58 protein-coding genes and 1 pseudogene (1 of these 59 only partly in view) are annotated in these 54,399 nt (G+C 71.1%); 32 read left to right on the plus strand and 27 right to left on the minus strand.

Annotation, left to right across the window (positions count from 1 at the left end; genetic code table 11):
• Positions 1–179 precede the first annotated feature (179 nt).
• The 3 genes from ACX6XY_RS04975 to ACX6XY_RS04985 form a co-directional block, all read right to left on the minus strand.
• Complete coding sequence (locus ACX6XY_RS04975) at positions 180–764, minus strand: TerD family protein (RefSeq protein WP_460327083.1); 585 nt, start codon at positions 762–764, stop codon at positions 180–182.
• 132 nt (positions 765–896) lie between these two features.
• Positions 897–2,009 carry an ABC transporter substrate-binding protein gene (locus tag ACX6XY_RS04980; RefSeq protein ID WP_460326785.1) on the minus strand — a complete coding sequence of 371 codons (1,113 nt, stop codon included), beginning with the start codon at positions 2,007–2,009 and terminating at the stop codon, positions 897–899.
• A 168-nt stretch (positions 2,010–2,177) separates the two neighbouring features.
• Positions 2,178–2,408 (minus strand): hypothetical protein, encoded by a 231-nt coding sequence (locus ACX6XY_RS04985; RefSeq protein ID WP_460326787.1) that lies wholly within the window; start codon positions 2,406–2,408, stop codon positions 2,178–2,180.
• A gap of 202 nt (positions 2,409–2,610) precedes the next feature.
• Between ACX6XY_RS04985 and ACX6XY_RS04990 the strand changes: the two genes are divergently transcribed.
• A complete protein-coding gene (locus ACX6XY_RS04990) occupies positions 2,611–4,266 on the plus strand; it encodes an ATP-binding protein (protein ID WP_460326789.1) in 1,656 nt (551 codons plus the stop codon).
• Positions 4,267–4,356: 90 nt separating this feature from the next.
• Here ACX6XY_RS04990 and ACX6XY_RS04995 read toward each other — a convergent pair whose 3' ends face one another.
• From ACX6XY_RS04995 to ACX6XY_RS05005, 3 genes are read right to left on the minus strand one after another with little or no spacing between them, the layout of a single operon-like run.
• Entirely contained in the window at positions 4,357–4,623 is a 267-nt protein-coding gene (locus tag ACX6XY_RS04995; protein WP_460326792.1) for a DUF397 domain-containing protein, read from the minus strand.
• Complete coding sequence (locus ACX6XY_RS05000) at positions 4,616–4,813, minus strand: DUF397 domain-containing protein (RefSeq protein WP_460326794.1); 198 nt, start codon at positions 4,811–4,813, stop codon at positions 4,616–4,618. The genes ACX6XY_RS04995 and ACX6XY_RS05000 overlap by 8 nt, the downstream gene beginning before the upstream one ends.
• A gap of 11 nt (positions 4,814–4,824) precedes the next feature.
• Complete coding sequence (locus tag ACX6XY_RS05005; RefSeq protein WP_460327085.1) at positions 4,825–5,676, minus strand: helix-turn-helix domain-containing protein; 852 nt, start codon at positions 5,674–5,676, stop codon at positions 4,825–4,827.
• A gap of 184 nt (positions 5,677–5,860) precedes the next feature.
• On the opposite strand from ACX6XY_RS05005, the gene ACX6XY_RS05010 reads away from it, so the two are divergent.
• The gene (locus tag ACX6XY_RS05010; RefSeq protein WP_460326796.1) at positions 5,861–6,349 is read left to right on the plus strand and encodes an ATP-binding protein; all 489 of its coding nucleotides are present in this window, start codon (positions 5,861–5,863) and stop codon (positions 6,347–6,349) included.
• Positions 6,350–6,394: 45 nt separating this feature from the next.
• Here the strand turns inward: ACX6XY_RS05010 and ACX6XY_RS05015 are convergent, their stop codons facing one another.
• Together ACX6XY_RS05015 and ACX6XY_RS05020 are read right to left on the minus strand one after the other, a co-directional pair.
• Positions 6,395–6,745: a hypothetical protein gene (locus ACX6XY_RS05015; protein ID WP_460326799.1), complete on the minus strand. Its 351-nt coding sequence runs from the start codon at positions 6,743–6,745 to the stop codon at positions 6,395–6,397.
• Positions 6,742–7,227 (minus strand): prevent-host-death family protein, encoded by a 486-nt coding sequence (locus ACX6XY_RS05020; protein WP_460326801.1) that lies wholly within the window; start codon positions 7,225–7,227, stop codon positions 6,742–6,744. Before ACX6XY_RS05020 ends, ACX6XY_RS05015 begins: the two co-directional genes overlap by 4 nt.
• Before the next feature lie 282 nt (positions 7,228–7,509).
• On the opposite strand from ACX6XY_RS05020, the pseudogene ACX6XY_RS05025 reads away from it, so the two are divergent.
• From ACX6XY_RS05025 to ACX6XY_RS05035, 3 genes and pseudogenes are all read left to right on the plus strand, one after another.
• Positions 7,510–7,689 (plus strand): annotated as a pseudogene (locus ACX6XY_RS05025) (ATP-binding cassette domain-containing protein); the annotation flags it as partial.
• 400 nt (positions 7,690–8,089) lie between these two features.
• On the plus strand, positions 8,090–9,103 hold the full coding sequence (locus ACX6XY_RS05030; RefSeq protein ID WP_460326803.1) for a C40 family peptidase: 1,014 nt from the start codon (positions 8,090–8,092) through the stop codon (positions 9,101–9,103).
• 192 nt (positions 9,104–9,295) lie between these two features.
• Positions 9,296–10,009, plus strand: coding sequence for a phosphatase PAP2 family protein (locus ACX6XY_RS05035; protein ID WP_460326805.1), 714 nt, complete (start codon positions 9,296–9,298; stop codon positions 10,007–10,009).
• A gap of 306 nt (positions 10,010–10,315) precedes the next feature.
• Here the strand turns inward: ACX6XY_RS05035 and ACX6XY_RS05040 are convergent, their stop codons facing one another.
• On the minus strand, positions 10,316–10,480 hold the full coding sequence (locus ACX6XY_RS05040; RefSeq protein WP_460327091.1) for a hypothetical protein: 165 nt from the start codon (positions 10,478–10,480) through the stop codon (positions 10,316–10,318).
• A gap of 109 nt (positions 10,481–10,589) precedes the next feature.
• Between ACX6XY_RS05040 and ACX6XY_RS05045 the strand changes: the two genes are divergently transcribed.
• Both ACX6XY_RS05045 and ACX6XY_RS05050 read left to right on the plus strand, forming a co-directional pair.
• Positions 10,590–11,513, plus strand: coding sequence for a hypothetical protein (locus ACX6XY_RS05045; RefSeq protein WP_460326807.1), 924 nt, complete (start codon positions 10,590–10,592; stop codon positions 11,511–11,513).
• A 161-nt stretch (positions 11,514–11,674) separates the two neighbouring features.
• Positions 11,675–11,842 (plus strand): hypothetical protein, encoded by a 168-nt coding sequence (locus ACX6XY_RS05050; protein ID WP_460326809.1) that lies wholly within the window; start codon positions 11,675–11,677, stop codon positions 11,840–11,842.
• A gap of 143 nt (positions 11,843–11,985) precedes the next feature.
• Here ACX6XY_RS05050 and ACX6XY_RS05055 read toward each other — a convergent pair whose 3' ends face one another.
• Complete coding sequence (locus ACX6XY_RS05055) at positions 11,986–12,333, minus strand: metal-sensitive transcriptional regulator (protein ID WP_460326811.1); 348 nt, start codon at positions 12,331–12,333, stop codon at positions 11,986–11,988.
• A gap of 217 nt (positions 12,334–12,550) precedes the next feature.
• Between ACX6XY_RS05055 and ACX6XY_RS05060 the strand changes: the two genes are divergently transcribed.
• Together ACX6XY_RS05060 and ACX6XY_RS05065 are read left to right on the plus strand one after the other, a co-directional pair.
• A complete protein-coding gene (locus ACX6XY_RS05060) occupies positions 12,551–13,171 on the plus strand; it encodes a DUF47 domain-containing protein (RefSeq protein ID WP_411059885.1) in 621 nt (206 codons plus the stop codon).
• Positions 13,172–13,176: 5 nt separating this feature from the next.
• Positions 13,177–14,175, plus strand: a complete 999-nt coding sequence (locus ACX6XY_RS05065) for an inorganic phosphate transporter (RefSeq protein WP_460326813.1) — start codon at positions 13,177–13,179, stop codon at positions 14,173–14,175.
• Positions 14,176–14,322: 147 nt separating this feature from the next.
• On the opposite strand, the gene pstB is transcribed toward ACX6XY_RS05065, so the two are convergent.
• The 5 genes from pstB to ACX6XY_RS05090 form a co-directional block, all read right to left on the minus strand.
• Entirely contained in the window at positions 14,323–15,099 is a 777-nt protein-coding gene (gene pstB / locus ACX6XY_RS05070) for a phosphate ABC transporter ATP-binding protein PstB (RefSeq protein ID WP_460326815.1), read from the minus strand.
• Positions 15,100–15,137: 38 nt separating this feature from the next.
• A complete protein-coding gene (gene pstA, locus ACX6XY_RS05075; protein ID WP_460326817.1) occupies positions 15,138–16,217 on the minus strand; it encodes a phosphate ABC transporter permease PstA in 1,080 nt (359 codons plus the stop codon).
• Positions 16,214–17,230, minus strand: a complete 1,017-nt coding sequence (pstC, locus tag ACX6XY_RS05080) for a phosphate ABC transporter permease subunit PstC (RefSeq protein ID WP_460326819.1) — start codon at positions 17,228–17,230, stop codon at positions 16,214–16,216. The genes pstA and pstC overlap by 4 nt, the downstream gene beginning before the upstream one ends.
• A gap of 103 nt (positions 17,231–17,333) precedes the next feature.
• Entirely contained in the window at positions 17,334–18,464 is a 1,131-nt protein-coding gene (gene pstS / locus ACX6XY_RS05085; RefSeq protein ID WP_460326821.1) for a phosphate ABC transporter substrate-binding protein PstS, read from the minus strand.
• Positions 18,465–18,822: 358 nt separating this feature from the next.
• Positions 18,823–20,655 (minus strand): bifunctional metallophosphatase/5'-nucleotidase, encoded by a 1,833-nt coding sequence (locus ACX6XY_RS05090; RefSeq protein WP_460326823.1) that lies wholly within the window; start codon positions 20,653–20,655, stop codon positions 18,823–18,825.
• Between the two features lie 204 nt (positions 20,656–20,859).
• Here ACX6XY_RS05090 and mshD point away from each other — a divergent pair, with 204 nt between their 5' ends.
• The 5 genes from mshD to ACX6XY_RS05115 all read left to right on the plus strand — a co-directional run bounded on the left by mshD (position 20,860) and on the right by ACX6XY_RS05115 (position 26,620).
• Entirely contained in the window at positions 20,860–21,792 is a 933-nt protein-coding gene (gene mshD / locus ACX6XY_RS05095; protein ID WP_460326825.1) for a mycothiol synthase, read from the plus strand.
• 146 nt (positions 21,793–21,938) lie between these two features.
• Entirely contained in the window at positions 21,939–24,350 is a 2,412-nt protein-coding gene (locus tag ACX6XY_RS05100) for an RNA degradosome polyphosphate kinase (protein ID WP_460326827.1), read from the plus strand.
• Positions 24,331–25,530, plus strand: coding sequence for a CHAD domain-containing protein (locus tag ACX6XY_RS05105; RefSeq protein ID WP_460326829.1), 1,200 nt, complete (start codon positions 24,331–24,333; stop codon positions 25,528–25,530). Before ACX6XY_RS05100 ends, ACX6XY_RS05105 begins: the two co-directional genes overlap by 20 nt.
• Positions 25,527–25,964, plus strand: coding sequence for an NUDIX hydrolase (locus ACX6XY_RS05110; RefSeq protein WP_460326832.1), 438 nt, complete (start codon positions 25,527–25,529; stop codon positions 25,962–25,964). The genes ACX6XY_RS05105 and ACX6XY_RS05110 overlap by 4 nt, the downstream gene beginning before the upstream one ends.
• A gap of 245 nt (positions 25,965–26,209) precedes the next feature.
• A complete protein-coding gene (locus ACX6XY_RS05115; protein WP_460326834.1) occupies positions 26,210–26,620 on the plus strand; it encodes a VOC family protein in 411 nt (136 codons plus the stop codon).
• Positions 26,621–26,683: 63 nt separating this feature from the next.
• On the opposite strand, the gene ACX6XY_RS05120 is transcribed toward ACX6XY_RS05115, so the two are convergent.
• Positions 26,684–27,358, minus strand: coding sequence for a hypothetical protein (locus ACX6XY_RS05120; protein ID WP_460326836.1), 675 nt, complete (start codon positions 27,356–27,358; stop codon positions 26,684–26,686).
• A gap of 165 nt (positions 27,359–27,523) precedes the next feature.
• Here ACX6XY_RS05120 and ACX6XY_RS05125 point away from each other — a divergent pair, with 165 nt between their 5' ends.
• Complete coding sequence (locus tag ACX6XY_RS05125) at positions 27,524–28,171, plus strand: hypothetical protein (protein WP_460326838.1); 648 nt, start codon at positions 27,524–27,526, stop codon at positions 28,169–28,171.
• Between the two features lie 25 nt (positions 28,172–28,196).
• Here ACX6XY_RS05125 and ACX6XY_RS05130 read toward each other — a convergent pair whose 3' ends face one another.
• The 5 genes from ACX6XY_RS05130 to ACX6XY_RS05150 form a co-directional block, all read right to left on the minus strand.
• A complete protein-coding gene (locus ACX6XY_RS05130) occupies positions 28,197–29,603 on the minus strand; it encodes a HAMP domain-containing sensor histidine kinase (protein WP_460326840.1) in 1,407 nt (468 codons plus the stop codon).
• Positions 29,600–30,430, minus strand: coding sequence for a response regulator transcription factor (locus tag ACX6XY_RS05135; protein ID WP_460326842.1), 831 nt, complete (start codon positions 30,428–30,430; stop codon positions 29,600–29,602). Before ACX6XY_RS05135 ends, ACX6XY_RS05130 begins: the two co-directional genes overlap by 4 nt.
• A 267-nt stretch (positions 30,431–30,697) precedes the next feature.
• The gene (locus ACX6XY_RS05140) at positions 30,698–31,624 is read right to left on the minus strand and encodes a S1C family serine protease (RefSeq protein WP_460326845.1); all 927 of its coding nucleotides are present in this window, start codon (positions 31,622–31,624) and stop codon (positions 30,698–30,700) included.
• Positions 31,625–31,713: 89 nt separating this feature from the next.
• Positions 31,714–32,736, minus strand: coding sequence for a LacI family DNA-binding transcriptional regulator (locus ACX6XY_RS05145; protein WP_460326847.1), 1,023 nt, complete (start codon positions 32,734–32,736; stop codon positions 31,714–31,716).
• 24 nt (positions 32,737–32,760) lie between these two features.
• Complete coding sequence (locus ACX6XY_RS05150) at positions 32,761–33,570, minus strand: response regulator transcription factor (protein ID WP_460326849.1); 810 nt, start codon at positions 33,568–33,570, stop codon at positions 32,761–32,763.
• 242 nt (positions 33,571–33,812) lie between these two features.
• Here ACX6XY_RS05150 and ACX6XY_RS05155 point away from each other — a divergent pair, with 242 nt between their 5' ends.
• From ACX6XY_RS05155 to ACX6XY_RS05185, 7 genes are all read left to right on the plus strand, one after another.
• Entirely contained in the window at positions 33,813–34,730 is a 918-nt protein-coding gene (locus tag ACX6XY_RS05155) for an alpha/beta hydrolase (RefSeq protein ID WP_460326851.1), read from the plus strand.
• Positions 34,731–34,787: 57 nt separating this feature from the next.
• Complete coding sequence (locus ACX6XY_RS05160) at positions 34,788–35,042, plus strand: MoaD/ThiS family protein (RefSeq protein ID WP_460326854.1); 255 nt, start codon at positions 34,788–34,790, stop codon at positions 35,040–35,042.
• Positions 35,043–35,051: 9 nt separating this feature from the next.
• A complete protein-coding gene (locus ACX6XY_RS05165) occupies positions 35,052–36,281 on the plus strand; it encodes a hypothetical protein (RefSeq protein WP_460326855.1) in 1,230 nt (409 codons plus the stop codon).
• 127 nt (positions 36,282–36,408) lie between these two features.
• Complete coding sequence (locus tag ACX6XY_RS05170) at positions 36,409–37,170, plus strand: LmeA family phospholipid-binding protein (RefSeq protein WP_460326856.1); 762 nt, start codon at positions 36,409–36,411, stop codon at positions 37,168–37,170.
• Positions 37,171–37,698: 528 nt separating this feature from the next.
• The gene (locus tag ACX6XY_RS05175; protein WP_460326858.1) at positions 37,699–38,538 is read left to right on the plus strand and encodes a sulfurtransferase; all 840 of its coding nucleotides are present in this window, start codon (positions 37,699–37,701) and stop codon (positions 38,536–38,538) included.
• Positions 38,539–38,578: 40 nt separating this feature from the next.
• Positions 38,579–38,866 (plus strand): DUF1416 domain-containing protein, encoded by a 288-nt coding sequence (locus ACX6XY_RS05180; RefSeq protein ID WP_411059906.1) that lies wholly within the window; start codon positions 38,579–38,581, stop codon positions 38,864–38,866.
• Positions 38,867–38,995: 129 nt separating this feature from the next.
• On the plus strand, positions 38,996–39,262 hold the full coding sequence (locus ACX6XY_RS05185; protein ID WP_460326862.1) for a DUF3099 domain-containing protein: 267 nt from the start codon (positions 38,996–38,998) through the stop codon (positions 39,260–39,262).
• Positions 39,263–39,281: 19 nt separating this feature from the next.
• On the opposite strand, the gene ACX6XY_RS05190 is transcribed toward ACX6XY_RS05185, so the two are convergent.
• The gene (locus tag ACX6XY_RS05190; RefSeq protein WP_460326864.1) at positions 39,282–39,644 is read right to left on the minus strand and encodes a DsrE family protein; all 363 of its coding nucleotides are present in this window, start codon (positions 39,642–39,644) and stop codon (positions 39,282–39,284) included.
• Positions 39,645–39,747: 103 nt separating this feature from the next.
• Between ACX6XY_RS05190 and ACX6XY_RS05195 the strand changes: the two genes are divergently transcribed.
• The 6 genes from ACX6XY_RS05195 (at position 39,748) to ygfZ (ending at position 44,588) form a co-directional block, all read left to right on the plus strand.
• On the plus strand, positions 39,748–40,605 hold the full coding sequence (locus tag ACX6XY_RS05195; protein WP_460326866.1) for a hypothetical protein: 858 nt from the start codon (positions 39,748–39,750) through the stop codon (positions 40,603–40,605).
• A complete protein-coding gene (locus ACX6XY_RS05200) occupies positions 40,602–41,384 on the plus strand; it encodes a hypothetical protein (protein WP_460326867.1) in 783 nt (260 codons plus the stop codon). The genes ACX6XY_RS05195 and ACX6XY_RS05200 overlap by 4 nt, the downstream gene beginning before the upstream one ends.
• On the plus strand, positions 41,381–42,214 hold the full coding sequence (locus ACX6XY_RS05205; protein ID WP_460326869.1) for a hypothetical protein: 834 nt from the start codon (positions 41,381–41,383) through the stop codon (positions 42,212–42,214). The genes ACX6XY_RS05200 and ACX6XY_RS05205 overlap by 4 nt, the downstream gene beginning before the upstream one ends.
• A gap of 235 nt (positions 42,215–42,449) precedes the next feature.
• Positions 42,450–43,022, plus strand: a complete 573-nt coding sequence (locus ACX6XY_RS05210) for a heme-binding beta-barrel domain-containing protein (protein ID WP_460326871.1) — start codon at positions 42,450–42,452, stop codon at positions 43,020–43,022.
• Between the two features lie 110 nt (positions 43,023–43,132).
• A complete protein-coding gene (locus ACX6XY_RS05215; protein ID WP_460326873.1) occupies positions 43,133–43,573 on the plus strand; it encodes a Fur family transcriptional regulator in 441 nt (146 codons plus the stop codon).
• Between the two features lie 46 nt (positions 43,574–43,619).
• A complete protein-coding gene (gene ygfZ / locus ACX6XY_RS05220) occupies positions 43,620–44,588 on the plus strand; it encodes a CAF17-like 4Fe-4S cluster assembly/insertion protein YgfZ (RefSeq protein ID WP_460326875.1) in 969 nt (322 codons plus the stop codon).
• Between the two features lie 109 nt (positions 44,589–44,697).
• Here the strand turns inward: ygfZ and dtd are convergent, their stop codons facing one another.
• Positions 44,698–45,123, minus strand: a complete 426-nt coding sequence (dtd, locus tag ACX6XY_RS05225) for a D-aminoacyl-tRNA deacylase (protein WP_460326877.1) — start codon at positions 45,121–45,123, stop codon at positions 44,698–44,700.
• Between the two features lie 191 nt (positions 45,124–45,314).
• On the opposite strand from dtd, the gene ACX6XY_RS05230 reads away from it, so the two are divergent.
• Positions 45,315–45,968, plus strand: a complete 654-nt coding sequence (locus ACX6XY_RS05230; protein WP_460326879.1) for an RsiG family protein — start codon at positions 45,315–45,317, stop codon at positions 45,966–45,968.
• Between the two features lie 100 nt (positions 45,969–46,068).
• Positions 46,069–47,316 (plus strand): GNAT family N-acetyltransferase, encoded by a 1,248-nt coding sequence (locus ACX6XY_RS05235; protein ID WP_460326881.1) that lies wholly within the window; start codon positions 46,069–46,071, stop codon positions 47,314–47,316.
• A 62-nt stretch (positions 47,317–47,378) separates the two neighbouring features.
• Here ACX6XY_RS05235 and ACX6XY_RS05240 read toward each other — a convergent pair whose 3' ends face one another.
• Together ACX6XY_RS05240 and ACX6XY_RS05245 are read right to left on the minus strand one after the other, a co-directional pair.
• Complete coding sequence (locus ACX6XY_RS05240; protein WP_460326883.1) at positions 47,379–47,564, minus strand: hypothetical protein; 186 nt, start codon at positions 47,562–47,564, stop codon at positions 47,379–47,381.
• Positions 47,565–47,796: 232 nt separating this feature from the next.
• Complete coding sequence (locus ACX6XY_RS05245) at positions 47,797–47,985, minus strand: hypothetical protein (protein WP_460326885.1); 189 nt, start codon at positions 47,983–47,985, stop codon at positions 47,797–47,799.
• 191 nt (positions 47,986–48,176) lie between these two features.
• Between ACX6XY_RS05245 and ACX6XY_RS05250 the strand changes: the two genes are divergently transcribed.
• The gene (locus ACX6XY_RS05250) at positions 48,177–49,037 is read left to right on the plus strand and encodes a GntR family transcriptional regulator (RefSeq protein ID WP_460326887.1); all 861 of its coding nucleotides are present in this window, start codon (positions 48,177–48,179) and stop codon (positions 49,035–49,037) included.
• Positions 49,038–49,781 carry an HAD family hydrolase gene (locus tag ACX6XY_RS05255; protein WP_460326889.1) on the plus strand — a complete coding sequence of 248 codons (744 nt, stop codon included), beginning with the start codon at positions 49,038–49,040 and terminating at the stop codon, positions 49,779–49,781.
• Positions 49,782–49,816: 35 nt separating this feature from the next.
• Here ACX6XY_RS05255 and ACX6XY_RS05260 read toward each other — a convergent pair whose 3' ends face one another.
• Together ACX6XY_RS05260 and ACX6XY_RS05265 are read right to left on the minus strand one after the other, a co-directional pair.
• A complete protein-coding gene (locus tag ACX6XY_RS05260) occupies positions 49,817–52,129 on the minus strand; it encodes a phosphotransferase (protein WP_460326891.1) in 2,313 nt (770 codons plus the stop codon).
• Between the two features lie 283 nt (positions 52,130–52,412).
• Positions 52,413–54,399, minus strand: the 3' portion of a protein-coding gene (locus tag ACX6XY_RS05265) for an ATP-binding cassette domain-containing protein (protein ID WP_460326893.1). Its footprint extends 401 nt past the window's final position; only the last 1,987 of its 2,388 coding nucleotides appear in the window; its start codon lies off the right edge, out of view; the stop codon is at positions 52,413–52,415.

Below are 54,399 nucleotides of genomic sequence, written 5' to 3' on the forward strand. Positions count from 1 at the left end.
TGGGGGCCCCGGTCTTGGCCTTGCGCCGGGGGGCGGCGCGCCGGCGGCCCCCCCCCCCCCGCTCCGGCAGCTCGCTCCCGCGCCGTCCGCAGTCGAGTTCCGTCCGCTGCCCTCGTCTCCAGCGGACGAGGCTCTGGAAGCGTCTCATCCCGGACATCGGGTGACCGGGTCGGCTGGGGCTACTTGCTGACGGCGAAGCGCATCAGGGAGTGCTCGTCGCCCTGCTTGATCTTCCCGGTCTCGTTGATCACCTGGAGTTTCCAGGCCCCGCCGACCCGCACGGCCTTGGCGATGGCGCAGCCGTTGTCCTGGCTGAGCAGGCTCGGCCAGATGTCGGCGACCTGCTGAGTGGCGCCGCCCGTCGCGTCGTACACCTTGAAGCTCACGTTGCGCGCCATCTGGAACGAGCTGCGCTTCTTGTACGCGGCGGCGATGAACACGATGGACGTGACGGGGGCCGGGATCCGTTCGAACTCGACGGTCACCGTTTCGTCGTCGCCGTCACCGTGTCCGGTCTGGTTGTCCCCGCTGTGCACCAGCGAGCCGTTGCCCAGCGGGTCCAGGGAGTCGAGACCGGCCAGCCGCACCGGCTCGTCGCCCTGCATCACGATGGCGATCAGGTCGAGGTCGGTGCCGGTCTTGCGCTTGAACTTGCCCATCACCCCGCCGCTGCTGCCGGCGGTGGGGTCCCAGGAGACCCCCAGGGACAGGTGGGTCACCCCGTCCAGATCCGCCGGGCCGTCGTCCTTGGTGAGCGTGATCACCGTCATCCTCCACGATCGTGAGACTCGTATCCGTACAGGTGAAGTGTGCCTGGGCCGGTCACCGTTCGTCAGGCGGCCCTGCCCGGTCGTACCGCGCGGAAGCGAGCGTGGCCAATCGATCACCCAGCTTTCTCAGCCGACGTGGAGGATACGAAAGCGATCGGGTTCCGCCGGGTCCCGATCGACGACCTGGATCGGTGTCCGAGCCCGCTGCCAGACGCTGATGCCCGGAGTGCGGGAGAACTGGATCGGCCCGCGGGTGCCCTCGACCGCCACGTGCGGCCATGACTCGGCGATGGCCGCCTGGTCCATGCCGTGAGAACGCAGCACGTCGGCGAGGACGGTGACAGTGTCCCAGCCCTCGAAGGCGACGAAGGAGGGCGCTTCGCCCAGCCGCTCTCGGAGCTCATTCCCGACGCGTTCGCCGAGCGGACCGAGGCGCTCGGGCAGGTAGCGCAGGAACGGAATCCCAGCGCCGTCCTCGCTCAGCGCCGCGGCCCATTCGGCGAACTCTGGCTGTCCGGCCGGAGCGCCGATCAAGATCTCCGCGAGCCGCCGGTCGCCCCGGACGGCCCTGACGATCGGCACCGCTGGTTCCGGATGGCCGACCAGCAGGAGGAGCGCCGTCGCGCCGTGGTCGACGAGCGCGTCGCACAGGGCCGCGGGGGTGAGCGCGTTCGTGTCGAGTTCGACGACGGCGCCGCCGCGGGGAGCGATGTGGTCCCGCAGAACGCGGGTCCCGGACGCCCAGTAGACACTCGGCTGGGTCGCCACGGCGATCCGACTCCGGCCCGCGCCGAGGAGGAAGTCCGCGTAGACCCGCCAGCCGTGGGACTGGGGTGGGGCCAAGCGCGCGACCCACTCCGTCGGCTCATCGGTGAGCGCGTCAAGCACCGCGGACGAGCAGAGGAACGGCATGCCGAGAGCGTCGGCCCGTGCGGCTGCGGCGCGGGCGACGACGCTGTGGTATTCGCCCGCCACGGCGGCCACGCCCAGGGCGGCCAGTTCGTCCACGGCCGCCGCGGCCCGCTCTGGATCGGCCGCGGTGTCCCGTACCACCAACTCCAGTGGTCTGCCGTCGATCCCGCCGGCGTCGTTGACCTCGCGAACGGCCAGGTCGAGTCCTGCGAGCAGGTGCCGGCCCGCCTCGGCCCAGCCGGGCCGCGTCAGCGGCACGAGAGCGCCCAGGCGGACGGAGGACCCCTCTATGCGCCTGGCTCCGGATGGCGAGGGTGGCGTGTTCATCGGCTGGTGTCTCCCTTGGGGTGATGCGGTCGCAGTTCGCCCGGATCGCGCGCCGGCCGGGGCCGGCGGTTTACGTGCGTCACGTCTCGCCGCGGCGGGCGCGCCCGGCTGATCATGTCAGCCATTGGATCCACGACCCTCGCCAGTAGGCAACCGACTGCCGTCGATTCACCGCCGGGCGCGCCACACCCCGTACAGACTGACGACGGCCCCGACGACCATGGAGAACCCGGCGTCCCCGAGGAGGATGTACACGCCCGCCGAGAGGCCGAGCAGCGCGAGCATCCCGATCAGGTCGAGCGTGCGCTGACGCGTCGAGCGGCCTTCGGATCGCGGCGAAGGGGAAGAGTCGGGTGCGCGGGTGGCGCCACTGCGCGGTGTGGGTTCGATGTCGTCCATAGGACCAGCAAAAAGGCTGGTCTTGGGGCTATCCAGCCATCCGGACAAGGTCGGGGGTACCCGTACGCCACGTGCCGTGTGCCGAACAGCGGGCATCGGCCAGCGGGTGACAGCGCCGTTCGGGATCGTTCGACGCACTCCGTAGACGTTCGGAAAACGCCCCTCTACTGTTGCCGTGCACGGGAGTTGAAGGGGTCAGGGTGTGACGGAGAGCGGCAACGCGGTAGACCCGGAGGACCTGGAGGCGGCCGCCGCGTACGACGCCGCCTACGCCGCGTTCACCGATGAGCTGAACCGGCTGCACATCGCCTACGGAGCGCCTTCGTACAGCGAGATCGCCAAGGCGTCGGTGCGGCCCAAACTGTCGAGAGCCGGGATTACCGAAGCGCTTACGGGCAAGCGCCTCCTCCCGATGCCGGCGCTTCTGGAGTTCGTACGAGTGGTGTCGAACCCGATGCCGCCCGCTCACGACGTCCCGTCCGACTTCGCCGCCCAACCGGAACTGGTCGACGAATGGCGTGCCCGGTGGGCTGACGTCAGGTACCTGCTGCGGCAGGTCCAGGCGCCGATGAGCCGGGTCAAGCAGGCCAGCAAGGAGATGGTGGCGGAGGCGCTGCGAGAGTCGGAGGCGCTGCGGCTCAAGGCGCACGAACAGGCGGAGAGCCTGCGCCGAGAGGCAGAGGCGGAGGCAGAGCTCGTCCGGTCCCAGGCGCGGGCTGATGCCGCCGCGATGCAGGAGCACGTTCAGGAACTGCGTTTCCGCATCGAGGGCGAGGTGGAGGACAGCCGGCAGCAGGCCCGGCGTGAGGCGGCCCAACTGCTGCGGGACGCCCGGACGCGCAACGAAGAGCTGCTGCGCGCCGCGGATGAGCAGTTGAAGAACGCGGAGACGGAGGCCGCGGAGATCATTCTCCGGGCGCGCCGCAGGCGACGCTCGATCCCTCCCCTGTTCAGGAAGACGAAAGCGCTGCGTAGGCTCCGTGACGTGTCGACCAGGATCGCTCACGAACGGCTGCCGGAACTGGTCAAGCAGGTTTCTGAGGCGGATCCGATGGATATCGACACATCCATCGAGGGAGTCGGCAGCTATGGGCGGGGCATCATCGGCGAGGTCGCCGTAGCGTTCGACAACATCCACCGCGAGGCGGTACGGCTCGCCGTCGAGCAGGCGCTGCTGCGGGGCCACGTCAACGCGATGTTCACCAACCTCTCGCGGCGTTCGCAGGGTCTCATCCACCGTCAGCTCGCGCTCATCGTCGAGATGGAGGAACGAGAGACCGACCCGGACCAGCTGGCCTTGCTCTTCAAGCTGGACCACCTCGCCGCGCGTATGCGCCGTAACGGCGAGAACCTCCTCGTCCTCGCGGGCGAGGAGCCGGGCCGCCGATGGACCCGGCCGGTCCCGCTGGTCGACGTGCTGCGCGCCGCCGCGTCCGAGGTGGAGCAGTACGAGCGCATCGAACTGGCCGCGATACCCGCGGCCGAGGTCGCCGGGCCTGTCGTCAACGATCTCGTGCACCTGCTCGCCGAGCTGCTGGAGAACGCCACCTCCTTCTCCCCGCCGCAGGTCAAGGTCCGTGTCACCGGTCGCGCGCTGCCCGACGGCCGGGTGCTGGTCGAGATCCACGACGAGGGCGTCGGCCTCTCGCCCGATGATCTCGGCGCGGTCAACGAGCGGCTGGCGTCGCCGCCCACCGTGGATGTCTCGGTCTCGCGCCGTATGGGACTGTTCGTGGTCGGTCGCCTGTCCATGCGGCACGGCATCCGCGTCCAGCTGATCCCGTCCGACTCCGACGGGATCACCGCCCTGGCTATGCTGCCCGCGGGTGTCATCGCGCCAGCTCAACCAGGGAGTTGAGGGTGTCCCCGGCCCGGCCCGGCCCGGCCCGGCTCGGCGCCTGCCGCGGAGCTGGGCCGAGCCGGGTGGTCGTACCGGCGTGCCCAGCCATCAGGCTTTGTCTTCGGTGGCGTTCGTGTCGTCCACGCCTTCCACGAAGTGGTCGAACTCGCCTGCCTGTACGCCGAGTACGAAGGCGTCCCATTTGCGTTGGGTGGTCGTGACGACGTTGTCCGGGTCGCTGGTCTCGCGGATGTAGACCGGGGGGTTGTCGGTGCCGTCCTCGCCGAAGGCGAGTTCGATCCAGGGGCCGGGCCCGGTGGCGTCCTCGGGCGCGGCCCGGACCCAGGTGAGGTTCGACGGTACGTCGTCAGGCATGGGGTGCGGTCTCCTTGAGGGTGTGGAGGAGGGCGGTGAAGGCGGCGGGGGTGGTGGTGAGTATGGCTCGGGTGGGGTCGGCGGATTCGGTGAGGTGGATGGTTGGCGTGGGGGCGGTCCCGGTGGCTACGCGTACACAGGAGTCTCCCTCGGAGCAGTAGGACGACTGCTGCCAGACGTGTGTGAGCACGTGGGCATCCTCTACAGGTCGTGGGCGATGGAGCGGATCAGGCTCTGGGACTTAGTCGGGCTGAGTGCGACGGACTCCAGCTTCTCGAACAGTGTTCGGTACTTCTGCAACTGGGCTTCCGCATCCAGAAACGCCAGCCCGTGGGACTGGTCGAGGTGAACCGTGTCGAGTTGCGGCACAGGGCCGTGCGCGTAGTAGATCGACTGTCCCGAACCGGGGTAAGCGCCAGCGTCGAAGGTGATGACGCGAAGGGTGATGTGGTCGAGGCTGCTCACGTCGAGCAAGCGACGAAGCTGTTCGCGTGAGACCGATGGGCCGCCGACCTTCATGCGCAGCGCTGCCTCGTGGATGATCGCTTGGTAGGGCGTGGGGTTGTCTCCGTAGAGCACAGCCTGCCGCTTGACGCGGAACGACACCCGATGCTCCACGTCGGGTGGGGGGAGTTCTGGAACGGCCTGGCGAATGATCTCCCGTGCGTGGTCGACGGTCTGGAGGAGTCCGGGGATACGGGCGGTGATAGCGCCGCACAACGAACGGGCGTGGTGCTCTAGTTCGGCGAGGTCGAGGAGCGCGGGCGGGAGGATCTCGCGGTACTCCTCCCACCAACCGCGCTTCCGTTCGCCGGTCATGGCCGCCAAGGCTTCGACGAGGGCGGTGTCTGAGCATTCGTAGTTGCGGGCCAGTGTGCGTACACGGTCGGCGCTCACGCCGTACCGGCCCGCCTCGATGTTGCTGATGCGCGCCTGGTTGCCGCCCAGAAGCGCTGCTGCCTCGGTCGCGGTCATCCCTGCCCGCTCGCGCAACCTGCGCAGTTCGGCACCTAGCCGCTGTCGGCGGGCTGTTGGCGTTGTGCTCGGCGGCACCGCGTCCTCCTCGGTCAGGTCACCCACACGAGTGCATCTGTAATGGAATCCCTGGATTCCATGTAATGCATTACATGATCTGGGCTAGCTTATATCCGGGCCCCCACCCAGAAGTACCCCGCTCGACGGAGCGACCTGGTCACTGGGACATCAGTCAACTCCCCCTGTCTGAACGGAGAACCCGATGAGCGCCACCGTAACCGTCCCCTGGACCTACACCCTCCACCTTCCGCACGACCCCCGCGCCCCCGGAATCGCCCGCACCACCCTGCGCGCCGTGCTCACATCGCACAGGCTCGACGAAGTCGCGGACATGGCCGAGCTGTTGGCCAGTGAGCTGGTCACCAACGCTCACCACTACTCGGACGGGCCGTACGCCCTCCGGCTGCGGCAGATGGCCCGGCGGAGGGTGCGGGTCGGAGTGTGGGACACCAACCCCGACATCCCGCCGCCGTTCCAGGGCGTCGCGCCGGTACCCGATGAGTGCGCCGAGTCGGGGCGCGGGCTCTTCCTCGTGCAACTGTGCGCCGAGAAGTGGGGCGCGTACAGCCTGGCGGGGGACGAGTTCGGGTGGGCGCGGCCCGGCAAGCTGCTCTGGGTGGAGTGCGGCGGGGGTCTCGCGCGGGACCCCGGCCCGCTCGTCCACAGGCTGTGGACAAGCGGGCCGGGGTGAGCGGGCGTGCGGGGCGGCGGCGCGTTGAGCGGGCAGTGCCGGGGGCTACTCGGTGTCCTTTGGGTGCCGCGGGGAGGCGTACACCAGGATCACCGTCGAGGTTTCCGGGCTGACCAGGTAGCGGATCCGGCCGCCGCTGGTGATCTCGTACTCCCACTGCTCCAGTTCGGAGCCCTTCCACTGTCTGGTGGCGTGCCTGCCGCGGAGTTGATGCTGGCGGTTCCAGTTGGACCGCGACAACGGGTCTGCGCGAAGGGCCTCCAGGCAGCGGTGGGCGTTCGGCAGCGCCACTCGGCACAGCTCCTCCCAGCCGGTCGCGGCTTCCGTGGTCCCGTGGATGACGTTCCAGCCGCTCAGCGGCGGGACACTGACCCGGTCGCCTTTCTTCGGGCTCACTCGTGCACCTCGACGGTGCCGTGGTCGGCGTCACCGAGCGGGCGGAGCGCGTCCCTGAGCTGGTCAGGGTCGGCATTGACACGGGCGGTCGCCCGCCACGAGACGATCGCCCGGTGCACGGCCTCCCTGGCGCCCAGCTCGGCGGCGTCGGACAGCGCGTCCAGAAGCTCGACGGTGAACTCCCGGACCTCTTCAGCGTCCAGGTGGCGCACCCACGGGAACACCTCGGGCAGCGCGAGCAGCAGCGACTTGGCGCCGTCGTCCTGCTTCATCAGCGCGAGGAACAGCCGGGACGCGGTGGTCAGGCTCTCCTCGCTGCGCTCCGCCTGTATGGCCGTGGTCAGCACCATGTCGGGCGCGTCCCGGTGTGTGACGCGCAGGCATCCCAGGGCGGCGGCCCTGGCGGCGACGGCCTTCGGGTTCCGGGACAGATCGGTGAACGAGACGGATTCCGCTTCGGACGCCGAGTACGCGATGCTCATACTCAGAGTGTACTCAGAGTGTGCTCTGAGTGCTAGTAGGGGCGGTCGATGGGTGTACCCAGCACCACCCCGCACTCGGGGCGTACGGCCAGTGTGTGCCGTCGTCGGCGTCCCTAGCTTCGTAGGCGGGGCGCAAGGCGCGCCTACGGAGAGGACGCGGAGAGGGCAGCGTGATGTTTCGTCGTACGGGTGGGAAAGGGAGAGGGAGTCGGAAGGGCTGGAGATGACCGGGGGGGGAGCGAGGCCGAGCTGACCAGGTTCCGGCGGCGGCGGATCGGGTTCGTGTTCCAGCAGTACAACCTGCTGCCGACACTCACCGTCGAGCAGAACACCACCCTGCCGCTGAAGCTCGCCGGACGGCGGATCGACAAGCACCGGGCCCGCGAGATCCTCGCGCAGGTAGGGCTCGGGGACCGGCTCGGGCACCGGCCCGACGAGCTGTCCGGCGGGCAGCGGCAGCGCGTCGCCATCGCGCGCGCCCTGGTCGCCGAGCCGAGCGTGGTCTTCGCCGACGAGCCGACCGGCGCGCTGGACACCCGGAGCGCGCGCGATGTGCTGCGGCTGCTCCAGGAGGCCGTACGGGCGCACGGCAGGACCGTCGTCATGGTTGACGCACGGCCACCCCCTACCGGGGCCGGGAGTTCGGGCAGCAGCACCTGGCCGGGGCGACGCCGGGCCAGGTGCTGGGGACGGCGGCGCGGATCGTGCGGACACCGGCGGTGGACGCGGTGGCTCTGGCCGCGTGAAGGCCTCCTGACCGAGCGTGCCTCATCGCCGTACCGGCTTGCGATCCACGCCCGTACGGCGATTCGGCGGTCCTAGACTTGGGCATGGATTGCCGGGGCGTGAGAGGTGGTTGACGGTGCGTAAGGCGTGGCTGGCAGCGGCCGGTGCCGGGCTCGCGGGCATGCTCGGCTTCGTCCTGCTCATCGTCGTGGGCACCGTCATCGTCGCCGGGAACCTCGCGGGCGGCGCGGGCAAGGCCGCCGTCGGCCTGGCCAAGGGCGCGGTGCCCGCCGAGTACCAGCCCGTGGTGCAGAAGTGGGGCAACCTCTGCCCGGCCATCAACCCGGCCCTGCTGGCCGCGCAGTTGTACCAGGAGAGCGGCTGGAACCCGAAGGCGCAGAGCCCGGCGCAGGCCCAGGGCATCGCCCAGTTCATCCCCGGCACCTGGGCGGCGCACGGCGTCGACGGGGACGGCGACGGGGTCAAGGACGTGTGGAACCCCGCCGACGCCATCCCCTCGGCCGCCTCGTACGACTGCAAGCTGGCCGAGTACGTGAAGGACGCGCCCGGCGACCCGACGCACAACATGCTCGCGGCGTACAACGCGGGGGCGTACGCGGTCATCAAGTACCAGGGGGTGCCGCCGTACCGCGAGACGCAGAACTACGTGAAGAACATCCAGGAGCTGGAGAAGAGTTTCGCCCGGCCGGTCGGGCGGGTCGACCCCTCGCGGCAGGCGGCGGGCGCGATCTCCTTCGCGCAGGACAAACTCGGCACCGAGTACCTGTGGGGCGGGGACGGCACACCCGAGGACGGCGGCCGGTTCGACTGCTCCGGGCTGACGAAGGCGGCGTACGAGAAGGTCGGGGTCACGCTGCCGCGCGTCGCCAACGACCAGTACAACGCCGGGCCGCACCCCAAGCGAGACGAACTGCTCCCCGGCGACCTGGTGTTCTTCTCGGACGATCTGACCAATTCGCGGGCCATCCGGCATGTCGGCATCTATGTGGGCGGCGGGTACATGATCGACGCTCCCCGGCCGGGCGCGGTGATCCGGTTCGCGCCGGTCGACACGCCCGACTACTTCGGGGCCACGCGCGTGACGGAAGCGGGTGCGAAGGCGCTGCCCACGGCCGAAGCCGTGGCTTGAACTCTCTGCTAAGCCATGGCCTTGAGCTGCGGTGATGGATCTCTCTTCGGTAACGTCGAAGTGATCTTTCGGTGGAGAGTGGAACGGCGACGGGGGAAAGGGACGTTCCTTGGGGGGATGGGGATGTTCCCTTGACGGAGCATCACTATCGGGAGCACCACCCCGGCGACGAGGACAAGGGGCCACGGCACCATGGCTGTACTGGACAACTCCGGGTCCAACCCCGACGTCGAGCTGCTGTACGACATCAACGGCCTGAGCGAGCGCACTCCGGGCTGGCTCGACCAGACCCTGGCGTTCGTCGGCGAGTACGGGCTGCTGGCCGCGATGGTGCTGCTGGTGCTGTGGTGCTGGATCACCGTACGGCGCGGGGCCGACCCCGAGGGGACCGTCGCCGCCGTGCTCTGGGCCCCGCTCGCCGCCGCGGGCGCGACGCTGGTGAACGTGCCGATCCGGGGGTTCGTGGAACGGCCGCGGCCGTTCGTCGACCATGAGGGTCTCGCGGTGCTGGTGGACGGGAAGGCCGGGTTCGCCTTCGTGAGCGACCACGCGACGCTGGCCATGGCGCTGGGCGTCGGACTGTTCGTCGCCCACCGGAAGTTCGGCCTGGCGGCGATCGGGCTCGCGGTGCTGGAGGGCGTCCTGCGGGTGTTCCTCGGGGTGCACTATCCGACGGACGTGATCGGCGGATTCGCGCTGGGCACGGCGGTGACGCTGCTGCTCGCGCCACTGGCGACGGCCCTGCTCACGCGGCTCACGCGGGCGGTCTCCCGGTCGCGGCGGCTGGCCTGGCTGGTGCGGGCGCGACAGGGCTCGGAGACGGAGGCGGAGGCGGGAGCGGTGGAGCTGCCGGAGCCGCGGTCGGCGGCGGGCGGACCTGAGGGAGAGAAGGGGCTCGCGGCCTGACGCTCCCGTGGTCCGGCGCGCCGCCCAGGGGCCCGGCTGGCTTGCCCAGGGGTCTGGCTGGCCGTCAGGGCGTCAGGGCAGGGGCGGTACGAGGTCGAGGTACAGGAGTACGGCGGTCAGGGCGCACAGGGCTGACGTGCCGAACGCCAGCCTGACGGCCGTACGGCCCGCTCGGGGCGTCGGGTGTGCTCGGCCTGCGCGGCGGGGGCTCACCCCTTCAGAGGAGCGCCCGCGCGCGGGGAGCGCCAGTTGGCGCGGGGCGGGCTGGGCCGTATGGGGGGGGGATCAGTCGTTTTCGGCCAGGGCTCAGGCCTCGGGTGGGCTCAGGGCGGCGCGGTCGTGGGACTCGGCGTCCGCACGTGCCTTGGAGCGCGCCCTGCGGGCCGGGCCGCGCCAGCCGCAGACGCAGCGGGCGAAGCAGAAACGACCCTGTTCGGCCGTGGTGGTGCGGTGCTGTTCCGGTGGTGCCACGGGTTCCACGGTACGACCCGGCCCGTGACGGGTGCCAGGACCGGTCGTTAAGCGGAACGACGACGACGGGTCCCGCGGGCGGACGGCCGGTGCTGGGGGAAGGCAGGCGATGGTGGTGCAGCAGCACGGGCGCGGAGGCGGTGCGGCCGTCGCCGCCGCGGTTCTGGTGATGTCGGGCGCGGTCGGGTGTTCGGGCGGCGGTGCGGCGGCCGACGTCGAGACGCCGGGGGACGCGCTGGCCACCGTGCACCAGGCCGCGGCGGCGCTGGAGGACGCGGGGAGCGCCAAGGCCCGTACGGCGATGGAGATGGCGACCGGCGGGACGCGGGTCACCATCCGGGGCCGGGGCGCGTACGACTTCAGGGCGCGGGTCGGGCGGCTGAAGGTGACGCTGCCCCAGGAGCCGTCGGGGGAGCCCGGACGGCAGCCGATCACCGAACTGCTCGCGCCCGGCGCGCTGTATATGAAGAACCGTGGCGCGGGCGTGCCCGCGGACAAATGGGTGCGGGTCGATACGACGACGCTCTCGGACGGGAACCTGGTCACGGGCGGGGTGACCGACCCGATGGCCGCGGCGGAGCTGCTGCGCGGGGCGCGGTCCGTGACGTACGTCGGCAAGACCCGGCTGGCCGGGGTCACGGTGCGGCACTACCGGGGGACGGCCGATATCGGGCGGGCCGCGAAGGCCGCGTCCAAGGAGAACCGGGGGGCGCTGCTCGCCGCGGCGAAAGGGTTCAGCAGGCGCGGGGTGTCCTTCGACGCGTACCTCGACGACCAGGGGCGGCTGCGGAAGGTACGGCACCAGTTCCACTTCACGCAGAACGCGGGCGGCGACGCGGGCGCGAGCGGCCATGGCGACGCGAGCACGGGTGAGGGCACGGGTGAGGGCGCTGGCGACGGCGGGACGCCCGGCGCGGTGGAGGTGGCGTCGACGACCCTGCTCTACGGCTTCGGGGCGCCGGTGGACGCGGAACTGCCCGCCGCGGGCGACATCTTCGCGGGCAAGATCGCTGAGGAGTGGGAGGCGGGGTAGCCGACAGACCCTAGGGCGGCGCGGCGCGGCGCGGTACGGCGCCGGGCGCGGCGCGGGCGCGCGGGGGGTGTCGTGACGCGCGGAGAATAGCCCGTCCGTGCCATGCGCGGGGCGCGGGGGCGTCCCTACTCTAGGGAGCGGAGGCGGGGAAGGGAGAGGTGATGCAGGTGGCTCCGATGCCGAGCAAGGCCGCGGTGCACGACCACGTCGCCCTCGCTGAGATCGAGCTGTGCGGCGAGCTGATCATCGCGGCGTCCGCGGCGGATGAGCGGCTCACGGCCGATCGGATCGACGAGGTGCTCAGGGTTGTGGACGGGCCTGACGCTTGACCGCGCGTGGTGCGGGTCCCGGCGCTGCCTGACCGGCCCTGGGACCCGCGCCACGGCCGGTCAGCGCAGGGCCCGCGCCACGGCCGGTCAGCGCAGGGCCCGCGCCACGGCCGGTCAGGCAGCGGGAACCCGCCCACGGCCGGTCAGGTGCGCAGGAGGCGGGCGATGGCCTTGGTGGCTTCCTCCACCTTGGCGTCGACTTCGTCGCCGCCCCTCGCTGACGCGTCCGCCACGCAGTGCCTGAGGTGCTCCTCCAGGAGTTGCAGGGCGAAGGACTGGAGGGCCTTCGTGCTGGCCGAGACCTGAGTGAGTATGTCGATGCAGTAAACGTCCTCGTCGACCATCCGCTGGAGCCCGCGCACCTGGCCCTCGATGCGGCGCAGCCGCTTGAGGTGCTCGTCCTTCTGGTGGTGGTAGCCGTGCACGGCGTGGTCGTCCGGGGCCTCGATGGAGGGCGCCGCGGTCGCCGCGTCGGCTTCGGTCGTCGTCATCGCGTCCTCCTGATATGAACTGTCGGGAAATTCATAGTCCGGGTACCCCCCGTGGGTATATTTTAGCGGATTTCACGGGGGCGCGTCGGGCGTCGGCTCCAGCTCCGTGCTGTTCACTGTGCCTCATGCGCGACACTGGTGGGCGGCCGGTTAGCCGCGGCCGGATGATGCGCCTAGCATCAGCCTGACCGAAACCTGAACACCCCGAGGATCCCACGTGCGCTTTCGTCTGACCCCCAGGGAGACGAGCTTCTACGACATGTTCGCCGCGTCCGCGGACAACATCGTCACGGGCTCCAAGCTCCTGATGGAACTGCTCGGGGCGGACCCCTCCGCCCGAGCCGAGATCGCGGAGCGGATGCGGGCAGCGGAACACGCCGGTGACGACGCGACTCACGCGATTTTCCACCAGCTGAACTCCTCGTTCATCACGCCGTTCGACCGTGAGGACATCTACTCCCTCGCGTCGTCTCTCGACGACATCATGGACTTTATGGAGGAGGCCGTCGACCTGGTCGTCCTCTATAACGTCGAGGAGCTGCCCAAGGGCGTCGAGCAGCAGGTCGAGGTACTCGCCAGGGCCGCCGAGCTGACCGCCGAGGCCATGCCGCACCTGCGGACCATGGACAACCTCACGGAGTACTGGATCGAGATCAACCGGCTGGAGAACCAGGCCGACCAGGTCCACCGCAAGCTGCTCGCCCACCTCTTCAACGGCAAGTACGACGCCATCGAGGTGCTCAAGCTCAAGCAGATCGTGGACGTGCTGGAAGAGGCGGCCGACGCGTTCGAGCACGTCGCCAACACGGTGGAGACCATCGCGGTCAAGGAGTCCTGAACCTCGTGGACACCTTCGCCCTGATCGTGACCATCGGCGTCGCGCTCGGATTCACGTACACCAACGGCTTCCACGACTCCGCGAACGCGATCGCGACCTCCGTCTCCACACGGGCCCTGACCCCGCGCGCCGCGCTGGCCATGGCGGCCGTGATGAACCTCGCCGGCGCCTTCCTGGGCAGCGGGATCGCCAAGACCGTGAGCGAGGGGCTGATCCAGACGCCCGAGGGGCGCAAGGGAATGTGGATTCTCTTCGCCGCGCTGGTCGGAGCCGTCGTCTGGAACATGGTCACCTGGTACTTCGGGCTGCCCTCGTCGTCCTCGCACGCGCTGTTCGGCGGCATGGTCGGCGCGGCGCTCGCCGGGGGGATCGACGTCATCTGGTCCGGAGTGCTCCAGAAGATCGTCATTCCGATGTTCCTGTCGCCGATCGTCGGGCTCCTCGTCGGCTATCTGGTGATGGTCGCGATCATGTGGATGTTCCGGAGAGCCAATCCGCACAAGGCCAAGCGGGGATTCCGTATCGCGCAGACCGTCTCGGCCGCGGGAATGGCGCTCGGGCATGGTCTCCAGGACGCGCAGAAGACCATGGGCATCGTGGTGATGGCCCTGGTCATCGCCGATATCGAGAACCCGAGCGACCCGATTCCGGTGTGGGTCAAGTTCGCCTGCGCGATCATGCTCTCGCTCGGTACGTACGCGGGCGGCTGGCGCATCATGCGCACGCTCGGGCGGAAGATCATCGAGCTGGACCCGCCGCAGGGCTTCGCCGCCGAGACGACCGGCGCGGGCATCATGTTCACCACCGCGTTCATCTTCCACGCGCCGATCTCCACCACGCATGTGATCACCTCGGCGATCATGGGTGTGGGCTCGACCAAGGGGTCGCGCGCGGTGCGCTGGGGCGTCGCCAAGAACATCGTCATGGGCTGGTTCATCACCATGCCGGCGGCCGCGTTGGTCGCGGCGCTCAGCTTCTGGGTCGTGAACTTCGCGTTCCTCTAGGCACGGAACGGCGGTACGGAAACAGTACGGAAATGGGCCCGCCCCCTCGTGTGAGGGGGCGGGCCCTTGGCCTTCACGGTGGCACCGCCATGCAGCACCGTGAGGGCGGTACGGGGAGCCGCGCGGGGCGGCTCGGCACACGGGGGCTCAGCCGAAGCGGCCCGAGATGTAGTCCTCGGTCGCCTGGACCGACGGGTTGGAGAAGATCCGCTCGGTCTCGTCGATCTCGATGAGCTTGCCGGGCTGGCCGATCGCCGCGAGGTTGAAGAACGCGGTGCGGTCCGAGACGCGGGCCGCCTGCTGCATGTTGTGCGTCACGATGACGATCGTGAAGCGCTCCTTGAGCTCGCCGATCAGGTCCTCGATGGCGAGGGTCGAGATCGGGTCGAGCGCCGAGCAGGGCTCGTCCATGAGCAGGACCTGCGGCTCGACCGCGATCGCGCGGGCGATGCACAGGCGCTGCTGCTGGCCGCCGGAGAGGCCGGAGCCCGGCTTGTTCAGGCGGTCCTTGACCTCGTTCCAGAGGTTGGCGCCCTTGAGGGACTTCTCGACGATGTCGTCCAGCTCGCTCTTCTTGTGCGAGCCGTTCAGGCGCAGGCCCGCCGCCACGTTGTCGAAGATCGACATGGTGGGGAACGGGTTCGGGCGCTGGAACACCATGCCGACGGTGCGCCGTACGTTGACCGGGTCGACCCCGGAGCCGTACAGGTCCTCGCCGTCGAGCAGGACCTTGCCCTCGACACGGCCGGAGGGGGTGACCTCGTGCATGCGGTTGAGGGTGCGCAGGAAGGTGGACTTGCCGCAGCCGGACGGGCCGATGAAGGCGGTCACGGAGCGGGGCTCCACGGTCATCGAGATGTCCTCGATGGCCAGGTGGGAGCCGTAGTAGGCGTTCAGGCCGCTGACGTCGATTCGCTTGGCCATGTGGATCACTGCTTCTTTCGGGTCGCTGCTTGGTCGCGTCAGCGACCGGTCTTCGGGGCCTTCCAGCGGGCGATGCCGCGGGCCACCAGGTTGAGGATCATGACGAACCCGATGAGGGTCAGCGCCGCCGCCCAGGCGCGGTCGTACGAGGCCGAGTTCCCGGCCGCGTACTGCTGGTAGATGTACAGGGGCAGCGAGGACTGGGCGCCGTCGAACGGGTTCGTGTTGATGAAGTTCGTGCCCCACACGACGAGCAGCACGGGGGCCGTCTCGCCGGTGATCCGGGCCACCGCGAGCATGACGCCCGTAGTGATGCCGCCGACGGAGGTCGGCAGGACCACCTTGAGGATGGTCCGCCACTTCGGCACGCCGAGGGCGAGCGACGCCTCGCGCAGCTCGTTCGGCACGAGCTTGAGCATCTCCTCGGTGGAGCGGACGACCACCGGCATCATCAGGATCGACAGCGCCATGGCGCCCGCCCAGCCGGAGAAGTCGAAGCCCAGGATCAGGATCCAGAAGGTGAGGACGAACAGACCGGCGACGATCGACGGGATGCCCGTCATCACGTCCACGAAGAAGGTGACGGTCTTGGCGAGCTTCCCCTGGCCGTACTCGACGAGGTAGATCGCGGTCAGCAGACCGATCGGCACGGCGATCAGCGAGGCCAGCGCGACCTGCTGGAGGGTGCCGAGCAGGGCGTGGTAGACGCCGCCGCCGACCTCGCGGTCGCCCAGGGTGCCCATGGAGTGGGTCAGGAAGTACAGGTCGAAGACCTTGGAGCCGCGGGCGAGCGTCTCCCACAGGAGCGAGGCCAGCGGGATCGTCGCCAGCAGGAAGGCGACCCACACCAGCGAGGTGGCGAGGCGGTCCTTGGCCTGGCGCTTGCCCTCGACCCGCGACGCGATGGCGTACGAGGCGACGACGAAGATCAGTGCGGCGATCAGGCCCCACTGGAGTCGGCTGTGCAGGTCGGCCGTGATGCCGATGGCGACGGCGGTCGCGGCGGAGCCGAGCGCGACCACGAGCGGCGTCCAGCGGGGCAGGCGGGCCGCGCTGAGGGCGCTGGGGCCGCTGGGGGCGCCGGGAGCGGTGGGGGCGGTCTTGACGTCGGTGCTCATGCGTTGGCCCCCGAGTACTCCTTGCGGCGGGCGATGATCAGCCGTGCCGAGCCGTTGACCAGCAGGGTGATGACGAAGAGCACCAGGCCGGAGGCGATCAGGGCGTCCCGGCCGAACTCGTTCGCCTCGTTGAACTTGCTGGCGATGTTCTGGGCGAAGGTGCCGCCGCCCGGATCGAGCAGCGAGGCGTTGATCAGGAAGCTCGGGGAGAGCACGGTGGCGACGGCGATCGTCTCGCCGAGCGCGCGGCCCAGGCCCAGCATCGAGGCGGAGATGACGCCCGAGCGGCCGAAGGGCAGCACCGACATGCGGATGACCTCCCAGCGGGTCGCGCCGAGCGCGAGCGCGGCCTCCTCGTGCATCTTCGGGGCCTGGAGGAAGACCTCGCGGCTCACGTTGGTGATGATCGGGAGGATCATGATCGCGAGCAGGATGCCGACGGTCATCAGGGAGCGCGGGGCGCCGCCCTGGTACTCGAAGATCCCGGTCCAGCCGAAGTAGTCGTCCAGCCAGCTGTAGAGGCCGGTCAGGTGCGGGGCGACGACGAGGGCGCCCCACAGGCCGTACACGATGGACGGCACGGCGGCCAGCAGGTCGATCACGTAGGCGATCGGTCCGGAGAGCTTGCGCGGCGCGTAGTGGGAGATGAACAGCGCGATCGCGACGGCGATCGGCACGGCGATCACCAGGGCGATGATCGAGCTCACGATGGTGCCGAACACCAGGACCGGGATGCCGAACTTGGGGTCGAACCCGTTCGTGTCCCACTCGAAGGTGGTGAAGAAGTTGCCCGAGTTGTCGGACAGCGCGAGGACCGTGCGGTAGGTCAGGAAGGCCGCGATGGCGGCCATGATCGTCAGCAGCGCGATGCCGGAGCCTCGGGAGAGTCCGAGGAAGACCCGGTCACCGGGGCGGGTGGCGCTCTTGCCGCCGCGCTGGCGCTCGCCCGTGGGCGTGGGCGCGTCGGCTGGTTCGGTTGGGGGAGGTGCTGCTTTGGTGGTGGATATATCCATGGGGGATCTCCGGTCTGCGGAGCGCTCCGGTGGGAGGCTCCAGGCGCTGGCGGTGCACCGGATGGTGCGGCCGGTCCGCTGTGGGGACCGGCCGCACCGGGGATCAGCTCAGGTTCGCGACGGTCTCGCGGACCTTGGTGGCGATCTCGGTCGGGATCGGGGCGTAGTCGTTCTTCTTCAGGACGTCCTGGCCTTCTTCGCTGGCCAGGTAGGTCAGGAAGGACTTGGTCGCGCCGAGGGTCTCGGGCTTGTTGCCCTTCTCGCAGGCGATCTCGTACGTCACCAGGACGATCGGGTAGGCGCCGTCGGCCTTGGTCGCGTAGTCCAGCTCCATGGCGAGGTCGTTGCCCTTGCCGACGATCTTGCCCGCGGCGATGGCCGCAGAGGCGTTGTCGACGGTGGCCTCGACCGGCTCGGATGCGCCGGTGTCCAGCTTCACCGTGGGGATGTCGTCAGCGGAGGCGTAGGACAGCTCGAAGTACGTGATCGCGCCCTCGACCTGCTTGACCTGCCCGGCCAGACCGGAGGAGCCCTGCGCGGACTGGCCGCCCTTGCCCGCCCAGGCCTTCGCGGGCTCGTAGGGCCAGGCCTTGGGGGCGGCGGTGTTCAGGTACGTGGTGAAGTTGTCCGTGGTGCCGGAGTCGTCCGAGCGGTGGAAGGACTGGACCTTGGTGCTCGGGAGCTTGGCTTCCGGGTTCAGCTTCTTGATCGCCGGGTCGTCCCAGGTCTTGATCTTGTCGTTGAAGATGTCGGCCAGGGTCTTGGCGTCCAGGACGAGGTCGTCCACGCCCGGCAGGTTGTAGCCGACCGCGATCGGGCCGCCGACCATCGGGAGGTTGACGGCCTGGCTGTCCTTGCAGACCTTCTTGGACTGCTCGATCTCGTCCGCGTCCAGGGCCGAGTCGGAGCCCGCGAAGGCGGTCTGGCCCTGGAGGAACGCGGTGATGCCCGCGCCCGAGCCGGTCGGGTTGTAGTTGATGCGGGCGTCCTTGCAGGAGGCCGCGTACTCCTTGATCCACGCGTCGATCGCGTTCTTCTGCGCGGACGACCCGGACGCCTTGATGTCGCCCTTGGCGTCGTCGCACTTGATGTTGGAGTTGGCGGCGGTCTTGGTGCCGCCGTCACCGCCGCCGCCGCTCGTGTCGTCGGAGCCGCACGCCGTGAGGGCCAGGGCGCCGGAGACGGCGAGAGCACCGAGGGTGATGGCCCGCCGGTTCATGCGCTGAAGCTTCACTTTCGGGTGTTCCTTCCAGGAGCCGCCGTCGGTGGCGGCGTGCGAAGAGGTTCGGCCAGGTGGCCCGGTCCATCTCGGGGTGGCGACGTGGCCGGTTCGGCCGCGACACGCACCGTGTGAGTCCGAAATTAGGCAGGAGAGGTGAAGCGGCCGACCGTCGAGAGTGAACGGGAGGTGAACCTGCGAGGGCGGTGTGGTTAGGTCACGGGAAGGTTACGTTCGGTGGGGGGTGCGCGCACACGGAAGCGCGCGCGGTACGGGATCGTGCGCGATACGGGATCGTGCGCACACGAAAGCGGGGGCGGCGGGCTCGCTGCCCGCCGCCCCCGCTTCAGGGTGCTCGTCGTGCCGCTCCTGCTTACTGCACGACCGTGATGCGGTCCGCCTTCGGCGGGGCGATCGGGGACGACTGAGAGGAGTTCTCCGTCAGGTACGTCTCGAAGGCCGCCAGGTCGTCGCCGCCCACCAGGACGTCAGTGCCCTCGCCCAGCTCGGTGAAGCCGTCGCCGCCGCCCGCGAGGAACGAGTTCATCGCGACCCGGTAGGTGGCGGACGCGTCGAGCGGCTCGCCGTTCAGGCGGATGGAGTCCGTGACGACCCGGTCCGCGCCCGTCTTCGTCAGGTCCAGCGTGTACGTGAAGCCGTCGGAGACCTGGAGGATCTTCGGGGACTCCTCGTTCTGGCCGCTGACCTGCTGCCGCAGGGCCGTGACCAGCTGCGCGCCGGTCAGGTCGACCAGGTTCACGGTGTTGCTGAAGGGCTGGACGGTGTACGCCTCGCCGTAGGTCACCGCGCCGTCGCCCTCGCCGCCGCTCGCCGCGAAGACCAGGTCGGAGCGGATGCCGCCGGGGTTCATCAGGGCCAGGTCGACATCGTCTTCGAGGGTCCTGGCGTGAGTGAGCTGCGCGTCCGCGATCAGGTCGCCGAGCGGGGACTCGGGGGCGTTCGCGCCGCGGCCCAGGATGTCCTCCGAGATATGGCCGATGGGGCGGTTCGCGATCGGCTCGGCCAGCGCGTTCCAGCGGTCGATCAGCGAGGTCATGTCGGCGGCCTTGGGCTGGTCCCGGCGCACCACATGGTTCGCGGACTCGACGCTGGTGCGCACGATGTCCTTGGTCCTGCGGTCGTACGTGAGGGTGGTGTCGGTGTAGAGACGCCCGAAGGACGCGGCCGAGGTGACCGTACGCGGGTTGCCCGCCGGGTCCGGGATGGTGCACGCGTACGCCCGGTGGGTGTGGCCGGTGACGATGGCGTCCACCTGCGGCGAGAGGTTCTCGGCGATGTCCGTGATCGGCCCGGAGATCCCGTCGCCGGCCCCGGGGCTGTCGCAGTCGTAGTTGTACGCGGAGCTCGCCGGGTAGCCGCCCTCGTGGATGAGCGCGACGACGGACTTCACGCCCTTGCGCTCCAGCTCCTTGGTGTACTTGTTGATCGTCTCGACCTCGTCGTGGAACTTCAGGCCCTTGATGCCCTCGGCCGAGACGATGTCCGGGGTGCCCTCCAGGGTCACGCCGATGAAGCCGATCCGGACGCCGCGGTGCTTCCAGACGGTGTACGGCTTGAGGACCGGCTTGCCGGTCTTCTCGTCCGTGACGTTGGCGGCGAGGTAGGGGAAGTCGGCGCCGCCGAAGGTCTTGCCCTCCTCGAAGCAGCCGTCCTCGGGGTGGCAGCCGCCCTTCTGGAGGCGCTTCAGCTCGGTGAGGCCCTCGTCGAACTCGTGGTTGCCGACCCCGGCCACGTCCAGGCCGAGCTTGTTCATCGCCTCGACGGTCGGCTCGTCGTGGAAGAGCCCCGAGATCAGGGGGCTGGCGCCGACCAGGTCACCGGCCGCGGCCGTGACGCTGTAGCGCTCGCCCTCGCGGGCCTCGCGCAGCGACGTCGCCAGGTACTCGACGCCGCCCGCCTCGATCTGCTCCTCGGTGCCGTCCTCGTGCTGGTGCGTCACACGGCCCGACGAGCCGGAGGGCGGCTCCAGGTTGCCGTGGAAGTCGTTGAACGACAGCAGCTGGACGTCGACCGTGCGGCCGTGCTTCTTGCCGCCGCCCTTGTGTCCGCCGTGTCCGCCGTGCCCGCCGTCCGGGTGGGCTCCGGCGGGCGCCGCCGCCGTCATGACTCCGGTGGCGGCGGCGAGCGCCACGGTGGCGGCGAGCAATCGGCCGCCGATCCGGCGCCGTTGTGGTGTCGCTGACATCAGTTCCCCTCAGTGGACAGCGAGACGATCGTCTGATGGTGCTGTTAGTGAGGCGCAGCCTATGGTCAACGCGCGTAGCGCAACAGGGGGTAACGGGTTACGAGGAGGTTGCTGGACAGGACTGGACGGGACCTGGGGACGGCCTCGCTCATGATTTGTCGGGGTCCGTCCCCTTGGCGGGCCCTGGGCTTTACGCTCAAGGGCATGACAGACGCAGCCGCCGCCGTGCCCCAGCGGTCCATCCAGACCCTCGACGCGCTCAGCCCCGAACAGGCCGACGCCGTACTCGCCCTGATCGCCGAAGCCGCCCGCACCGACGGGCAGCAGGCCGTCTCCGAACAGGGACGGCTGCAGCTGCGCGGCGGCCGCCGCGACGGAGTGCGACACCTGCTCCTGTACGTCGGCGACGAGCTGCTCGGGTACGCCCAACTGGAGGACACCGACCCGGTGGAGGCCCCCGCCGGTGAGCTTGTGGTGCACCCCGCGCGGCGCGGGCACGGACACGGCCGGGCGCTCGGCACCGCCCTGCTGGCCGTGTCGGGCAAGCGGCTGCGGGTGTGGGCGCACGGCGGCCACGCGTCGGCGCGGCACCTGGCCCAGGTGCTCGGGCTCACGCTGTTCCGCGAACTGCGCCAGATGCGGCGGCCGCTGGGCTCCGACGCGCCGCCGCTCGCCGAGCCGGTGCTGCCGCCGGGCGTCGCCGTACGCACCTTCGTGCCGGGGCAGGACGACGCGGCCTGGCTGGCCGCCAACGCCGAGGCGTTCGCCCACCACCCGGAACAGGGCTCGCTCACCCAGCGCGACCTGGACGACCGCAAGGCCGAGCCGTGGTTCGACCCGGCCGGGTTCTTCCTCGCCGTACGCGAGTCGGACGGCGAGCTGCTCGGCTTCCACTGGACCAAGACGCACGCGCCGGAGCGGCTCGGTGAGGTGTACGTCGTCGGGGTGCGGCCCGGCGCGCAGGGCGGCGGCCTGGGCCGCGCGCTCACCGCGATCGGCCTGCGGCACCTGGCGGGGCAGGGGCTGCCCACCGCGATGCTGTACGTCGACGCGGACAACAAGGCGGCGGTGTCGGTCTACGAACGCCTCGGCTTCGTCACCCACGAGACGGACCTGATGTACCGCACGGAGACGTGACGGGGCCCCTCGGGGCCCAGCCGGTGGGGTCCGCGGGGGGGCGGGGTCCGTGCGAGGCGCGTGTGAGGTCTGAGGGCCGCCCGCTGGGCTCCCGTATGTCATGTCGTCGTAACCGGTGATTCAGACGGCCTTGCGACGCTCGCGTCATGCAGCCCGACGCGCCCGAGCCCCCGCCGACCCCGGAGGCACACCCCCGGCCGACGCTCGTCGGCGCGCCCGCGACGGGTGGGACGCGGAAGAATGGACCTATGAGCCAGCCCTCCGCCGAAGCCCGCGTCCAGGCCACCGCCCCCGCCCAGACCACCGCCCGCGCCCAGGCCGCCCGCACCGCAGGGCCGAACGCGGTCCAGCACCCCCAGCCGTCCGTCGGCTCCATAGCCGCGCACCGCCCGCACACCGTGGCGGCCGCGGTGTCCGACCTGGAGCCCGACCTCGACTCGGACCTGGACGTGTACGAGGAGCACGACGACGGCGACGGGGCGGAGCTGCCGCAGGGCCGCTTCCTGGACCGGGAGCGCAGCTGGCTGGGGTTCAACGAGCGGGTACTCGAACTGGCCGAGGACCCGACGACCCCGCTCCTGGAGCGCGCCAACTTCCTGGCGATCTTCGCGAGCAACCTGGACGAGTTCTTCATGGTCCGCGTCGCGGGCCTGAAACGGCGGATCGCGACCGGCGTCGCCACCCGTTCGGCCTCAGGGCTCCAGCCGCGCGAGGTCCTGGACCTGATCTGGACCCGCACCCGCGAGCTCATGGCCCGGCACGCGGCCTGCTTCCAGGAGGACGTGGCGCCCGCGCTCGCCGACGAGGGCATCGAGATCGTGCGCTGGCCCGACCTCAGCGAGAAGGAGCAGGCCCGCCTGTTCACCCTGTTCCGGCAGCGGATCTTCCCCGTGCTGACCCCGCTGGCCGTGGACCCCGCGCACCCCTTCCCGTATATCTCGGGGCTCTCGCTCAACCTGGCCGTCGTCGTACGCAACCCGGTCACCGGGCACCAGCATTTCGCGCGGGTCAAGGTGCCGCCGCTGCTGAACCGTTTCCTTGAGGCGTCGCCCGGCCGCTATGTCCCCATCGAGGACGTGATCGCCGCCCCGGCGCACCTGGAGGAGCTGTTTCCCGGCATGGAGGTGCTCGCCCACCACATGTTCCGGGTCACCAGGAACGAGGACCTGGAGGTCGAGGAGGACGACGCCGAGAACCTGCTCCAGGCCCTGGAGAAGGAGCTCATGCGCCGCCGCTTCGGTCCGCCGGTGCGCCTGGAGGTCGAGGAGTCCATCGACCAGTACGTCCTGGACCTGCTGATCCGCGAGCTGAAGATCTCCGAGGCCGAGGTCTACCCGCTGCCGGGCCCGCTGGACCTCACCGGCCTGTTCGGGGTTTCCAGCCTGGACCGGCCCGAGCTGAAGTACCCGAAGTTCGTCGCGGGCACCCACCGCGACCTCGCCGAGGTCGAGTCGGCGTCCGCGCCCGACATCTTCGCCGCCCTGCGCGAGCGCGACGTCCTGCTGCACCACCCGTACGACAGCTTCTCGACCTCCGTGCAGGCCTTCCTGGAACAGGCCGCCGCCGACCCGGACGTCCTGGCGATCAAGCAGACGCTGTACCGGACCAGCGGCGACTCGCCGATCGTGGACGCGCTGATAGACGCCGCCGAGTCCGGCAAACAGGTCCTCGTCCTGGTCGAGATCAAGGCCCGCTTCGACGAGCAGGCCAACATCAAGTGGGCGCGGAAGCTGGAGGAGGCGGGCTGCCATGTGGTCTACGGCCTCGTCGGCCTGAAGACCCACTGCAAGCTGTCGCTCGTCGTACGCCAGGAGGGCGAGACGCTGCGGCGCTACTCGCACGTGGGCACCGGCAACTACCACCCCAAGACCGCCAGGCTGTACGAGGACCTGGGGCTGCTCACCGCCGACCAGCAGGTCGGAGCGGACCTGTCGGACCTCTTCAACCGGCTGTCCGGGTACTCGCGGCGGGAGACCTACCGGCGGCTGCTGGTCGCTCCCAAGTCGCTGCGGGACGGGCTGGTCGCCCGGATCCACAAGGAGATCGAGCACCACCGGGCGGGCCGCCCCGCCTCTGTCCGCATCAAGGTCAACTCGATGGTCGACGAGGCCGTCATCGACGCGCTCTACCGCGCGTCCCAGGCGGGCGTGCCGGTCGGCGTGTGGGTGCGCGGCATCTGCGCCGTACGGCCCGGAGTCGTCGGACTGTCCGAGAACATCCAGGTCAGGTCGGTGCTCGGCCGCTTCCTCGAACACTCGCGGGTGTTTGTCTTCGGCAACGGCGGGGAGCCCGAGGTGTGGCTCGGCAGCGCCGACATGATGCACCGCAACCTGGACCGGCGGATCGAGGCGCTGGTGCGGGTCCAGGACCCGGCGCACCGTGCCGCGCTCAACCGGCTCCTGGAAACCGGGATGTCGGACGCCACCGCCTCCTGGCACCTCGGCCCGGACGGCGACTGGACCCGGCACGCGACCGACCCGGACGGCCAACCCCTGCGCAACGTACAGGAGATGCTCATTGACGCCCGGAGGCGCCGGCGTGGCTCAGCGAAACCCTGACCGTACCGCTGCTCACGCGCCCGCGACGGGGGGCGATGTGCCGTCGGGCGCGGTGTCGTCGGACACGGTGTCGTCGGGCGATGTGCTCGCCCGCTATCTGCGGGAGCAGGCGACGGAGTTCCTGCGCGCGCTGCGGCAGCACCGCGAGAGCGGCACGGAGGACGCCGCCGAGTCCGCGCGCGCCCTGCGCCGTGCCGCGCGCCGGATCGGCGGCAGCCTGCACACGTTCCGGCCGCTGCTCGACGCGGAGTGGTCGGACCAGCTGCGTACGGAACTGACCTGGCTGTCGGGGACGCTGGGCCGCGAGCACGGGTACGCGGCCCGGCTGGAGCGGCTGCTCGCGGCGCTGCACCGGCTGTCGGGGGCGGCGGCGTTCCCGGTGCAGGCGGGCGACGGGGCGCGGGGCGGCGTCGTGCCGTCCGGAGCCGCGGGCGGGGCTGAGGGCGGAGCCGGTGCGGGGGCTGGGGCTGGTGCGGGGGCTGGGGCTGCTAAGGGGCAGCTCACGGTGGGCGCGGCCAAGGCGGGCGCGCTGCTTGAACGCCAGCTCACGCTCGCCAGGACCCGCGCGCACTCCGCGGCCCTGGGGGCCCTGGGCAGCTCCCGCTTCCACGCCGTCGCGGACGGGGTCGCCGTGCTGGCCAGCGAGGTGCCGCTGCGCAAGGAGGCGGCCGCCCACCAGCTCACCCCGTTCGCCGCCGACGTCCAGGCCCGCCTGAACGAGGCCGTCGCCGCGCTGCCGCTGGTCCGCGCCGGGCACCCGTACAACGCCGAGGCCCTCACCCACGGCCTCGCGCCCGACGAGGCCCCGCAGGCGCAGGACGCGCCCTGGCACCAGGTCCGCCTGCTGCTGCGACTGCACCGGTACGCCCGAGAGGCCCTCGCCGCCGACGCCGCCGCTGCCGCCCGCGCGCCGGAGCCGGGCGGCGTACGCCTGCTCAGCGCGGGCGAGGCCCTGGACCGGCACCGGGACGCCGCCGGGGCCGCGCACGCCGCCGCTTCGGCCGCCCGTACGCCGCGGATCGCGCCGACGACCGCGTACGCACTCGGCGTGCTGCACGCGGACCAGCGGCACGAGGTGGAAGCCGCGCGGTACGCCTTCCAGCGGGCGTGGCTGGGGGCGGGCGCTGGGCCGCATGTGGGCACCGGGCAGGGTGCGGGGTCGGCGGTGGGTGCGCCGTGAACGGCGGCGCGAGCGGTGGCGCGATCCTGGCCGGAGGGTGTGTGCTGTGGCGGCGCGCGGAGTCCGGCGACGGGCTGGAGATCTGCCTGGTGTTCCGGCCGAAGTACGGCGACTGGTCGCACCCCAAGGGCAAGCTCAAGCGCGGCGAGAGCGCCCGTGACGGAGCGGTGCGCGAGGTGCGCGAAGAGACCGGCATGACCTGCGAGCCGGGACCGGAACTCCTGAGCGCCCACTACGAGGTGGAGGGCCGCCCCAAGGAGGTCCGCTACTGGGCCGCCGAGGCCACCGGCGGCGTCTTCGAGCCGAACAGCGAGGTGTCCCGGCTGCTCTGGCTGCCCCCTGACGCCGCGCGCGGGCGACTCACCCAGGACCGGGACGCGGAGCTCGTCGACGACCTGCTCCGGGCCCTTGGCGCGTCCGGCCGCTCGTTCTGAAGGCGCTCGGCTAGGGTCTGTCCGGCGGATCAGGCCGCCTCTTGCCTGGCGGTGCGCTTTCGCTGCTGGTGAGCGGTGGTCTGGTGCGTGCAGCTGCAAGGCGGAGGAGGGCGACAACGCGGAGCGTTGGCAACCGACGACAACGCCGCAGATGTGCGTGCCAGACCACCGCGTCCCAGGCATGATCCGCCGGGCAGGCCCTAGCCTGCCCGGAACTGACGGTTCATCACGAAAGGGGTGGTCTTGTGCCTTCTCGTCTTAATCCGTACCTCAGCTTCGACGGCGACGCCCGGCAGGCGATGGAGTTCTACCGGGGCGTTTTCGGCGGCACCCTGACCACGAACACCTACGGCGACTTCGGCGAGAAGGAGGCCGGGCCCGTCGCCGACAAGATCATGCACTCCATGCTGGAGACGGACGGCGGCTTCACGCTGATGGGCTCCGACGTCCCGCCCGGAATGGAGCACAAGCCCGGAAACGACGTCTCGGTGAGCGTGAGCGGCGAGGACGCGGACGAGCTGCGCGGCTACTGGGAGCGGCTGTGCGCCGGGGCCACGGTCTCGGTCCCGCTGGAAAAGCAGATGTGGGGCGATGTCTTCGGCATGTGCACGGACCAGTTCGGCGTCACGTGGATGGTGAACATCGCTGACTCGTAGGGCGGCGCGGCTTCTGTCCGGCCGCCCTACCCGCTTCGTGGTGTGCCAGGGCCGGTGTTTACGTCAGAGTCGGCGCTTGCTCGTGGCCGCCGCGGCGCCGCAGGCGGCGCCCGCGGCGAGGGCCAGGCCGAGCAGTGCGACGGCCTCCTCCAGGTTGCCCTCCCACCAGGATTCGGCCGGGAAGAAGGGCTTGTCCTCCAGCATGTCCGCCACGACGTCCGAGTTGGCCGCGTCGAGCAGGATGAACACGACGCCGTTGGTGTAGCCGAAGAACGTGGCGGCCATGGCCAGCAGCGCGGCGAAGAGGAACGTGGCGGGTGACTTGCCGCCCGCCTTGCCCGCCACCGCGCCGACAGCCACGCCGATCACGAGCGCGAACACCCCGTAGGCGAGCTTGAGACCCGTCTTCGACAGGTCCTCATAGCTGGCGACCAGGATGCCGCCGAAGACCAGCGCGCCCATCACCGAGAGGAGCAGGCCGAGGAAGAAGGCCTTGGCCGGGTTGCCCGACGCGGGCGGCGGGAAGCCCGGCTGGAAGCCGCCCTGCGGGTAGCCGCCTTGGGGGTAGCCGCCCTGGGGCTGGGGATACGCGTAGCCGGGCTGCATCGGCTGCTGCGTCGGCTGCTGCACGGGCGGTTGCGGCGGGCCGGGGTAGCCGTACCCCGGCGGTGGCGGGCCCGGCGGCTGCTGGCCGTACGGCTGGGGTTGCTGTGGCTGTGGTTGCCAGGGCTGGTTCATGGGTCCCCCGAATATGAAGCATGAAGTGATGTGACAGTGGCTCAAGGTACCAACGCTCGCCGGGCCCTCGGGAGACTTGGGCGGGTCCGGTAGCCTGCGATGCCGTAACGCGGTAACCGCGTATCAGGCAGGTACGGGAATCCAGTACATCGGGGGACTACACATATGCGCACCAGTCGCGCCGTCGGCGCCATAGCTCTGGCCTTGGCCGCCGCTGTCACGCTGTCAGGCTGCACCGACAACCCTGAGGACAAGGCGTTCGGCGGTGCCGGAAGCCTCGGCAAGCCGCCGAAGATCGACCCCTCGGCCATGCCCAGCATCCCGATGCCGAGCATGGACCCGGACCGCGTCATCGGCGGCGCGAGCGGGGGCGACTCCGGGGTGACCGGCGGCGGCTCCGGCGGGTCCGGCGTCTCCGGCGGCAGCTCCGGTGGCAGCTCCGGTGGCGCCGGAGCGCCCGCGCCGCCCACCAAGTCGGCCCGGCCCACGTTCAACCCGAACGCGAGCGGTGAGGTCGTCGGCTCGAACTGCAGCGCCTCCCGCTCGGGGTCCGTCGTCCGGTTCACCTACGACGTGGACATCCAGAACGCGTCGTCCGAGCACGCCTTCGTCTACACGTTCGCGGTGACCTTCAAGGTGAGCGCGAGCGCCAGCTCCAAGCTGGCGACCGAGACGCTCGCCACCCGGAACCGGCGGGTGACGGTCGGCCCCTCGGGCAGCCGGAAGATCACCCTGAGCGCCTCGCGCACCAGCAACGAGGCGGGCAAGTACGCCTGTCGGCTCGACTCGCCTCGGAAGTCCCTGTCGCGCTAGGGCGAGTTTCGGGGAGAGACACGCCCTAGGGCAGGTCCGGCGGTGGCGTGGGGGCGCCGGGGAGGGTCACCACGGCCGCCGTGCCGCCGCCGGGCGCCGCGCGGAGGGTCACCTGGCCGCCGCACTCCTGGACCGTGCGGGCCACGATGGACAGGCCGAGGCCCGAGCCGGGCAGCGAGCGGGCGGTCGGGGAGCGCCAGAAGCGGTCGAAGACGTACGGGAGTTCGTCCGGCGGGATGCCAGGACCGTGGTCCCGGATCGTGAGCTCGCCCCGGCGGCCGAGGGTGACGTCGACCGTGGAGTGCGGCGGGCTGAACTTGACCGCGTTGTCCAGGAGGTTGACCAGGGCGCGCTCCAGGGCCGGGGGCTCGGCCCGTACGTACCACGGGGCGAGGTCCGCGGTCAGGGTGAGCTCGGGGCCCGCGCGCAGGCGGGCGCGCTCCAACGCCGTCTCGGCGATCTCGTGCAGGGCGACGACCTGGACCCGGCCGCTGGCGGGCGCCTCGGGGCGGGAGAGCTCCTGGAGATCGGTGATCAGCGAGGCCAGTTCGGTCATCTGGGCCCGGACCGAGGCGAGCAGCGCCCTGCGGTCGTCCGGGGGGATGGCGCGGCCCGTCTCCTCGCTGCGGGCCAGCAGGTCGATGTTGGTGCGCAGGGAGGTCAGGGGCGTACGGAGCTCGTGGCCCGCGTCCGCGATCAGCTGCTGCTGGAGGTCGCGGGACGAGGCCAGCGCGGAGGTCATCGCGTTGAAGGAGCGGGACAGGCGGGCGATCTCGTCGTCGCTGTCGCCGGCGAGGGGGATGCGGACGGTCAGGTCCTGGGTGCGGGCGATGTGCTCGACGGCGCCGGTCAGGTCGTTGACCGGGCGCAGTCCGGTGCGGGCGATCCACAGGCCCGCCGCGCCCGCGCCGAGTACGCCGATCCCGGCGACGGTGAGGAGCAGCAGAGCCAGCTGGTTCAGCGCGCCGTCGATCTCCGAGAGGGGGCGGGCGATCGACACGGTGAGGCCGGTCGTACTGTCCCGGCGGGTCAGCACGCGGACCTTCTGGCCGTCGTCGGTGTGGCCGTCGTGCAGGGTGTCGGGGATCAGCTGCTGGGCTACGTCCAGGTCGGACTCCTGGACCTGGAGCGCCTTGGAGCCGAGTCCGACGCAGCGGGTGCCGTCGGGGCGGACGACCTGGACGTAGGCGGTGCTGGGTGCGGCGGTGCCGGGGGAGGTGCGGCTCTGGTCCTGGCAGTCGGTCACCGTCGCCGAGAGGTAGCTGCGGCTGGCGTTCATGCTGTGCAGGGACGTGTCGAGTTCGTTCCGCAACTGCTGTCGGGTGAGCAGCCAGCTGGACGCGGCGACGGCCGCCACGGCGAGGGCGACCGCGGTGGCTACGAGGAGGGCGAGGCGGGTGCGGAGGGGGAGGGCGCGGAAGCGTTTGATCACGTGGTGCCGCCTGGGGCGGCTGGGGTGCCGGGGGCGGCTGGGCTGCCTGGGGTGGCTGGGGTGCCTGGGGTTTCTGTGCGGAGTGCGTAGCCCACGCCTCGGACGGTGTGGACCAGGCGGGGTTCGCCGCCTGCTTCCGTCTTGCGGCGCAGGTACATGACGTAGACGTCCAGGGAGTTGGAGCTCGGCTCGAAGTCGAAGCCCCAGACGGACTTCAGGATTTGCGCGCGGGTCAGCACCTGGCGCGGGTGCGCCAGGAACAGCTCCAGGAGCGTGAACTCGGTGCGGGTCAGCTGGACCGGACGGGTGCCGCGTACGACCTCGCGGGTGGCGAGGTTCATGCGGAGGTCCCCGAAGGTCAGTACGTCGGCGTCGGCGTCGGCGGTGGCCTGGTCGGCGGTGGTGGCGTTGGCGTTGGTGTTGGCTGTCGCGGCGTAGGAGCTGCGGCGGAGGAGGGCGCGGACGCGGGCGAACAGTTCGTCCAGCTCGAACGGCTTCACCAGATAGTCGTCGGCGCCCGCGTCCAGGCCGGTGACCCGGTCGCCTACGGTGTCGCGCGCGGTGAGCATGAGGATGGGCGTGGTGGAGCCGGTGGCGCGGAGTCGGCGGGCCGCGGTCAGGCCGTCCATGCGGGGCATCTGGATGTCCAGGACGAGCAGGTCGGGGGCGTACGCGGTGACCTTGTCGAGCGCTTCGAGGCCGTCGGCGGCGACCTCGGTGGCGTAGCCCTCGAAGGCGAGGCTGCGCTGGAGCGCCTCGCGGACGGCGGGCTCGTCGTCGACGATCAGAATGCGCTGCGGGGCGACGGCTTCGGCGGCGGCGTTCATCGGTGTCCCGTTCTCGGGGTGCGTGCGTGCTGTGCGTGCTGTTCGCTGTGGGGCGGGAGTGGGGTGGGGGGTACGTGCTCGCCCCCAGCGTAGGTGGGCCCCTCGTCGAAAAGCATGCGACCGGGGGCTGAGCACCAGGCTGCGCGCGCACCCCCCACCCCACCCCCTCACGTCCGTAGGCGGCTGCGGGCGGGTGGGGGTACGCCCGCCTTCGTCTGCGGGCGGGTGGGCGTACGTCCGCGTCTGCGGGGTGGGTGGGCCGCGCCCTCAGTTCCCTCGGAGTTTTGCCAGGTCGGACTTGACCGTGTTCACGGGGATCGCGAAGCCGAGGCCTACGCTGCCGGAGTTCGAGTTCGTGGACGCGCTGGGCGAGTACATCGCTGAGTTGATGCCGATGATGTTGCCGTTCATGTCGATCAGCGCGCCCCCGGAGTTTCCGGGGTTGAGTGACGCGTCGGTCTGGAGCGCCTTGTAGGTCGTCTTGGAGGTGCCGGTGTCACCGTTGAACCGTTCGCCCCCGTACTCGAAGGGCCAGCGGTCGTCCTGCTGGCGCTGCCCGCCGTCCGTGGACACCGTGACGTCGCGGTCGAGCGCGGAGACGATGCCGCTGGTGACGGTGCCGGTCAGGCCCTCGGGGGAGCCGATCGCGACCACCTCGTCGCCGACCCTGACGTTGTCGGAGTCGCCCAGCGTCGCGGCCTTGAGGCCGGACGCGTCCCTGAGCTTGATCAGGGCCAGGTCCTTGGAGCTGTCGGTGCCCACGACGTCGGCCTGGTAGCTCTTGCCGTCGTCGGTCCTGACGGTGATCGTGGACGCGCCCGAGATGACGTGGTTGTTGGTGATGATCTCGCCGTCGGATGTGATGATCACGCCGGAGCCCGTCGCCTGGCCCGCGCTGATCTCCACGATGCTGGGGCTGACCGCCTCGGCCACGCCGCTGACCGTGCCGCGCTGGCTGGTCGGTACGACGCTGGTGCTTGAGCCGGTGGTGGGGTTCGCGCTCCCGAACAGTTCCTGTGCCGCGTACGCGGTGCCGCCGCCGATCGCCGCGGCGAACAGAGCGACCGAGGCGAGCAGGGCCACGGGGCGGCGGGCGCGGCGGCGCTGGGGCGGCTGGGGCGCCTGGGACGGCTCGGAGGGAAGCGGCGGGGCGTAGGCGGGCGGGGGCGGGAAGCTGCTGGGCGTCTCGGTCATGTCTCAGAGCCTCGCGGGGGAGTCTGAGAGCTGTCTGAGTGTGTACTGAGAAGCCCGGCAGAAGTGCGTATGTCCGGTGTGAAGGCCGGTCAGTCGCAGCCGCAGGAGCGGCGGACGGTCAGCCGGGAGGGGAACTGGCGCAGGCGCTCGCGGCGGGAGCCCGCCACGCGCAGGCCGTCGTCCAGGACCAGGTCGACCGCGGCGCGGGCCATCGCCGGGCGGTCGGACGCCACGGTGGTGAGCGGCGGGTCGGTGAGGCCGGCTTCCTTGACGTCGTCGAAGCCCGCCACCGCCAGGTCGCCCGGTACGTCGATGCGCAGCTCGCGGGCCGCCCGCAGGACGCCGATGGCCTGGTCGTCCGTGGCGCAGAAGATCGCGGGCGGGCGGTCCGGGCCGGAGAGGAGGGTGAGGGCCAGCCGGTAGGCGTCGTAGCGGTTGAACGGGGCGTGGAACAGCCGTCCGTCGGTGGAGCGGCCCGCCTCCTGCATGGCGCGGCGCCAGCCCTCGACGTGGTCGGTGACCGGGTCGCCGGTCAGCGGGGTGTCCTCGGTGCCGCCGAGACAGGCGACGTACGCGTGGCCGTGTTCGAGCAGGTGGCGGGTGGCGAGCTGGGCGCCGCCGATGTCGTCGGTGACGACGGCCACGTCGTCCATGGCCTCGGGGCGTTCGTGCAGGAGGACCACGCGCGCGTCCCAGGCGTCGATCTCGGCGGCGGCCTGGGCCGAGAGCCCCTGGCTGACCAGGATCAGGCCCGCCACCCGCATGCCCAGGAACGCGCGCAGGTAGTGGACCTCGCGGTCGTGCAGATAGTCGGAGTTGCCGACCAGGACCATCTTTCCGCGCTCGGCGGCGGCCTGCTCCACGGCGTGTGACATCTCCGCGAAGAACGGCTGCCGTGCGTCCGGCACGATCATGCCTATGAGATCCGTGCGGCGGGACGCCATCGCCTGCGCGACCCGGTCCGGGCGGTAGCCCAGATCCTTGATCGCGGCGAGTACCCGCTCGCGCGTGGCCGGGGCGACCGGCCGGGGTCCGTTGTTGATGACATAGCTGACGACCGCGGTCGACGTACCCGCCAGTCGCGCCACATCGTCCCTAGTCACCTTGGCCACGCGCGAGAGTCTACGCGGGCAGAGTCAGCGCTTGGCAGGGCTCACGGTCGCATCGTTATCAACGGATTCGGTGGTGGTGGCGGTCGTGGTGTCGGATGGCGCGTTCCGCTGGGGCTTGGGGCGTGTGGTCTTCGTCTGTGCCTCGTCCGTGCCCCGGTCCGTCTTCTCCGGTGTGACGAAGCGATAGCCGACGTTGCGTACGGTGCCGATGAGCGCCTCGTGCTCCGGGCCGAGCTTCGCGCGCAGGCGTCGTACGTGGACGTCGACCGTACGGGTGCCGCCGAAGTAGTCGTAGCCCCAGACCTCCTGGAGCAGCTGGGCTCGGGTGAAGACCCGGCCGGGGTGCTGGGCCAGGTATTTGAGCAGCTCGAACTCCTTGAAGGTCAGGTCCAGGACCCGGCCCTTGAGCTTCGCGCTGTAGGTCGCCTCGTCCACCGAGAGGTCGCCGTTGCGGATCTCCATGGGGGAGTCGTCGCCGGTCAGCTGCTGGCGGCCCATCGCCAGCCGGATCCGGGCCTCCACCTCGGCCGGGCCCGCGGTGTCGAGCAGGACGTCGTCGATGCCCCAGTCGGCCGTGACCGCCGCGAGGCCGCCCTCGGTGACGACCAGCATCAGCGGGCAGCCGGGGCCGGTGGAGCGGAGCAGCTGGCAGAGGCTGCGGACCTGGGGGAGGTCGCGGCGGCCGTCGATCAGGATCACGTCGGCGCCCGGAGTGTCGACGAGCGCCGGGCCCTCGGCCGGGGCCACCCGCACGTTGTGCAGCAGCAGGCCGAGTGCGGGGAGCACCTCCGTCGACGGCTGGAGGGCGTTGGTGAGGAGCAGCAGAGAACTCATCGCCGCCCACCTGCCTGGATCGGACTCGGGTAGTGCGGTTTTCGCTCGCCCATGACGTCGGTTCCTCCTCGGTCCCTGCGAGGACGTATGTGGCACTGCTGGGGTTCTGCGGTGGCGGTCCCGCGCCCTGGGGCCGCCGCTGTCCGGCCGGTGGCGGGCGGTGAGCCCGCAAGCCTGCCGGAAAGCACAAAAGGATCCGGGGGCTGCGTTGCCCGGATCCTTCGCCAAGCAGAATAGCCCACATGACTTCCGCTGCGGCAGGGCGAATCGGAGGATCTTCTGTGCGGCCGATCACTCGGCGAGACCCGCCGGGGGCGGCGCGGGGCACTTTGCGCGACGGTTTGCGGGCGACTTTGCGCACCGCCGACGGGGTGGCGATCGACGCCGGGTACGAGCCGGGCGCGGGCGGCCCCGAGGCCCCCGCGATCGTGGTCGCGCACGGGTTCACGGGGCACCTGGAGCGGCCGCACGTGCGGCGGGCCGCGGGGGTCTTCGCGCGGTACGGGGCCGTGGTGACGTTCTCGTTCCGGGGGCACGGGAAGTCCGGTGGGCGCTCGACGGTCGGGGACCGCGAGGTGCTGGACCTGGCGGCCGCCGTGCGGTGGGCGCGCTCGTTCGGGCACGCGCGCGTGGTGACCGTGGGCTTCTCGATGGGCGGTTCCGTGGTGCTGCGGCACGCGGCCCTGGGCGGCGGCTCCGGGAGCGGGGCGGCGCATGAGGGGCGCGCGGGGGTACGCGGAGGGGCGGACGGTGTGGCGGGTGCGCCCGATAGGACCGATGGAGTGGTCTCGGTGAGCGCCCCGGCCCGTTGGTACTACCGCGGTACGGCGCCGATGCGGCGGCTGCACTGGGTCGTGACCCGCCCGCTGGGCCGCGCGGTCGGCCGCCATGTGCTGGGCACCCGTATCCAGCGCGCCCCGTGGGACCCCGTACCGCTGTCGCCGGTCGCGGCGGTGCCGCTGATCGCACCGACGCCGCTGCTGGTCGTGCACGGCGGCCGCGACCCGTACTTTCCGCTGGATCACCCCCGGATGCTGGCGTCCGCGGCGGCGGACGGCGGCGCGGAGCTGTGGCTTGAGCCGGAGATGGGCCACGCCGAGCACGCGGCCGACGACGCGCTCCTGGCGCGGATCGGCGGCTGGGCCGCGGGCCGGGCGTGAGCGCCTCGGCGCAGGCCGCATCATGGAGGCGGTACGTAAGCGAAAGGAGCCGCCGCGATGGCAACCGGCACGATCCGCTACTGGGCCGCCGCCAAGTCCGCCGCCGGTGTCGCAGAGGAGCCGTACGACGCGGCGACGCTGGCCGACGCGCTGGACGCCGCGCGGCTGCGACACTCCGGGGAGCTGGAGCGCGTCCTGCTGCGCTGCTCGTTCCTCGTCGACGGCGACCCCGTCGGCACGCGCGCGCATGAGACCGTACCGCTGGCCGAGGGCGGCACGGTCGAGGTGCTCCCGCCGTTCGCAGGAGGGTGACCGCGAGAGATGAGTAACCAGCCGTACGAGCCGTACGAGCCGTATGAGTCGTATGAGCCGTACGACCCGTATTCGCCGTCCCAGGCGTACGACGATGTGCATCAGCCGTGGTCTGAGACGCGGTGGCCCACCGGGCAGCAGCCGCTCGACGAGCCGCCGCAGCACACGCAGACCTGGCAGGGGCAGACCTGGGAGACCCAGGCGCAGCCACCGGCGCCCGCCACGGCCGCGGACACGGCGTATCTGCCGCCGCAGAGCGCGCCGGAGCAGGGGCAGGGCCACGGGCTGGGCCACGGGCTGGGCCACGGGCTGGGTCCGGGGGCTGACGGGTATGTGTCGCCGCTCTCGCGGCCGCTTCCGCCCGAAGCGCCCGTCCAGGGCCAGCCGTCGGCGTACGTTCCGCAGGCGGCTGGCGCCCCGGCGCACGCGGCGGCTCCTGACGCGCCCGGCTACGGGCCCGCGACCGTCACCGGGAACCCCCGCGTCACCGACGCCCAGCGCGCCCGCGCCGAGGGCCGCTCGCCGATCATCCCGCCCGGCGTCCAGCCCGCGGGGCTCACCGCCGTACTGGGGCTGCTGCTCGCGGGTGGCGCGGCGGTCGGGCCGTACGGGCTGCTGGTGCCGCTGGTGCTGTTGCAGGCCGTCACGGCGGCGGGCTGGTTCCGGCTGAACGGCATGTGGCCCGCGCGCCAGGGCATCGCGCTCGCCTTCCTGGGCGGCCTCGTCGCGGACGCGGCCCTGCTCGGCGTCGGCCGGGAGCACGCACCCGCCGCGATCCTCGGCACCCTCGGGGTCTGGGTGCTGCTCACGCTCGTACTCCAGCTGCGCAGCCACGCGGGCGCGGACGAGCGGATGTACGGCCTGATGGCGACCGTCGCCTCCGCGGCGCTGGCGATCCTGGCGGCCGGGCACCTCGGGGCCGAGCCCGCCGCGGTCTCGGTGGGCTCGGTCGCGGTCGCGGTCGCCGTGGTGGCCCGCGCGCTGCCGCTGCCCGGTGTGGTCTCGGTGGCGGTGGCGCTGCTGGCGGCGGCGGGCGCCGGGATCGCCGTCGGGCAGCTGACCGACATCGGCGCCCAGGGCGCGCTGCTCGGGCTCGGCGCCGGGGTGTGCGCGCTGGTCGGGCTGCGGGCGGCCAGCTACGACTACCCGTCCCGCTTCGTGCACATGACGGCGGGCGTCGCGCTGCCGCTCGCCCTGGCCGCGCCCGCGGTGTACCTGCTGGGCCGGGTCGTGGCCTGACCGCCTGCCTGACGCCTGACCGTCCGGGTGTCACAGCTGGTCGACATATCCCCCGCGACGGCAGGTCGCGGGGGATATGTCGTTTAGGGTCGCGAGGAACGACTGCTGAGGTGGGGGCACCGACATCATGCGCGCACTGCGAATCATCCTGATCATCACCGTGGTCCTGGCGGGGATCTTCGTGGCCGCCGATCGCCTGCTGGTCGGATTCGCCGAGGACAAGGCCGCGGACAGGCTGCGGACCAGCGAGGGCCTGGACCGGACGCCGGATGTCTCGATCGAGGGGTTCCCGTTCCTGACCCAGGTCGTGGGCGGTGAGTTCGACGAGGTGCGGGTCCGGATCGACGGCCTGGACGCGTCGGCCGAGGGCGAGAAGGTCCGGATAGAGGAGCTGGACGCCACCATGCGCGGCGTCCGGTTCTCGGGCGACTACGGCTCCGCCACCGCGAACCGGGCCTCCGGCACCGCCCTGATCGCGTACCGCGAGCTGCTGAAGGCCGCCCAGGTCGAGCCGGTCGAGCTGGTGCCGGGTGTGAACGCCAAGGTGGTCGGCCTCGCCGACGGGGGCGACGGGAAGATCGAGGTCACCGTCGACATCCAGGGCAGTGTGCTCGGGGTGCCGGTGGACCGGAAGGCCACGGTGCTCAGCCGGGTGGCGGTCGAGGGCGGCGTGGTGAAGGTCAACGCGGACAAGAGCGGGCTCGACGGCGAGCTGGGGCAGCTCAAGGCGCTGGGCGCCGGTGTCGGCGAGTCGCGGATCCGCGCGGTCACGGACTTCCAGCAGCAGGTCGACCGGCTGCCGTCGGGCATCGAGATCGACAAGGTCGAGGCCACCCCGGAGGGCGTGGCGATCTCGGTGACGGGCACGCAGGTGCGGCTGGCCGGGTAGCGCGCCGGGTCGTACCGGGACCGCGCCGGGTCGTACCGGGACCGCGCCGGACAGCGCCGGGGAAGCGCCTGCGCGCCGCCTCCCGCCGCGGCTGTCCGGAATCCGAGACGAGCACGTCCGCTCAGTAGATGGCTGAGGCGCGTGGGACGTACGGCGGCCGCGCGGGAGCAGGCGCGACCCGTCAGCCGTCCCGAAATGCGGACGATCGCGTCTCGCCATTCGACACGCCGGTGACACGGCCCGGCTCCGTCCCTACGATCGACCCCATGAAGCAGCGACAGGCGGACCTCACGAAGCGGCGGGCAGTAGACCTGTGCCGCGTCGCCGCCATGCTCTGTCGCGCCGTCTGAGCGGGAGCTTCCGCCCCCGTATTCCCCAGGGCCCTTCGACCTCGCCCCGCCAGGTCAGGGCCGCCCCCCTCGTGCCGTGCGCCGCCGATGCCGCATACCCGCGTACCCGCGGACGCCCGCGGCGGCACACCTCTTCGCGTACCGCCCCGCCGCAACTGCCCCGGAGGAGAGAGAAAGTATGAGCCGCAGTGACGTCCTGGTAGACGCCGACTGGGTCGAGGCCAACCTCGACAACCCGAAGGTCGTCATCGTCGAGGTCGACGAGGACACCTCCGCGTACGACAAGAACCACATCCGCAACGCCGTCAAGATCGACTGGAAGCAGGACCTCCAGGACCCGGTCCGCCGCGACTTCGTCGACCAGGCCGGTTTCGAGGCCCTGCTCTCGCAGCGCGGCATCGCCAACGACGACACGGTCATCCTCTACGGCGGCAACAACAACTGGTTCGCCAGCTACGCCTACTGGTACTTCAAGCTCTACGGCCACGACTCCGTGAAGCTCCTCGACGGCGGCCGCAAGAAGTGGGAGCTGGACTCCCGCGACCTGGTCAGCGAGGTCCCGCAGCGCCCGGCCACCGAGTACAAGGCCAAGGCCCAGAACACCGCGATCCGGGCCTTCCGCGACGACGTGCTCGCCGCGATCGGCACCCAGAACATCGTCGACGTCCGCTCGCCCGACGAGTTCAGCGGCAAGCTCCTCGCCCCGGCCCACCTGCCGCAGGAGCAGTCGCAGCGCCCCGGCCACGTGCCGAGCGCCCGCAGCATCCCGTGGTCCAAGAACGCCAACGACGACGGCACCTTCAAGTCGGACGACGAGCTCAAGAAGCTGTACGCCGACGAGCAGGTCGACCTCGCCAAGGACACCATCGCCTACTGCCGCATCGGTGAGCGCTCGGCGCTCACCTGGTTCGTGCTGCACGAGCTGCTCGACGTCGAGAACGTCAAGAACTACGACGGCTCGTGGACCGAGTACGGCTCCCTGGTCGGCGTGCCGATCGAGCTCGGCGCCAACAACTGACCCCGACTTCGGTCCAACTTCGGCGAATTGGAGAACTGACATGTGTGGAGCGAAGGCCGGCGGCCCCGACGCCGCGACGATCAAGCCCGGCGAGACCACCATCCAGGGCCAGGTGACCAAGGACGGCGAGCCGGTGACCGGCTACGTCCGCCTGCTGGACTCGACCGGCGAGTTCACCGCTGAGGTGCCCACCTCGGCGACCGGGCAGTTCCGCTTCTACGCGGCCGAGGGCACCTGGACCGTGCGCGCGCTGGTGCCGGGCGGCACCGCCGACCGCACGGTCGTCGCCCAGGACGGCGGTCTGGCGGACGTCGCCATCGCCGTCTGAGTGCCGTAGGCCGCATCGGACGGCCGGCTATACGGCCGGAGGGCCGCACCCCTGGGGGTTGGACGCTTACCAGGACGACGGGTGCGGTCCTCCGGCTCTTTCCGCCTCTTCCCGGCCTACGCTGGATGTGTGCTGGCACGGCGGATGCGTGTGTACTTCGCCATGATGGGCAGCTGTCTGGCGCTGTTCGTCCTGGGGTCGGCCGTCGTGCGGCTCTGGTCCGTGCCCGCGGCCGTCGCCATGTGCCTGGTCGCCATGGCCCTCGCGCCGCTCGCCGCGATCGTCGCCAACCGGCGCGGCCCGGACGACCGCTGGTGGGACGACCCGTCCGGAGACCCGCAGTCCGACGCGTGGTGGGACGAACTGGACGGCAAGAAGCGTCCGGGCCCCGACTGACGCCTCAGTAACTGACGCCTCAGTAGACGAGCGCCTGCACCCCGTCCCCCATCACCTCGCTGACGAACACCTGCGCCCCCGCGATCCGCACCCCGTCCAGCACGTCCTTCTCGGTGATGTCGCGGCGGGCCGCGCACTGCGTGCACAGCGTCACCTGCCCGGCCGCCTGCACCGACGCCAGCAGATCCGGCAGCGGCGCGGCGTGCGGCAGCTCGAACTCCGCGGCCCGCCCCGGCAGCGCGAACCACGCCGACTCACCGGTCAGCCACAGCGAGACCTCCACCCCACTGGCCGCGGCCACGGCCGCCACCGTGAAGGCCTGCGAGCACCGCTCGGGAGCGTCGGCCCCAGCGGTCACCTTGATCACGAGCTTCTTCGCCATAGACCGAACTGTAACCATCCCCCAGTACAACCAATGCCGCCGCAAGAGGGTCTCCAGGGCGCGCGGATATCGGAATCCGCGCTTCAACTCTCATGGAGGGACCTTGGAGCACGAGAAACAGCCCGAACACGAACCCGAACACGAGCCCGACCCCGACCCCGGCCCCGGCCCCGACCCCGAGCCGGGGCTGGGGCACGAGGCGCAGCCCACGGCCGCTGCCCGGCCACGTCGTCGCGGCCGCACGCGCCGCGCACTGCTGCTGATCGCCTGCGCCGCGGTGCTCGGCGCGGGCGCGGGCACGGTTGCCGGTTACGTCGTGCAGTACGACCGCGAGCCGACACCGCTGCCGCCGCTCTCCCAGCCTGATCTACGGGACTACAAGCCCGTCCCCGCGGCCAAGGGCGCGAGCGCCCGGAGCATCAACGAGCACCGCCACGTCAAGACGGACGGGGACCTGCGCAGGCTGCTGCTGAAGAAGCCGAGCGGAGCGCAGCGGGTGGAGGCTTCCTTCACCACCCACGGCTGGCTCAGCCTGTCCGAGTACGCGACGGACTTCGAGTACCCCGATGACGCCTTCGAGACCCTGGCGGCGGGCGACTTCCGCCGGGCCGTCACCACGTCATGGCAGGAGCGCGAAGAGCTCTACGTCACGATCAACCTCGTCCAGTTCCACGATGAGGAATTCGCCATGACGCCCGGGTACGCCAAACAGCAGCTGTCCGATCTGTCGGAACCGCACTCCGCGGGCAACGACGGTGTGCCGATCCCCGGCAGCGGCACCGGCCGGATCTATCTCGCCGATGAACCGGTCGTGGAGCCTGGTTACGAGCCTCTGTACAAGGGGTGGGCGGCTGCCAGGCGAGGCGACGTCTTCATGGAGATCTTCGCCGTCGACAACACGAGGCCGGTCTCCGAGAAGGATCTGATGTCCCTCGCCAAGCGGCAGTTGGAGCGCCTGTGACCGAGCAGCCCGAGCAGCCCGAGCAGCCCGAGCAGCCCGAACGGCAGGACCCGCCGGCGCCGAAGGCGCGCAGGTGCCGCCGCAGGCTCGTCGCCGCCGCCGCGGGACTGGCCCTGTGCGCACTCGGCGCCGGGGGAGTGTGGGCCCAGGGCAGGATGGCCGAGGCCGACCGCACCGTACCCACCAAGGTCTGGGCCGATCCCCCCAAACAGACCGAGGACAAGCAGCCCGCTCCGAAGGGGCTTGCGGCCAAGCTGCTGCCGGTGCCGCCGAGGTACCGCCCAGGGCCCGACATCGACGAGTTCGGCAACGATTTCGTGCTCTCCCGGAAGCAGGCGGTCGCCCTGCTCAAGGAAGGCGCGCGGACCTTGCCCCCGGCACAGCGCCACCGCCAGCAGAAGGCCGTGGACGAGCTGCGGGTCAAGGGCATGGCCGCCCGCACCTATCGTTCCAAGTTCGGCTGGTTCGTGGCCGAGACGCAGCTGACCCGGATGGAGAACGAGAAGGGCCTACGCGACTGGGTGCGACTCCAGCGCGACATCGGCGAGGCGCTCGGCCTCGTCGACGGACCCGAGATCGACGGCCATCCTGACGCCAAGTGCTTCCTGCTGCCCGAGGAGGCGTCCGCGCATCTCGAAATGATGCTCTGCAACGCCTACGACGGTGACATCCAGGTCAGCATGCGGGCGTACGGGCGCAGGCCTATGGAGACCGACAAGGTCGCGACGCTGGTGAGCAACCAGCTCGACCTGCTGACATCACCGGGGGAGTACGTATGACCGAGCAGACGGCCGCGCAGCCCGCCAAGGGCCGCAGGGCGCTGTTCGCCGTGGTGCGCTGGACCGCGGCGGTCCTCGTCTTCGCCTGCACCGGCACGGCGGTGGCGTACGGGATCACCGAGCGGGAGCGCACCGAGCTGCCGGGCCTCTCCACTCACAGCGACGGCCGCTGGGCGTACCCCGAGCTGCGCAAGCCCGAGCTGCCGCCCGGTGCCCCGAAGCCGTACGCCGAGGACAATCCGGGCGGGATCCACTACGCCGACCTGGGCGGGCTGCTGATCCCGGCGCCGGATGGGGCCACCCTGGACGAGAAGCTCGCCGGAAAGGACGGGAAGGACGGGAAGGACGGGAAGCAGGAGGGTGCGGGCAACAGGGTGCCTGTTGAGCGCTTCCTGGAGGCCTACCCCGAAGACGACCGGGACGAGCTGAGGCAGCGACTGGTCGATGCCGGGCTCATACACGTCGTGGCCCGTGGCTGGACCATGCCGGACGGTACGCGGTCGCGGACGTACCTGCTGCGCTTCCATACCGGAGGCATCGCGAGGCAGTTCTACCGGGACGCGCTCGCCGGGGCCGCCAGCGCGGGCCTGCCGGTGGCGGGAGTGGATGACCTGGCGCCGCTGGACGAGGAGTACCCGGAGGACGCGATCGTGCGCTCGACCGAGCGTGATGTGTTCGACGAGGCCGTGCCGCGCGGCGAGCGGCACGTACGGCACGCGTACATCACGGCCGGTGACACGCTCGCGCTGATCGTGCAGTCCAGCCGGGGCAGCACCCCGCGGGTGCCCTTCCACCAGACGGTCGTCCTGCAGAACCAGCTGCTCGGCTGACCTCACAGAGAGCCGACGGGCCGCGGCGACTAAGCTGGGGCCCGGCTCTGTCCCGTTCACCCCGCTCACCGAGGAGCACCCGTGCTTGTCGCCACCTTCGATGCTCTGCTTGTCCTGGTCGCCGTCGGCGTTCTCGGGTTCACCGCGCTGGCCGTGAAGAAGCTGTACCAGGGCCAGCGCTGACCCCTTTCCGGGGCCGTACCTCCACCGTCTACACAGATCGCCTGAGCTGCTCATGATCGAGATCCCGTCCGACCTCCACCCGGACCTCGTCCCCCTCGCCTTCCTGCTGGGCGACTGGGCGGGCGCGGGAGTCTCTGACTTCCCCGACGCCGAGAAGTGCAACTTCGGGCAGGAGGTCTCCTTCAGCCACGACGGCCGGGACTTCCTGGAGTACCGCTCCCACACCTGGGTGCTGGACGCCGAGGGCAACAAGGTCAAGCCGCTGGAGTCCGAGTCCGGGTTCTGGCGGATCGACAAGGAGCGCAAGGTCGAGGTCGTGATGGTCCGCGACGACGGCGTCGTCGAGGTCTGGTACGGCGAGCTGGCGGACAAGAAGCCGCAGATCGACCTGGCCACCGACGCGGTCGCCCGCACCGCCGCCTCCGGCCCGTACAGCGGCGGCAAGCGCCTGTACGGCTACGTCAAGGGCGACCTGATGTGGGTCGGCGAGAAGCAGACCCCCGAGGTGCCGCTGCGCCCGTATATGTCGGCCCAGCTCAAGAAGGTCGTCACCCCCGAGGACGTGCAGTCCTGGGCGAAGGACCTCGGCGACCTGCCCGACGACGGGATCGCGTTCTTCAAGTAGGCCTGCTCCCCGGCAGGCCTGCTCCCCGGCAGGTCTGCTCCGCATGCGCGTCGCTTGAGGGGCGCTGAAGAACCCAGGGGGCGTCCTGGGGCGCCCTCTACACTGGCCCCGTGGTGAGCATCGACTGGAAGAGCGATCTGCGGCGGCGCGGCTACCGGCTGACGCCTCAGCGTCAGCTTGTCCTCGAAGCGGTCGACGCGCTGGAGCACGCGACTCCGGACGACATCCTCGGCGAGGTCCGCAAGACCGCGTCCGGGGTCAACATCTCCACGGTCTACCGGACGCTTGAGCTGCTTGAGGAGCTCGGGCTGGTCAGCCACGCGCACCTCGGGCACGGCGCGCCGACGTACCACCTCGCGGACCGGCACCACCACATCCATCTGGTCTGCCGGGACTGTACGAACGTCATCGAGGCCGACGTCGAGATCGCCACGGAGTTCATCGCCAAGCTGCGCGGCACCTTCGGCTTCGAGACCGATATGAAGCACTTCGCCATCTTCGGTCGGTGCGAGGCCTGCGCCGCCGAGGCGACCGGGACGACCGGGAAATAAAAACCGCGCCTACCGAGTCGTAGGGTTGGTGGATATGCAGTCTCATTTGAAGCGCAGCCCCCTGCTGGCCCTGCCCGGCGCGGTCCCGGCGGAAGGCTCGGACGAGGGCGTGGCCGCCCACTACGGCGAACTGTTCCGGGAGCAGCGCGCCCTCGCGGACGGCAGCGGCCTGGTCGACCTCTCGCACCGCGGTGTGGTCACCGTCAGCGGTGACGACCGGCTCAGCTGGCTGCACCTGCTGCTCACCCAGCATGTCAGCGAGCTGCCCGCGGGTCAGGCCACCGAGGCGCTGATCCTCTCCGCGCACGGTCACATCGAGCACGCCCTCTATCTCGTCGACGACGGCGAGACGACCTGGGCGCATGTCGAGCCCGGCACACAGGACGCGCTGATCGCGTACCTGGAGTCGATGAAGTTCTTCTACCGGGTGGAGGTCGCCGACCGGACCGACGCGTTCGCGGTCGTGCACCTCCCGGCCGGTTCGATCGCCCCGGCGCCGGACGGCGTGGCCGTACGGGAGACCGCCCACGGCCGCGACCTCTTCCTGCCGCGCGCCGAGCTCGCGTCGTACGCCGAGGCCAATGGTCCGGCCGCGGGCATCCTCGCGTACGAGGCCCTGCGCGTCGAGGCCCACCGGCCGCGCCTCGGCTTCGAGACCGACCACCGTACGATCCCGCACGAGCTGGGCTGGATCGGCTCCGCGGTCCATCTCCAGAAGGGCTGCTACCGCGGCCAGGAGACGGTCGCCCGCGTGCACAACCTGGGCAAGCCGCCGCGCCGCCTGGTCTTTCTGCACCTGGACGGGAGCGAGGTGCACCTGCCGGGATCCGGGACCGAGATCCGGTTGGCGGCGGACGGACCGGACGGGCGCAAGATCGGCTTTGTGACGACCTCCGCTCGCCACCACGAGCTGGGGCCGATCGCGCTGGCCCTGGTCAAGCGCAACGTCCCGGTGGACGCGGAACTCCTCGCGGGGACCACGGCGGCGGCCCAGGAGACCGTGGTCGAACCCTAGGACGCGTGGACCGGGGTCCGGACCGTCCGGGATGGGGACCGGGGACCGGGGTCCGGGATCTGGGGTTCGGGTCCGGGTCCGGGTCCGGCAGGGCGTGCGTGCGGGCCCGTCAGATTTCCAGGAGCACCGTGAACGGGCCGTCGTTCGTCAGCGAGACGCGCATCTGCGCGCCGAACCGGCCCGTCGCCACGGTCGCGCCCAGGGCCCGCAGCCGCGCCACCACCTCGTCGACGAGCGGCTCGGCGGCCTCGCCCGGCGCCGCCGCGTTCCAGGTGGGGCGGCGGCCCTTGCGGGCGTCGCCGTACAGCGTGAACTGGCTGATCACCAGGAGCGGGGCGCCGATGTCGCTGCACGACTTCTCGTCGGCCAGCATCCGGACCGACCACAGCTTCCGGGCGAGCTGGGCCGCCTTCTCCTTGGTGTCCTCATGCGTCACCCCCACCAGAGCGCACAGCCCCTCCCCCTTGATCTCGCCGACCGTCTCGCCGTCCACGACGACGCTCGCGCCGTCCACCCGCTGTACCACTGCTCGCATGCCGCCATCATGCCGTGTGTCGCCGACAGCGCCGCGGGGTAGCCCGAAGGCGCCATCCGCCAGGTAATGCCAAGGGTCTTTTACCGGCCGTTCGGGTGCAGTCCGGCACCCGCCAGGCGTCCGGGGTGGCACGATGCACCCAGGCGACGCGCCTGCGCGGTCCGCCGCACCGGTCGAGGGGACGGTTCACCATGAGCAGCACTACGAGCGGCACCGGGCAGCCCGCCGGGCAGCCCACCGGTCCCGCACCGGCGGCCGGACGTGCCGCGCGGGTCGGTTCGGCCCGGCCGCCCGCCCAGCGGTCCGGCGACCTGCTGCCCGCCGCGCCCCAGCCCGACCTGGGCGCGCTGCGGCTGGCCGAGCTGCGGGAGCTGCGCCGTACCTCGCAGCAGAACGAGGCCGACCTCAGCTATGTGCGGCGGCTGCTCCAGGGGCGGATCGACATCCTGCGCGCCGAGCTGGCCCGGCGCAGGGGCCCCGATCTGCCGGTGGCGCCGGACGTACGCGGCGCCACGGCCGCCGACGCGGTGGTCGGCCGGCTCTCGGAGATCCTCGCGGACACCCCGTCCCAGCACCGCTCGTCCGCCCGCCATGTGACCCTGGGCACCCCGCACAGCGCGGAGTATCGGGGGCTCGCCGCCGAGATGCTCTCCGAGGTCGAGTTGTCCGACCTGGACGCCCGTACGGACGACGAACTGCACACCGGCATAGGGCGGCTGGTCGGCTACGAGCAGCAGGTCTCCCGCCGCCGCCAGCAGCTTCAGCGGGTCGCCGACGACTGCAGTACGGAGATCGCCCGCCGGTACCGTGAGGGCGAGGCACAGGTGGACGACCTGCTCGCCTGACGCGCTCCGGCAGCCTGGCGCGCTCCGGCCGCGCGTCGAGCCTCTCTGAGCAGGGAAAATTCAGGTGCGGGTGGAGCGGTCGGCTGCCTAACGTGGATGTATGGCCATAGATGTACGCCCGATCACCGACGCCGAGCTGTCCGACTGGACCCGAGCCCTGAACACCGGGTTTCTCCGGTCGCCGGTCATCTCCGACGGGCAGCTCGCGGACCGCCGCTCCTTCACGGACCCGGCCCGCACCCTGGGCGCGTTCGACGCGGGCCGCTGCGTGGCCACCTTCCGTTCCTTCCCGCAGGAGCTCACGGCCGTCGGCGGCGCGCGGCTCCCGGCCGACGCGATCACCAACGTCGCCGTATCGCCGACCCACCGCCGCCGGGGCCTGCTGACCCGCATGATGGCCGCCGACCTCACGGCCGCCAAGGAGCGCGGCGATGTGCTGGCCTCGCTGATCGCCGCCGAGTACCCGATCTACGGCCGGTACGGCTTCGGCCCCGCGACCTGGACCGCCGAGTGGGAGATCGACGTACCCCGTACCGGTCTCGACCCCCGCTGGTCGGGCCCGGCCGACGGCGGCCGGGTCGACCTGGTCGACGCGGTGGACGTCCGCAAGCTCGGCCCCGAGCTGTACGAGCGGCTGCGCGCCAGGCAGCCCGGCGCGGTCAGCCGGGACGAACGCTGGTGGCGGGTGAACACCGGGGAGATCCAGCACGACGGCCTGCCGCCGTGGGACGAGCCGCACTACGCGGTGTACCGCTCGGCGGACGGCACGGTAGACGGCCTGGCCGTGTACCGCTCGGACCATCAGTGGGGCGACGCCAAGCAGCCGCTGAACACCGCGACGGTGTCCCAGCTGATCGCCGTGTCACCGGCCGCCGAGCGGGCCCTGTGGCACTTCCTCTGCTCGATCGACTACGTGGTGAAGGTGCGTACGGGCGGCCGCGCCCCCGACGACCTGGCGCAGTTCCTGCTCCCCGACCCGCGCGCGGCGCGGATCGTCAGCCAGGCGGACTGGATGTGGGTGCGGCTGCTGGACGTCGTACGGGCCCTGGAGTCGCGTACGTACGAGGGGTCGGGCGAGCTGGTCCTGGAGGTGACGGACGCGGCGGGCCTCGCGAGCGGTCGCTTCCGTCTCGCGGCGGACCCGGTCGGCGCGTCCTGCGCGCCGACCGCGCGGCCCGCTGATCTCACGCTGGACGTCGGCGAGTTGGGGACGCTGTGGCTGGGGGACGAGTCGGCGGTGCGGCTCGCGGCGCTGGGCCGGGTACGGGAGGAACGGCCGGGCGCGGCCGCGGTCGCGACGGCCCTGTTCCGCACCGCCCGGCGGCCCTGGTGCCCGGACGTGTTCTGACGGCCGTCGCCCCGATGCACCCGTCAGCGGACGGCGGCGGACGGCGGCGGACGGCGGAGGGGTCAGCTGGACTGGGCGAGCAGGGCCACCAGGATCACGGCCCCGACGCTGCTGACCGTGGTGTTCTTCGCCTTGATGCCGACGGCCAGGACGGCGAAGCCGACCGCGCCCAACGGGCCGAACCTTGACTCGACGAGGAGTTCAAAGCCGACGGCGAGCGCGACGATGAGGAGAGCGATGAGCGGCATGAGGTCCTCCTGAGGGAGGGGAAGGAACCTCGCGGCGATGCATGTTGCTGGCCGAGAGGTTCACCAACCCTGTGGGGGTCTGGCCATGTTGCTCAAGTTGGCTACCAACTCGTCTTTCTTATCTCCGCTTTTCCGAGTTTCTAACCAGCATGGCGTTAACTCCCCGAAGATGGCGGGAAGTTGTACGGTAAGGCTCTGAGCCCGGCGGTTCGCGGACCGCGGTCCGACGGTCTCAGGTCGCGGGACTGGTGACCGTCAGCGTCAGGACCACGGCCCCGATCGAGCTGCAGGTCGGGTTGCGCGCCTTGATCCCGATGGCGAACAGCAGCAGTCCGACGACCCCCGTGGGTCCGTACTTCCACTCGACGAGTTGCTCGAAGGCGACGATGAAGACCGCTCCGAGCAGGGCGATGGCTGGCATGTGGTTCCTCCTCCGGGTGGCGGGTGTGCGGACGGTCGCCGTTGCCGAACTCCTGCCATCTTTGGCGGAGTTGGCGACCAACTACACTGAGCTTGTCCCCAGTTGGTCGGTAGGTGTAAACAACTTCAAAGCAACTGCGGCCAGATGGTGAGCAGTTGTACTGTTCGGCTGTGACTCAGGAGAGCGTTGCGATGAACGGCGGTAAGCCCTCGTATCCGGAGATCGCAGGCGAGCTGCGTGACCGCATCCACAGCGGGGCGCTGCCGCCCGGCAGCAAGCTGCCGACCCAGGCCAGACTCGCTGAGGAGTTCGGCGTCGAGCGGGGCGCGGTGCGCCAGGCGGTGCGGATGCTCCAGGATGAGGGGCTGCTCGTCAACGTCACCAAGGGCAGCCCGCCCGAGGTGGCGGCAGCCTCCGCGCCCGAGCCCGCGGACGAGGAGCCCCAGCCCACCATGGTCGCCCTGAGCGCCCGCCTCGCCGAAGCCTTCGCCGCCCCCGAGGTCCGCGTGGACGCGCTCTGCCTCACCGCCGAGAACCTGATGCTGGCCCTCGGGGAACCCCTGCGCCTCATCCACGAGGGCCGGATGCGCCCCGAGTCGGTGCGCGTTCGCGTCCTGGTCCCCAGCAGCCGGATTGCGCTCGCCTTCCCCATCGCCGCCGAGCACCCGGACGCCGCCGAAGACCCGGTGCACAGCCGCTGGCTGGCCCAGCGCAACGCCCAGGGGCAGGTGCTGCGCCACAACCTGCTCACGCTGCGGGCGAGCCACGGCATCGACGTAGACGTCACCTTCCGAGCCCTGCCGTTCACACCGCCCGTGAAGCTCTACCTGCTCAACGACACCGAGGCCCTCTTCGCGTACTACATGATCGCCAGGCGCGAGGAGGAACTCGACAGCGGGACACTGGACCTGTATGACACGCTCGGATCGCGCTCGCTGCTGTTCTCCTTCGACAAGGGGCACGGGCCGCGGGACGAGTCGTTCGTGCAGGAGTCCCAGAACTGGTTCGACTCGCTCTGGAAGACCATCACCAGGGACCTGACACTGTCGTAGGTGACCTCTGACGCGATGAACCCAACCGGACGGGTGGCGAAGGTGACCGAGGACGTCAGCGAGTTGATCGCCAGAGCCCGGAGTGTGCTCTTCGACTTCGACGGCCCCGTCTGCCGCCTCTTCGCGGGCCACCGGGCGCATGCCGTCGCCGACAGCCTGCTGGCGTGGCTGGCCGAACACCGCCTGCTCGATCTGCTCACCGAGGAGGAACGCCGCGGCGACGACCCGCACATCGTGCTGCGCGCGGTGGGCCGCCACCCGGACGCGGCCCTGGTGGCGGCCCTTGAGGACCGCCTCACCGAGGAGGAGCTGTACGCGGCGCCCACGGCCCTGCCGACCCCGTACGCGGACCGGCTCATCCAGACCTGGCGCGCGACCGGGGTCGGCCTCGCGGTCGCCAGCAACAACTCGCCGCGCGTGGTGGACCGTTACCTGCGAAGCCGCGGTCTGCTCGACTGCTTCACCGGCGGCGTCCACGGCCGTACGTCCCACCCCCGCCTCCTCAAGCCGGACCCGGACTGCCTCCACCGCGCCCTGGCCACGCTCGGGACCCCGCCGTCCGAGGCGCTGATGATCGGCGACACCCCGACGGACCTGCTCGCGGCTCGCGAGGCGGGGGTCGCCTTCCTCGGCTACGGCCGCGACGACTTTCGCGAGAAGCGCCTGCGAGCGGCGGGGGCGCGGCATGTGGTGGGGTCCCTCGACCTGGTTCTCGACATGGTCTGGAAGAACGCGCGACCGTGACCCCCCGCCGGGGTGCGCGCACCCGACCGGGGCGGTCAGGGCGTCCGCTGGGCGGGCCGTACCGTGGCGTCCCGCGGAAGCGCCCGTGCCAGGTAGGGGTTGGTCGTGGGGCGGACCGGCAGTCCGAGCGCGGCGGTGGCGTCGGCCAGCGTCATCGCGTACGAGTCCACCGCCCGGCGCACATTGGGGGCGTCGAGCCCCGACCCGGTGACCAGCCGGTCCAGATCGACATAGGCGGAGCGCACGATCTCCATCCGCCGGTACACCCGCCAGTCCTCGCGCCAGGCCCTGGTGTACCGCTCGGGCAGGTTCCGGCTCCAGCGGGCGAACATCCGCTCGCGGATCTCCGGGCGGGTCGGGGTGAGATGCGTATGGCGGACGAGGTCGTAGAGGGGATCGCCGACCGTGGCCATCTCCCAGTCGATGACGACGAGTCCGCCGTCGCCGCGCACGAGATTCCATGGGTTGAGGTCGCCGTGCAGCAGCACGGCCTGTCGCGGCGTCAGACGATGGCGGCTGAGGATCTCCCGCAGCCGGCGCGCGTCGGGCAGGCCGAGTTCCCTGGCCAGCTGCTGGGACTCCGTCGGCAACTGCTGGACCAGACACACCAGTTCGTCGACCAGCCAGCTCGGGAAGTCGAACTGCGGGGAAGCGGGGTTCAGTTGCTCAAGAGTGCGGTCCAGTTGCTTAAGGAGGCCGACGTCGAGCGTGGTCAGGGCGCAGAGCTGGTCTACCAGGTCGTCGGCCTCGTGAGGGCGCAGCCCGTGCACCGGGTGCTCCGGCGGCAGGCTGGGGTCGGACGGGCCCGCGTAGGAGTGAAGGGCGAAGCGGTCCTTCAGGCTGCTGGTGCCCAGTGCCAGCACCTTCGGGGTCCGTACCAGGCTCCGGGCGGGCGACTGCGCGATGGCCGCGAGTACCGCGTGCTCGCTGAGGAAGCGGCGCTCGCGCCGGTCGGGCGCGCTGATCTCGCGCCGCACCACGACGGGAAAGCCGATGCCTGCGACCCGTACCACCGTGTTGAGGTGACCGGTGCCCTTGAACACCTGGTGCGCGGGCGCCGCCCCTTCGGCCGCCAGAGCTTCGAGTACCGCGTCGTGGCCGCACTCCGGGTGCTCGGGCACGCGGGGGTCCGGCTCCCAGGAGACGCCGGATGCCGCCGTGGGCGCGGACGCTGATGCCGGGGTGGATGCGACTGCCGGGGCCGAGGCCTGGGCCTGGGGTGGCGTAGGGACGCCGGTGCGCCTGCCGGTTCGCGCCGCCTGCCACCGGAACAGGATGCGCTCGATCTCGTGCACCGGCACATCGGGAAGCCGCAGCGGTTCGGCCGCGGCGGTCAGGGCGTTGTGCACCGCCAGGGTCGCCTCGTCGAGGCCCTTCTGGCAGAGCGAGTCGCCCAGCGACCCGGCCGCGCGCATCACGTCGGGAAAGACGGACTGCCCCCGCTCGAAGGCGAGATAGTGCGGCAGGTCCGTCGCCAGGCCGTGGGCGGCTGACGGGCAGGTGCGCTCCATGGCGGCCGCCCACGCCTCGACCACCTCGTCCCGCTGGAAGTCCGGATACCGCATGCGGACCAGGTGGGTGGCCAGGTCGTGCAGCGGATCGCCGTAGGTCGCGAGCTCCCAGTCGACGCAGACCAGCGGCGGCGCGCCCTGATAGGAGACGATCACGTTGTCCCGGTGCAGGTCCGTGTGGAGCAGGCGGTACGGGCGCGGGGCCATGGCCGGAAGCCGTGCGGCGAACCGGGACAGGGCGTCGTCGGGGATGCCCAGCATGGTGAACAGCCCGCCGAACTCAGCCCAATTGGGCTGCTTGACCTGCTGCTCGGCCAATCGCGCCAGAGTGCGCAGAAAGCCCCTGCTGTCCCGTGAGCCGCGCGGCCAGCAGGCCGGGAGCCGGGGGAGCCTCTCGGGGCGTACTCGGGTCATGTCCGCGAGCAGTCCGGTCAAGGCCTGGACCAGCAGCGGGTCCACCGGCCTGCCGCTCTGGCAGACGGCCGAGAGCGGCACGCCTTCGACATAGCTGTGCACGGCACTGCCCTCGCGTCGTGCCAGGCAGCGCGGTGCGTGGGGCAGCGCGTCCCGCAACGCGCCGAGGATCGCGCCCTCGTCGCGCCAGGTCCTGATGACCACGGGCAGCGCGTCGCGCAGCGGGACGCGTACGGTCACCGGCGTGCCGGGCTTCTGCCCGACGTGTGCCGCCATGGCTTCGGTGAGCGGCACCACGAAGTTCTGATTGTGGTGGCCTCTGCTCATCACGCCGTGCTGTATCGCGTGCTCGACGAACCGGCCGTACACGTCGTCCGCGAGGGGCCCCGGCGGGGAGGGGAGGGGCACCGCAAGTCCGGCCACCGGCCGCTCCTGTGAGGCTCATGTGAGGTTGGCCCGCACGCCAAGTGCGTGAGGGTGCACACACCCTAATGGCGTGGGCGGTCGCTCATGACCTGGGTCCGGGTTTCGCTGGGCCCATTGGGTGACACGGCGCTTGGGGCCCGCTTGAACGGCCGCTCCCCGCCGCCCAGTCCGCGGGTGAACGGGGCGAGCCCGGCTCGCGCTGGGGGCAGGGCCGGGCTCGGGGCGGTGCAGGGCCGTGCGGTGTGCGGTGTTGCGGTGCGGGCTGTGCGGTGCGGGGCGGTCAGGCGGTGACGTACGCCGCGAGGTGTTCGCCCGTGAGCGTGGAGCGGTCGGCGACGAGGTCGGCGGGGGTGCCCTCGAAGACGACCTGTCCGCCGTCGTGCCCGGCGCCGGGGCCGAGGTCGATGATCCAGTCGGCGTGCGCCATGACCGCCTGGTGGTGCTCGATGACGATGACCGACTTACCCGAGTCGACCAGCCGGTCGAGCAGGCCGAGCAGCTGCTCGACGTCGGCCAGGTGAAGCCCGGTGGTCGGCTCGTCGAGGACGTACACGCCGCCCTTCTCCGCCATGTGCGTGGCCAGCTTCAGCCGCTGCCGCTCGCCGCCGGACAGCGTGGTCAGCGGCTGGCCGAGGCTGAGGTAGCCGAGCCCGACGTCCGCGAGCCGGGTCAGGATCCTGTGGGCGGCCGGAACCCGCGCGTCGCCCGCGCCGAAGAACTCCGCGGCCTCCGTCACCGGCATCGCGAGCACCTCGCTGATGTCGCGGCCGCCGAGACGGTGGTCGAGCACGGACGCCTCGAACCGCTTCCCCTCGCACTCCTCGCAGACCGTGGCGACCCCGGCCATCATCCCCAGGTCGGTGTAGATCACCCCGGCGCCGTTGCAGTTGGGGCAGGCGCCTTCGGAGTTGGCGCTGAACAGCGCGGGCTTCACGCCGTTGGCCTTCGCGAACGCCTTGCGGATCGGGTCGAGCAGCCCGGTGTACGTCGCCGGGTTGCTCCGTCGCGAGCCGCGGATCGCGGTCTGGTCGACCGACACCGCGTCCACGTCACGCGGCATCGCCCCGTGCACCAGCGAGCTCTTGCCGGACCCGGCGACCCCGGTCACGACGCAGAGCACGCCGAGCGGGATGTCGACGTCGACTCCCCGCAGGTTGTGCGTCCTCGCGTCGCGGATCGCCAGTTTGCCGGTGGGCTCGCGGACCGTGTCCTTGACGGCGGCCCGGTCGTCGAGGTGGCGCCCCGTGCTGGTGCCGCTGGCCCGCAGCCCCGCCAGGTCGCCCTCGTAACAGACGGTTCCGCCCGCCCCGCCGGCGCCGGGGCCGAGGTCGACGACATGGTCGGCGATCGCGATGGCCTCCGGCTTGTGCTCCACGACCAGCACCGTGTTGCCCTTGTCCCGCAGCCGCAGCAGGAGGTTGTTCATCCGCTGGATGTCGTGGGGGTGCAGTCCGACGGTGGGCTCGTCGAAGACGTACGTGACGTCGGTGAGCGAGGAGCCGAGATGGCGGATCATCTTGACGCGCTGCGCCTCGCCGCCGGAGAGCGTGCCCGACGCCCGGTCAAGCGAGAGATAGCCGAGCCCGATCTCCACGAACGAGTCGAGGGTCTGCTGGAGCGCGGTGAGCAGCGGCGCCACCGAGGGCTCCGCCAGACCGCGCAGCCACTCGGCGAGGTCCCTGATCTCCATCGCGCAGGCGTCGGCGATGCTGATCTTCTTGATCTTCGACGACCGGGCCGCCGCGCTGAGCCGGGTGCCGTCGCAGTCGGGGCACTGGGCGAAGGTGACCGCCCGGTCCACGAACGCCCGGATGTGCGGCTGCATCGACTCCCGGTCCTTGGAGAGCATCGACTTCTGCAGCTTGGGGATCAGCCCCTCGTAGGTGAGGTTGATCCCGTTGATCTTCACCTTGGTCGGCTCGCGGTACAGGAAGTCGTGCCGCTCCTTCTTGGTGTACTCGCGGATCGGCTTGTCCGGGTCGAAGAAGCCGGACTCGGCGATGATCCGTACGACCCAGCCGCCCCCGGTGTAGGTGGGGATGGTGAACGGGTCCTCGCTCAGCGACTTGGAGTCGTCGTAGAGCTGGGCGAGGTCGATGTCGGAGACCGTGCCGCGGCCTTCGCAGTGGGTGCACATGCCGCCGGTGCGGCTGAAGGTGACCTTCTCGGTCCTGGTCTTGTCGGCGCCGCGGTCGACCGTCATCCCGCCGCTCGCCGAGACTGACGCGACGTTGAAGGAGAACGCGCCGGGCGAGCCGATGTGCGGC

It is taken from the genome of Streptomyces sp. O3, assembly GCF_054788135.1.

What these genes read in the sequence shown, in the direction of transcription:
- ACX6XY_RS04980 (WP_460326785.1), bottom strand. Translation starts at nt 2,009, where the DNA reads ATGAACACGCCACCCTCGCCATCCGGAGCCAGGCGCATAGAGGGGTCC.
- ACX6XY_RS04985 (WP_460326787.1), bottom strand. Translation starts at nt 2,408, where the DNA reads ATGGACGACATCGAACCCACACCGCGCAGTGGCGCCACCCGCGCACCC.
- ACX6XY_RS04995 (WP_460326792.1), bottom strand. Translation starts at nt 4,623, where the DNA reads ATGCCTGACGACGTACCGTCGAACCTCACCTGGGTCCGGGCCGCGCCC.
- ACX6XY_RS05010 (WP_460326796.1), top strand. Translation starts at nt 5,861, where the DNA reads ATGAGCGCCACCGTAACCGTCCCCTGGACCTACACCCTCCACCTTCCG.
- ACX6XY_RS05020 (WP_460326801.1), bottom strand. Translation starts at nt 7,227, where the DNA reads ATGAGCATCGCGTACTCGGCGTCCGAAGCGGAATCCGTCTCGTTCACC.
- ACX6XY_RS05035 (WP_460326805.1), top strand. Translation starts at nt 9,296, where the DNA reads ATGGCTGTACTGGACAACTCCGGGTCCAACCCCGACGTCGAGCTGCTG.
- ACX6XY_RS05045 (WP_460326807.1), top strand. Translation starts at nt 10,590, where the DNA reads ATGGTGGTGCAGCAGCACGGGCGCGGAGGCGGTGCGGCCGTCGCCGCC.
- ACX6XY_RS05050 (WP_460326809.1), top strand. Translation starts at nt 11,675, where the DNA reads ATGCAGGTGGCTCCGATGCCGAGCAAGGCCGCGGTGCACGACCACGTC.
- ACX6XY_RS05055 (WP_460326811.1), bottom strand. Translation starts at nt 12,333, where the DNA reads ATGACGACGACCGAAGCCGACGCGGCGACCGCGGCGCCCTCCATCGAG.
- pstB (WP_460326815.1), bottom strand. Translation starts at nt 15,099, where the DNA reads ATGGCCAAGCGAATCGACGTCAGCGGCCTGAACGCCTACTACGGCTCC.
- pstA (WP_460326817.1), bottom strand. Translation starts at nt 16,217, where the DNA reads ATGAGCACCGACGTCAAGACCGCCCCCACCGCTCCCGGCGCCCCCAGC.
- pstC (WP_460326819.1), bottom strand. Translation starts at nt 17,230, where the DNA reads ATGGATATATCCACCACCAAAGCAGCACCTCCCCCAACCGAACCAGCC.
- ACX6XY_RS05090 (WP_460326823.1), bottom strand. Translation starts at nt 20,655, where the DNA reads ATGTCAGCGACACCACAACGGCGCCGGATCGGCGGCCGATTGCTCGCC.
- mshD (WP_460326825.1), top strand. Translation starts at nt 20,860, where the DNA reads ATGACAGACGCAGCCGCCGCCGTGCCCCAGCGGTCCATCCAGACCCTC.
- ACX6XY_RS05100 (WP_460326827.1), top strand. Translation starts at nt 21,939, where the DNA reads ATGCAGCCCGACGCGCCCGAGCCCCCGCCGACCCCGGAGGCACACCCC.
- ACX6XY_RS05120 (WP_460326836.1), bottom strand. Translation starts at nt 27,358, where the DNA reads ATGAACCAGCCCTGGCAACCACAGCCACAGCAACCCCAGCCGTACGGC.
- ACX6XY_RS05125 (WP_460326838.1), top strand. Translation starts at nt 27,524, where the DNA reads ATGCGCACCAGTCGCGCCGTCGGCGCCATAGCTCTGGCCTTGGCCGCC.
- ACX6XY_RS05135 (WP_460326842.1), bottom strand. Translation starts at nt 30,430, where the DNA reads ATGAACGCCGCCGCCGAAGCCGTCGCCCCGCAGCGCATTCTGATCGTC.
- ACX6XY_RS05140 (WP_460326845.1), bottom strand. Translation starts at nt 31,624, where the DNA reads ATGACCGAGACGCCCAGCAGCTTCCCGCCCCCGCCCGCCTACGCCCCG.
- ACX6XY_RS05150 (WP_460326849.1), bottom strand. Translation starts at nt 33,570, where the DNA reads ATGAGTTCTCTGCTGCTCCTCACCAACGCCCTCCAGCCGTCGACGGAG.
- ACX6XY_RS05155 (WP_460326851.1), top strand. Translation starts at nt 33,813, where the DNA reads ATGACTTCCGCTGCGGCAGGGCGAATCGGAGGATCTTCTGTGCGGCCG.
- ACX6XY_RS05160 (WP_460326854.1), top strand. Translation starts at nt 34,788, where the DNA reads ATGGCAACCGGCACGATCCGCTACTGGGCCGCCGCCAAGTCCGCCGCC.
- ACX6XY_RS05165 (WP_460326855.1), top strand. Translation starts at nt 35,052, where the DNA reads ATGAGTAACCAGCCGTACGAGCCGTACGAGCCGTATGAGTCGTATGAG.
- ACX6XY_RS05170 (WP_460326856.1), top strand. Translation starts at nt 36,409, where the DNA reads ATGCGCGCACTGCGAATCATCCTGATCATCACCGTGGTCCTGGCGGGG.
- ACX6XY_RS05175 (WP_460326858.1), top strand. Translation starts at nt 37,699, where the DNA reads ATGAGCCGCAGTGACGTCCTGGTAGACGCCGACTGGGTCGAGGCCAAC.
- ACX6XY_RS05180 (WP_411059906.1), top strand. Translation starts at nt 38,579, where the DNA reads ATGTGTGGAGCGAAGGCCGGCGGCCCCGACGCCGCGACGATCAAGCCC.
- ACX6XY_RS05190 (WP_460326864.1), bottom strand. Translation starts at nt 39,644, where the DNA reads ATGGCGAAGAAGCTCGTGATCAAGGTGACCGCTGGGGCCGACGCTCCC.
- ACX6XY_RS05205 (WP_460326869.1), top strand. Translation starts at nt 41,381, where the DNA reads ATGACCGAGCAGACGGCCGCGCAGCCCGCCAAGGGCCGCAGGGCGCTG.
- ACX6XY_RS05210 (WP_460326871.1), top strand. Translation starts at nt 42,450, where the DNA reads ATGATCGAGATCCCGTCCGACCTCCACCCGGACCTCGTCCCCCTCGCC.
- dtd (WP_460326877.1), bottom strand. Translation starts at nt 45,123, where the DNA reads ATGCGAGCAGTGGTACAGCGGGTGGACGGCGCGAGCGTCGTCGTGGAC.
- ACX6XY_RS05230 (WP_460326879.1), top strand. Translation starts at nt 45,315, where the DNA reads ATGAGCAGCACTACGAGCGGCACCGGGCAGCCCGCCGGGCAGCCCACC.
- ACX6XY_RS05235 (WP_460326881.1), top strand. Translation starts at nt 46,069, where the DNA reads ATGGCCATAGATGTACGCCCGATCACCGACGCCGAGCTGTCCGACTGG.
- ACX6XY_RS05240 (WP_460326883.1), bottom strand. Translation starts at nt 47,564, where the DNA reads ATGCCGCTCATCGCTCTCCTCATCGTCGCGCTCGCCGTCGGCTTTGAA.
- ACX6XY_RS05245 (WP_460326885.1), bottom strand. Translation starts at nt 47,985, where the DNA reads ATGCCAGCCATCGCCCTGCTCGGAGCGGTCTTCATCGTCGCCTTCGAG.
- ACX6XY_RS05250 (WP_460326887.1), top strand. Translation starts at nt 48,177, where the DNA reads ATGAACGGCGGTAAGCCCTCGTATCCGGAGATCGCAGGCGAGCTGCGT.